General features: G+C 71.5%; 47 protein-coding genes. 23 read left to right on the plus strand and 24 right to left on the minus strand.

Annotated features, from left to right (window positions below; genetic code table 11):
• Positions 1-37: 37 nt before the first annotated feature.
• From LO762_RS21730 to LO762_RS33145, 4 genes are all read right to left on the minus strand, one after another.
• Entirely contained in the window at positions 38-493 is a 456-nt protein-coding gene (locus LO762_RS21730) for a DUF523 domain-containing protein (RefSeq protein WP_230617707.1), read from the minus strand.
• A gap of 41 nt (positions 494-534) precedes the next feature.
• Positions 535-1,350, minus strand: coding sequence for an SDR family oxidoreductase (locus tag LO762_RS21735; protein WP_230617708.1), 816 nt, complete (start codon positions 1,348-1,350; stop codon positions 535-537).
• Positions 1,351-1,438: 88 nt separating this feature from the next.
• Entirely contained in the window at positions 1,439-2,422 is a 984-nt protein-coding gene (locus LO762_RS21740) for a diiron oxygenase (protein ID WP_230617709.1), read from the minus strand.
• A 13-nt stretch (positions 2,423-2,435) separates the two neighbouring features.
• Complete coding sequence (locus LO762_RS33145; RefSeq protein WP_304523685.1) at positions 2,436-3,065, minus strand: TetR/AcrR family transcriptional regulator; 630 nt, start codon at positions 3,063-3,065, stop codon at positions 2,436-2,438.
• A gap of 118 nt (positions 3,066-3,183) precedes the next feature.
• On the opposite strand from LO762_RS33145, the gene LO762_RS21755 reads away from it, so the two are divergent.
• Complete coding sequence (locus tag LO762_RS21755) at positions 3,184-4,398, plus strand: pyridoxal phosphate-dependent aminotransferase (RefSeq protein ID WP_230617710.1); 1,215 nt, start codon at positions 3,184-3,186, stop codon at positions 4,396-4,398.
• A 112-nt stretch (positions 4,399-4,510) separates the two neighbouring features.
• A complete protein-coding gene (locus tag LO762_RS21760; RefSeq protein ID WP_230617998.1) occupies positions 4,511-6,496 on the plus strand; it encodes an ATP-dependent DNA helicase in 1,986 nt (661 codons plus the stop codon).
• A 40-nt stretch (positions 6,497-6,536) separates the two neighbouring features.
• Here LO762_RS21760 and LO762_RS21765 read toward each other — a convergent pair whose 3' ends face one another.
• The 3 genes from LO762_RS21765 to LO762_RS21775 form a co-directional block, all read right to left on the minus strand.
• A complete protein-coding gene (locus LO762_RS21765) occupies positions 6,537-9,008 on the minus strand; it encodes a penicillin acylase family protein (protein ID WP_230617999.1) in 2,472 nt (823 codons plus the stop codon).
• A 174-nt stretch (positions 9,009-9,182) separates the two neighbouring features.
• A complete protein-coding gene (locus tag LO762_RS21770; protein ID WP_230617711.1) occupies positions 9,183-10,151 on the minus strand; it encodes a DUF4192 domain-containing protein in 969 nt (322 codons plus the stop codon).
• Positions 10,152-10,210: 59 nt separating this feature from the next.
• Positions 10,211-10,555 (minus strand): hypothetical protein, encoded by a 345-nt coding sequence (locus LO762_RS21775; RefSeq protein ID WP_230617712.1) that lies wholly within the window; start codon positions 10,553-10,555, stop codon positions 10,211-10,213.
• Positions 10,556-10,679: 124 nt separating this feature from the next.
• Here LO762_RS21775 and LO762_RS21780 point away from each other — a divergent pair, with 124 nt between their 5' ends.
• The 5 genes from LO762_RS21780 to LO762_RS21800 all read left to right on the plus strand — a co-directional run bounded on the left by LO762_RS21780 (position 10,680) and on the right by LO762_RS21800 (position 15,672).
• On the plus strand, positions 10,680-11,480 hold the full coding sequence (locus LO762_RS21780; RefSeq protein WP_230617713.1) for a polysaccharide deacetylase family protein: 801 nt from the start codon (positions 10,680-10,682) through the stop codon (positions 11,478-11,480).
• Between the two features lie 58 nt (positions 11,481-11,538).
• The gene (locus LO762_RS21785; RefSeq protein WP_230617714.1) at positions 11,539-12,030 is read left to right on the plus strand and encodes a DUF1707 and DUF4870 domain-containing protein; all 492 of its coding nucleotides are present in this window, start codon (positions 11,539-11,541) and stop codon (positions 12,028-12,030) included.
• Positions 12,031-12,123: 93 nt separating this feature from the next.
• Positions 12,124-13,455 (plus strand): FAD-binding oxidoreductase, encoded by a 1,332-nt coding sequence (locus LO762_RS21790; protein ID WP_230617715.1) that lies wholly within the window; start codon positions 12,124-12,126, stop codon positions 13,453-13,455.
• Positions 13,452-14,714 carry a cyclopropane-fatty-acyl-phospholipid synthase family protein gene (locus tag LO762_RS21795; RefSeq protein ID WP_230617716.1) on the plus strand — a complete coding sequence of 421 codons (1,263 nt, stop codon included), beginning with the start codon at positions 13,452-13,454 and terminating at the stop codon, positions 14,712-14,714. Before LO762_RS21790 ends, LO762_RS21795 begins: the two co-directional genes overlap by 4 nt.
• A 103-nt stretch (positions 14,715-14,817) precedes the next feature.
• Positions 14,818-15,672 (plus strand): hypothetical protein, encoded by an 855-nt coding sequence (locus LO762_RS21800; RefSeq protein ID WP_230617717.1) that lies wholly within the window; start codon positions 14,818-14,820, stop codon positions 15,670-15,672.
• A gap of 73 nt (positions 15,673-15,745) precedes the next feature.
• Here the strand turns inward: LO762_RS21800 and LO762_RS21805 are convergent, their stop codons facing one another.
• Together LO762_RS21805 and LO762_RS21810 are read right to left on the minus strand one after the other, a co-directional pair.
• Positions 15,746-16,993, minus strand: a complete 1,248-nt coding sequence (locus LO762_RS21805; RefSeq protein ID WP_230617718.1) for a cytochrome P450 — start codon at positions 16,991-16,993, stop codon at positions 15,746-15,748.
• Positions 16,994-17,080: 87 nt separating this feature from the next.
• Positions 17,081-18,004: an alpha/beta fold hydrolase gene (locus LO762_RS21810; protein WP_230617719.1), complete on the minus strand. Its 924-nt coding sequence runs from the start codon at positions 18,002-18,004 to the stop codon at positions 17,081-17,083.
• 185 nt (positions 18,005-18,189) lie between these two features.
• Between LO762_RS21810 and LO762_RS21815 the strand changes: the two genes are divergently transcribed.
• Positions 18,190-19,551: an aspartate aminotransferase family protein gene (locus LO762_RS21815; RefSeq protein WP_230617720.1), complete on the plus strand. Its 1,362-nt coding sequence runs from the start codon at positions 18,190-18,192 to the stop codon at positions 19,549-19,551.
• A gap of 80 nt (positions 19,552-19,631) precedes the next feature.
• On the plus strand, positions 19,632-21,179 hold the full coding sequence (locus LO762_RS33615) for a GMC family oxidoreductase (protein WP_230617721.1): 1,548 nt from the start codon (positions 19,632-19,634) through the stop codon (positions 21,177-21,179).
• 73 nt (positions 21,180-21,252) lie between these two features.
• On the opposite strand, the gene LO762_RS21825 is transcribed toward LO762_RS33615, so the two are convergent.
• Positions 21,253-22,797 (minus strand): long-chain fatty acid--CoA ligase, encoded by a 1,545-nt coding sequence (locus tag LO762_RS21825; RefSeq protein WP_230617722.1) that lies wholly within the window; start codon positions 22,795-22,797, stop codon positions 21,253-21,255.
• A 299-nt stretch (positions 22,798-23,096) separates the two neighbouring features.
• On the opposite strand from LO762_RS21825, the gene leuS reads away from it, so the two are divergent.
• Positions 23,097-25,565: a leucine--tRNA ligase gene (leuS, locus tag LO762_RS21830; protein ID WP_230617723.1), complete on the plus strand. Its 2,469-nt coding sequence runs from the start codon at positions 23,097-23,099 to the stop codon at positions 25,563-25,565.
• 96 nt (positions 25,566-25,661) lie between these two features.
• The gene (locus LO762_RS21835) at positions 25,662-26,369 is read left to right on the plus strand and encodes a nucleotidyltransferase family protein (protein WP_230617724.1); all 708 of its coding nucleotides are present in this window, start codon (positions 25,662-25,664) and stop codon (positions 26,367-26,369) included.
• 87 nt (positions 26,370-26,456) lie between these two features.
• Here LO762_RS21835 and lexA read toward each other — a convergent pair whose 3' ends face one another.
• Complete coding sequence (gene lexA, locus LO762_RS21840) at positions 26,457-27,125, minus strand: transcriptional repressor LexA (protein WP_230617725.1); 669 nt, start codon at positions 27,123-27,125, stop codon at positions 26,457-26,459.
• A 375-nt stretch (positions 27,126-27,500) separates the two neighbouring features.
• On the opposite strand from lexA, the gene nrdR reads away from it, so the two are divergent.
• A complete protein-coding gene (nrdR, locus tag LO762_RS21845) occupies positions 27,501-27,956 on the plus strand; it encodes a transcriptional regulator NrdR (protein ID WP_230617726.1) in 456 nt (151 codons plus the stop codon).
• Between the two features lie 142 nt (positions 27,957-28,098).
• Positions 28,099-30,933: a vitamin B12-dependent ribonucleotide reductase gene (locus LO762_RS21850; protein ID WP_230617727.1), complete on the plus strand. Its 2,835-nt coding sequence runs from the start codon at positions 28,099-28,101 to the stop codon at positions 30,931-30,933.
• 122 nt (positions 30,934-31,055) lie between these two features.
• Here LO762_RS21850 and LO762_RS21855 read toward each other — a convergent pair whose 3' ends face one another.
• Positions 31,056-31,919 (minus strand): oxygenase MpaB family protein, encoded by an 864-nt coding sequence (locus tag LO762_RS21855; RefSeq protein WP_230617728.1) that lies wholly within the window; start codon positions 31,917-31,919, stop codon positions 31,056-31,058.
• A gap of 237 nt (positions 31,920-32,156) precedes the next feature.
• Here LO762_RS21855 and LO762_RS21860 point away from each other — a divergent pair, with 237 nt between their 5' ends.
• From LO762_RS21860 to LO762_RS21870, 3 genes are all read left to right on the plus strand, one after another.
• Positions 32,157-32,867, plus strand: coding sequence for a ribonuclease HII (locus LO762_RS21860; protein WP_374201585.1), 711 nt, complete (start codon positions 32,157-32,159; stop codon positions 32,865-32,867).
• 234 nt (positions 32,868-33,101) lie between these two features.
• Positions 33,102-35,375, plus strand: a complete 2,274-nt coding sequence (locus LO762_RS21865; RefSeq protein ID WP_230617730.1) for an AAA family ATPase — start codon at positions 33,102-33,104, stop codon at positions 35,373-35,375.
• A 45-nt stretch (positions 35,376-35,420) separates the two neighbouring features.
• Positions 35,421-36,275 carry a biotin-dependent carboxyltransferase family protein gene (locus tag LO762_RS21870; RefSeq protein WP_230617731.1) on the plus strand — a complete coding sequence of 285 codons (855 nt, stop codon included), beginning with the start codon at positions 35,421-35,423 and terminating at the stop codon, positions 36,273-36,275.
• A 3-nt stretch (positions 36,276-36,278) separates the two neighbouring features.
• Here the strand turns inward: LO762_RS21870 and LO762_RS21875 are convergent, their stop codons facing one another.
• The 7 genes from LO762_RS21875 to LO762_RS21905 all read right to left on the minus strand — a co-directional run bounded on the left by LO762_RS21875 (position 36,279) and on the right by LO762_RS21905 (position 43,816).
• On the minus strand, positions 36,279-37,349 hold the full coding sequence (locus LO762_RS21875; RefSeq protein ID WP_230617732.1) for a DNA glycosylase AlkZ-like family protein: 1,071 nt from the start codon (positions 37,347-37,349) through the stop codon (positions 36,279-36,281).
• A 15-nt stretch (positions 37,350-37,364) separates the two neighbouring features.
• Positions 37,365-37,961: a 5-oxoprolinase subunit PxpB gene (gene pxpB / locus LO762_RS21880; protein ID WP_230617733.1), complete on the minus strand. Its 597-nt coding sequence runs from the start codon at positions 37,959-37,961 to the stop codon at positions 37,365-37,367.
• Positions 37,961-38,719: a LamB/YcsF family protein gene (locus LO762_RS21885; protein WP_230618000.1), complete on the minus strand. Its 759-nt coding sequence runs from the start codon at positions 38,717-38,719 to the stop codon at positions 37,961-37,963. Before LO762_RS21885 ends, pxpB begins: the two co-directional genes overlap by 1 nt.
• A gap of 53 nt (positions 38,720-38,772) precedes the next feature.
• Entirely contained in the window at positions 38,773-39,138 is a 366-nt protein-coding gene (locus LO762_RS21890; protein ID WP_230617734.1) for a hypothetical protein, read from the minus strand.
• Positions 39,138-41,198 (minus strand): hypothetical protein, encoded by a 2,061-nt coding sequence (locus tag LO762_RS21895; protein ID WP_230617735.1) that lies wholly within the window; start codon positions 41,196-41,198, stop codon positions 39,138-39,140. The genes LO762_RS21890 and LO762_RS21895 overlap by 1 nt, the downstream gene beginning before the upstream one ends.
• A gap of 4 nt (positions 41,199-41,202) precedes the next feature.
• Positions 41,203-42,237: an SseB family protein gene (locus LO762_RS21900; RefSeq protein ID WP_230617736.1), complete on the minus strand. Its 1,035-nt coding sequence runs from the start codon at positions 42,235-42,237 to the stop codon at positions 41,203-41,205.
• A 76-nt stretch (positions 42,238-42,313) separates the two neighbouring features.
• Complete coding sequence (locus tag LO762_RS21905; protein ID WP_230617737.1) at positions 42,314-43,816, minus strand: hypothetical protein; 1,503 nt, start codon at positions 43,814-43,816, stop codon at positions 42,314-42,316.
• A gap of 150 nt (positions 43,817-43,966) precedes the next feature.
• Between LO762_RS21905 and LO762_RS21910 the strand changes: the two genes are divergently transcribed.
• From LO762_RS21910 to LO762_RS21925, 4 genes are all read left to right on the plus strand, one after another.
• Positions 43,967-44,545 (plus strand): HhH-GPD-type base excision DNA repair protein, encoded by a 579-nt coding sequence (locus tag LO762_RS21910; protein WP_230617738.1) that lies wholly within the window; start codon positions 43,967-43,969, stop codon positions 44,543-44,545.
• Positions 44,546-44,822: 277 nt separating this feature from the next.
• Positions 44,823-46,901, plus strand: coding sequence for a SpoIIE family protein phosphatase (locus LO762_RS21915; protein WP_230617739.1), 2,079 nt, complete (start codon positions 44,823-44,825; stop codon positions 46,899-46,901).
• Positions 46,902-47,043: 142 nt separating this feature from the next.
• Positions 47,044-48,678, plus strand: a complete 1,635-nt coding sequence (locus tag LO762_RS21920; RefSeq protein WP_230617740.1) for an RNA polymerase sigma factor — start codon at positions 47,044-47,046, stop codon at positions 48,676-48,678.
• Between the two features lie 214 nt (positions 48,679-48,892).
• The gene (locus LO762_RS21925) at positions 48,893-49,882 is read left to right on the plus strand and encodes a hypothetical protein (RefSeq protein ID WP_230617741.1); all 990 of its coding nucleotides are present in this window, start codon (positions 48,893-48,895) and stop codon (positions 49,880-49,882) included.
• Between the two features lie 6 nt (positions 49,883-49,888).
• On the opposite strand, the gene yaaA is transcribed toward LO762_RS21925, so the two are convergent.
• From yaaA to LO762_RS21940, 3 genes are all read right to left on the minus strand, one after another.
• Positions 49,889-50,632, minus strand: a complete 744-nt coding sequence (gene yaaA / locus LO762_RS21930; protein ID WP_230617742.1) for a peroxide stress protein YaaA — start codon at positions 50,630-50,632, stop codon at positions 49,889-49,891.
• Positions 50,633-50,743: 111 nt separating this feature from the next.
• Positions 50,744-50,971, minus strand: coding sequence for a hypothetical protein (locus LO762_RS21935; protein WP_230617743.1), 228 nt, complete (start codon positions 50,969-50,971; stop codon positions 50,744-50,746).
• 148 nt (positions 50,972-51,119) lie between these two features.
• Positions 51,120-51,791 carry a VOC family protein gene (locus LO762_RS21940; RefSeq protein ID WP_230617744.1) on the minus strand — a complete coding sequence of 224 codons (672 nt, stop codon included), beginning with the start codon at positions 51,789-51,791 and terminating at the stop codon, positions 51,120-51,122.
• Between the two features lie 82 nt (positions 51,792-51,873).
• Between LO762_RS21940 and LO762_RS21945 the strand changes: the two genes are divergently transcribed.
• Complete coding sequence (locus LO762_RS21945; RefSeq protein ID WP_374201586.1) at positions 51,874-53,997, plus strand: type IIA DNA topoisomerase subunit B; 2,124 nt, start codon at positions 51,874-51,876, stop codon at positions 53,995-53,997.
• A 99-nt stretch (positions 53,998-54,096) separates the two neighbouring features.
• Positions 54,097-54,444: a hypothetical protein gene (locus tag LO762_RS21950; protein WP_230617746.1), complete on the plus strand. Its 348-nt coding sequence runs from the start codon at positions 54,097-54,099 to the stop codon at positions 54,442-54,444.
• A gap of 52 nt (positions 54,445-54,496) precedes the next feature.
• Here LO762_RS21950 and LO762_RS21955 read toward each other — a convergent pair whose 3' ends face one another.
• The gene (locus LO762_RS21955) at positions 54,497-55,138 is read right to left on the minus strand and encodes a TetR/AcrR family transcriptional regulator (protein WP_230617747.1); all 642 of its coding nucleotides are present in this window, start codon (positions 55,136-55,138) and stop codon (positions 54,497-54,499) included.
• 115 nt (positions 55,139-55,253) lie between these two features.
• Here LO762_RS21955 and LO762_RS21960 point away from each other — a divergent pair, with 115 nt between their 5' ends.
• Positions 55,254-56,507 (plus strand): NADH:flavin oxidoreductase, encoded by a 1,254-nt coding sequence (locus LO762_RS21960; RefSeq protein ID WP_230617748.1) that lies wholly within the window; start codon positions 55,254-55,256, stop codon positions 56,505-56,507.
• Positions 56,508-56,525: 18 nt separating this feature from the next.
• Here the strand turns inward: LO762_RS21960 and LO762_RS21965 are convergent, their stop codons facing one another.
• Entirely contained in the window at positions 56,526-57,083 is a 558-nt protein-coding gene (locus tag LO762_RS21965) for a thioredoxin family protein (RefSeq protein ID WP_230617749.1), read from the minus strand.
• Positions 57,084-57,089: the final 6 nt, after the last annotated feature.

Below are 57,089 nucleotides of genomic sequence, written 5' to 3' on the forward strand. Positions count from 1 at the left end.
TGGGGAAGGGACGGCACGGGCCGTCAGAGAGAAGTGGTCAGGGGCGGGTGAGGTAGGCGTCGGCGGCTTCCAGTTCGGTCTCGTTGAAGACGTGGATGCCGTGGGCGCGTAGGAGGCGGGTGGTGAGGCCCGTGCCGGGGACCCTGGTGCCGGTGAAGGTGCCGTCGTTGACGAGGGAACTGCCGCAGGAGGGGCTGCCCTCCTTGAGGACGGCGACCCTGACACCGGCTTTCCGGGCCACCGCCAGTGCCTGTTCCGCGCCCCGGCGGAACTGCTCGGTGACGTCGTCGCCCGCTTCCGTCACGACGGAGCCGTCGCGCAGTTCCGCGGGGGGCCGGGGCACACCCAGGCCGCCCGCGACCTCGGGGCAGAAGCCGACGATCCGCCCCTCGGCGCGCCAGCGGGCGAGGATCGCCGACTCGCTGGTCTTGGCGCGCCCGTCGTACCGGACCGCCGCGCCGAGCAGGCAGGAGCTCACCAGCACGCGTTCCATACACCCAGCCTAGGCCGCGCCGCACCCGCCGCCGTCCCGGCTCAGGGCTTGGGCTGGTCCTTGCGGTAGCCGTCGGCGGCGAGGCGGGCGGCGCGGACGGCGCCGGACGGGAAGAGACGGGCGCCGAGCCAGGCGAGACGGCCGTAGGCGGGCGCCACGATGACCGCCTTGTTCCGGCGGACGCCCCGGATGATGACCTTGGAGAGCTTGTCCGCCGTGTAGATCTTGGGCAGTTCGGTGTCCGGTTTGCTGCTCATGCCCGTCTCGGGCAGGCCGGCGTTGACCGTGCGCAGCAGGTTCGTCGCGACGAACCCGGGGCAGACGGCGCTGACCCGCACCCCGCGTGTCGCCGCCTCCGCGCGCAAGGCGAGCGACATGCCCACCACCGCGTGCTTGGTCGCGGTGTAGGGGAGGCCGATCGGCATGGGGACGAGCCCGGCGAGGGACGCCGTGTTGACGATGTGCCCGTGGCCCTGCGCGAGCATGATCCGGTAGGCGGCGTCCTGGCCGTGCACGACGCCGCGCAGGTTGATGTCGATCGCCCGGTTCCAGTGGTCCAGCGTCAGTTCCTCGGCCAGTCCCGCGACGGCGATGCCCGCGTTGTTGAAGACGAGGTCGAGCCCGCCGTTGTCGCGCGCGACCCGCTCGTACAGTTCGCGGACGGCGTCGGCGTCGGTGACGTCGAGGGCGGTGCCGAACGCCTTGCCGGGGCCGATGCCGGTGAGCCGCTCGGCCGTCTCGGCGGCGCCCGCGGCGTTGACGTCGGCGAGGATCACCGTGTCGCCGCGCGCGACGAGCTCGACGGCGACGGCGGCGCCGATGCCGGAGGCGCCCCCGGTGACGATCGTGGTGGTCATGGGACCCCTTCCGCGGCGGGCAGACGAATCCCCGGATTCTAGGGTGAGGCCCCCCGCCGTCACCAGGCGGCGGGGGGCCCAGTGGAGGTCAGGCCGCCTTGCGCGCCTTCGGCTTCTCCCAGATGCCGAACGCCCGCCACAGCAGCTGGTTGACGGGGGTGAGCAGGCCCAGTTCGGCCATCAGCTCGCGGATCTTGGCGACGCTGTCGCGGAGCTGCTGCCGGGCCTCGCGGCTGCCGTACGCCTCCTTGACGACGGCGTCGGGGATGTCGAACGCGCGGATCATCGGGCCGGGCGGCGACAGCATGATCCGGGCCATGATGCCGAGGACGGCCGGAGTGAGCAGACCGAGGAGCCCGCGGCGGAACGGGTGCATGCCGGGCACCCGGTGCTTGAGGTAGTGCCGGGCGAAGGAGATGTGCCGTGCCTCCTCCGCGATGTGGATCTTCATGATGGTCGCTTCGAGCGGGTGCTTGATGTGCCCTTCGCGGACGGCCTTGCGCTGCACGAAGTCGATCGGGTCCTCGCCGCCGAGGACGAAGACGAAGAACATCTCGGTGGAGACGAGCGGGATCCACGGGCTCACCTCGGCGAGGACGGCGAGGGCGCGCGGCATGCCCCGGATCGGCATCTTCGTCCGGTTGACGAACTCCTGGAACATCATCCCGTGATGACATTCCTCGGTCGTCTCGTGGTAGACGTACCGGAACTCGGGGCGGCCGTTCGGGAGCCGGTAGGCGTAGTTGAGCAGGCCGCGCTTGAGCAGGTTCTCGAACTGGAGGCCGATTTTCATCATGGTGGCGACCCGCCACAGGCCGATCCGGGACTGGATCTCGGGCGGCTGCGACCGGTACCAGGCGGTGCGGCCGAGCGCGTCGATCTCCGGCAGGATCCAGCGCGGGTCGTCGGGGTCGACGGCGTAGTCCGGGTCGTCCCAGGGGATGTCGGCGTACGCCTCCCAGTGCTTCTCCACGCTCGCCTTGTTGAGGCGGTCGATGACGCCGAGGTAGGACTTGCGGTCGCGGACGTTCTCGCGGACCTCGTCGGCGAGGTCGCTCGGGGGCTTGGCCATGGTTCTCCTCGCTTCAGGCAGGGGGGATCAGGTCCCGGGCATGGGCTTTGACCATGTCGAGGACCGCTCGCTGGTGGCCGTGCTCGTCTCCGTCCAGGGAGTGCTGGAGGGAGAGGCCGACGAGCAGCGCGAACATGCTGCGGATCAGGGTGTCCACGACGGCGTCGGGCAGGGAGGCGGGGAACAGCTCGTCGAAGACCTCGGTGATGATCTCGACGACGCGGTTGCTGAGCTGTTTGCTGAGGTCGCGCAGGGAGTTGTCGGTGCGGCCCGCGAGGGCGAGTTCCAGCAGGGCCATCGCGGGGGGTTGGCGGATCGTCTCCCAGAGGAGGTCGAGGGCGCCGCCGACGTCGCGCTGGTTGTCGGGCAGGCGGGTGTAGGCGTCCCGGTACTCCTCCCGGAGCCGGTCCAGGAGGTGGTCGAGCGCGGCGGCGACCAGTTCCATCTTCGTCGGGTAGTGGTGCTGCTGGGCGCCGCGGCTGACGCCCGCGCGCCGGGACACCTCGGTGGTGGACAGCCCGGCCCAGCCGAGGTCGGCGAGGGTCTCGGCGGTGGCGTCGAGGAGCCGTGCCTGTGTCGCGGACCTGCGCTCGGCCTGGGTGCGCCGGCTCGGCCGACGGTGGCGGCGCCTGTTCACGGACATGATTGGACGGTACGTCCAACAGATACATGCAAGCAAGCCTGCTTGTATGTAGCGCCAGTCACACAGCGGGCGGTAACACGCCGGACATCTGGAACGTGACAAGCACTACTGTGGGGACATGCCGGTGACACAGTCGGACAAGCTGACCAACGTCTGCTACGAGATCAGGGGCCCGGTGCTCAAACGGGCCAAGCAGATCGAGGACGCCGGGCACCCCGTGCTCAAGCTCAACATCGGCAATCCCGCGCCGTTCGGCTTCGAGGCGCCGCCGGAGATCCTCCAGGACGTCATCCAGAACCTCTCGCAGGCGCACGGGTACAGCGACTCCAAGGGGCTGCTGTCGGCGCGGCGCGCGGTGGTGCAGCACTACGAGGGGCAGGGCTTCACCGGCCTCGACGTCGAGGACGTCTACCTGGGCAACGGGGTCTCCGAGCTCATCGTCATGACGCTCCAGGCGCTGCTGGACGACGGCGACGAGGTGCTCATCCCCGCGCCGGACTACCCGCTGTGGACGGCTGCCGTGTCGCTCGGCGGCGGCACGCCGGTGCACTACCTGTGCGACGAGGCGCTGGAGTGGGAGCCGTCGCTCGAGGACATGGAACGCAAGATCACCGAGCGGACCAAGGCGCTCGTGGTGATCAACCCGAACAACCCCACGGGCGCCGTCTACTCGCCGGAGACGCTGCGCCGGATCGTCGAGCTGGCCAGGCGGCACGACCTCATCATCTTCGCCGACGAGATCTACGACCGGATCCTCTACGACGGCGCCGTGCACACCTCGATCGCGACGTTGGCGCCGGACCTGCTCTGCCTGACGTTCAGCGGCCTGTCCAAGTCCTACCGGGTCGCGGGCTTCCGGTCGGGCTGGGTCGTGCTGTCGGGGCCCAAGCTGGGCGCCGAGTCCTACATCGAGGGCCTCGACGTCATCGCGAACATGCGGCTGTGCCCGAACGCGCCGGCGCAGCACGCGATCCAGGCGGCGCTGGGCGGGCGGCAGAGCATCCGCGAGCTGGTGCGGCCCGGCGGCCGCCTCCTGGAGCAGCGGGACCGCGCGGTGAAGCTGCTCAACGAGATCCCCGGCGTGAGCTGCGTCAAGCCGAAGGGCGCCCTGTACGTCTTCCCCCGGCTCGACCCCATGGTCTACCCGATCACCGACGACGTGCGGTTCTGCCTGGAACTCCTGGAAGAGCAGAAGCTGCTCATCGTGCACGGGAGCGGGTTCAACTGGCCGTGGCCCGACCACCTCAGGCTCGTCACCCTGCCCTACGCGGACGTCCTGGAGGACGCGATCGGGAGGCTCGCCGCGTTCCTGGAGCCGCGCCGGCTCCGCTGAGAGGGGCTGTGGACAACCGGCGGCGGGTGTCGGCGCGGGCCGGTACGGTGTCGGGGTGTCATCTCCGCAGCCCCGTATCGCCCTGAAGGACGTACCATCCCTCGTGGACCTCATGGCGGCGGGCGTCGCGGCCGTGGGGGGCAGCGAGCGGCCGGGCCAGGTGAAGATGGTCGAGGCGGTCGACCAGGCGCTGCGCCGCCGCGAGCACCTCGCGGTGCAGGCGGGCACGGGCACCGGCAAGTCGCTGGCCTACCTGGTGCCGTCGGTGCGGCACGCGGTCTCCAAGGGCGTCACCGTCGTCGTCTCGACGGCGACGATCGCGTTGCAGCAGCAGTTGGTGGACCGGGATCTGCCGCGCCTCGCCGACGCGCTGGAGCCGCTGCTCGGGCGGGAGCTGCGGTACGCGATCCTCAAGGGGCGGCGCAACTACCTGTGCCTGAACCGGCTGTCCGTCGGCGCGCCCGACGACCCCGAGGAGGGTCTGTTCGACACCGCGCAGGTCTCCACGCTCGGCCGCCAGGTGCAGCGGCTGCACGAGTGGGCCGACAAGACCAGGACGGGCGACCGCGACGAGCTCGTGCCGGGCGTCTCGGAGCAGGCGTGGCGGCAGGTCGCGGTGTCGGCCAAGGAGTGCCTGGGCGGCCAGCGCTGCCCGCAGGCGCAGCAGTGCTTCTCCGAGCTGGCCAGGGCCGAGGCGGCCGAGGCCGACGTTGTGGTCACCAACCACGCGATGCTGGCGATCGACGCCCTCGAGGAGTTCCAGGTCCTGCCGGAGCACGACGCCGTGGTGATCGACGAGGCGCACGACCTCGTCGACAGGGTGACGTCGGTGGCGTCGGGCGAGCTGTCGGCGGCCGCGGTGGAGGCGGCGGCGCGGCGGGCGGGCAAACTCGTCGCCGGCCGCGCCGCCGACCGGCTGCGCGAGCTCGCCGAGGACCTGCGGGTCGCGCTGGACGAGGAGGGGGCGGCCCGGCTCGACCTGCTGCCGTCGGGGCTCGGCGGCACCCTCCAGGCCGTCCGGGACGCCGCGCGGGCCTGCCTGGACGGGCTCGGCCCCGAGCCGAAGGACGCCGACCCCGCCGTCGCCGCGGGGCGCCGGGCCGCCAGGACGGCGCTGGACGACGTGCACGGCACCGCGGAACGGATCCTCGCCTCGTTCGAGGTGCCGCTCGCCGAGCGGTGGGAGGTGGTCTGGCTCGCCAAGTCCTTCGACGGCAAGTGGCCGCCGTCCCTGCACGTCGCGCCCATCGCGGTCGGCGGGCTGCTGCGGGACACGCTGTTCCGCACCAGGACCACGATCCTCACCTCCGCGACGCTGACGCTGGGCGGGTCGTTCGAGCCGCTGGCGCGGCAGTGGGGGCTGCCCGCGCCGGGCGGGCCGGCGCCCGCCGTCCCGGCCGCGCGGGACGGGGAGGCGGCCGAGGACGACGAGAAGCCGCTGATCTGGACCGGCCTTGACGTCGGGTCGCCGTTCGACTACCCGCGCAGCGGCATCCTCTACATCGCGCGGCACCTGCCGAAGCCCGGCCGCGACGGGCTTCCCGAGGAGTACCTCGCGGAGCTGAAGGGCCTCATCGAGGCGGCGGGCGGGCGGACGCTCGGCCTGTTCTCCTCGATGCGGGCGGCCCGGCAGGCGGCCGACGAGCTCAAGGTGGACTTCCCCGTGCTGTGCCAGGGCGAGGACTCCACGTCCCAGCTGGTCAAGCAGTTCGCCGCGGCGCCCGAGACATGCCTGTTCGGGACGCTGTCGCTGTGGCAGGGCGTGGACGTGCCGGGGCCGTCGCTGTCGCTCGTGGTGATGGACCGGATCCCGTTCCCCCGGCCGGACGACCCGGTGGCGTCGGCCCGGCAGCGGATGGTCCAGGCGCGCGGCGGCAACGGTTTTATGCAGGTGGCCGCCTCCCAGGCGGCCCTGCTCCTGGCGCAGGGCGCGGGCCGCCTGCTGCGCAGCGGCACCGACCGGGGCGTCGTCGCCGTGCTCGACCCCCGCTTGGCGACGGCCGCCTACGGCTCCTTCCTCACCGCGTCGCTTCCGCCGTTCTGGCCGACCACCGACCCGGAGAAGGTCAGGGCCGCCCTCCGCCGCCTCACCGCCTGACCCGCCGCCCGGGGAGGGCGGCGGGGCCCGGAGGCGCGGGTCAGGGGGTGAGGGTGAGGGTGTGTTCGGCGGCTTCCTTGACGGCGGTGGCGGTGAAGGGCCAGGGGATGGTCTCGCCCTTGGCCCACAGGTCCGTCTGGTCCCAGTAGTGGTCGGAGAAGGCGTGGCCGGAGGCGCCCGTCAGGTTGACGTACCGGGAGTCGTCCAGGTTGGACAGGTCCGCGACGAGCCTGAGCGAGGGCACCGCGGTGACCTCGTAGCCCTTCTGGACGTCCCAGCCGATCGCGTTGACGATCGACTTGCCGCCGCCGAGCTCGACCGGGCCCCGGTTGAAGATCCGCTCGACGAGGCCGATGCCCGAGGTGCCGAAGCTCTGGTTGGTGAGCGTCAGCGTGTGCAGCGCGCCCCACCGCCACTCGCCGGGCTTGTCGCCGAGCCGCTCGACCAGCTCGTCGCTGGCCTCGCGCAGCGCGCGGAGCACGATGTCGTCGCGCCGCTCGGCGGCGCCGGTGGTCTTCACGTCGTCCCAGAACGGGTCGTCCGGCTTGTCCAGGAGTGTGCGGACCACCTCGAACCAGCGGTCGCCGCCGTCCGGCCTCGCGCCCTCGGGCAGTTCGTCGTTGAAGGCGCGCAGCAGCAGGTGCCGCCACACCGCGTTGAAGAACGCGGCGGGCGCCGAGTCGGCGGGCTGGGTGTAGTCCCAGGTGCGCAGCAGCTCGATGCCCTTCACCCCGGCGCCGACCCGCAGCAGGTGCGGCACGAGGATCGGCGCGAAGCCGTTGCGGTCGTCCATCTGGATCCGGCTCATGGCGGCGATGTCGAGCTTGCCGCCGTTGCGGACGAGGTCGTCGATGCGCTGGGCGCGGTAGCCGTAGGACCAGTCCTGGGTGAGCAGGTGCTCGTAGGACGTGCCGATGACGGCGTTGTTGGCGGTGACGATGTAGCCGGAGTCGGGGTTGAACGCCGAGGGCAGCTCCTCGAACGGGATGAAGTCGGCCCACTCGTGGACGCCGTCCCAGCCGGGGACGGGGCGGGTGCCGTCGCCGGCGGTGCGCACCGGGATCCGGCCCGGCGCCTGGTAGCCGATGTTGCCCTCGACGTCGGCGTAGACGAGGTTCTGGGCGGGGACCTCGAAGAGGCGGGCCGCCTCCCGGAAGGACGTCCAGTCGGTGGCGCGGTTCATCGCGAAGATGGCGTCGGCCGTGCGGCCGGGGCCCAGCGCCGTCCAGCGCAGCGCGACGGCCTCGCCGGAGGGCGCCGCCTTCTCCGCGTCGTCCATGACGTCGGAGACGATCGGGCCGTGGCGGCTCACCCGGACGGTGAGCTCCACGGGGTCGGCGCCCGCGACCTCGATCCTCTCGGTGCGGACCTGCAGGGGCTCCTGCGCGCCCTTGTACTCGGCGGTCGTCCCGGTGACCTTCTCCAGGTACAGGTCGGACACGTCGGGGGCGAGGTTGGTGAACCCCCACGCGATCCGGTGGTTGTGCCCGATGACGACGCCGGGCAGCCCGGCGAAGGTGAACCCGGTGACGTCGTAGGGGCACGCCTCGGTGACGGTGCGGCAGTGCAGGCCCGCCTGGTACCAGACCGAGGGCATCTGGGCCGACAGGTGCGGGTCGTTGGCGAGCAGCGGCATGCCGGTGGCGCTGCGGCTGCCGGCGATCACCCACGAGTTGGAGCCGAGGTCGGAGTCGCCGTTGCCCAGGCCCGTGGGCATCGCCCGGATCGCCTCCAGGACCGAGCTGAGGGCCCGCGCGGGCGGCTCGGACCGCGCGCCCTCGCCGCTGAAGCCGCCGTCGGCGACCGAGCCCGTCGGGACGATGGCGGGCATCCGGAGGAAGTCGTAGGCGGGGTAGAGCTGGTCGACCCGCTCCTTGGGCAGCGCCGTGTCGGCGAGGGCGCGGCCGAGCTCGTCCTCGATGTTGGAGCGCAGGTCCCAGGCCATCGCCTTGAGCCAGGCCACCGAGTCGGCGGGGGTCCACTCCTCGGGCTGGTAGCCGGTGCGCTGGAGGCCGAGCACGGAGTATTCGAGGGACTGCCGAGCGGTGTCCGGGTTGGCCTTCAGCCAGGCGTTGACGCCCGCCGCGTACGCCTCCAGGAGGTGCTTGGTCTCCGGTGCCAGCAGCGCGAGTTCGGCCTCCGCCGTCTTGCGCCACCCCAGGGTGCGGGTCACCTTGTCGGTGTCGAGGGTGGCGTCGCCGAACAGTTCGGACAGGCGGCCGGAGGTGATGTGGCGGCGGAAGTCCATCTCCCAGAAGCGGTCCTGCGCCGTCACGTACCCCTGCGCGCGGAAGAGGTCGGCGGGGGTGTCGGCGTAGATCTGGGGGATGCCGTGGGAGTCGCTGTGGACGGTGACCTCCCCGGCCAGGCCGGGCAGCGTGAGCCGCCCGTCGTAGGTCGGGAACGGTTTGCGGACCGTCCAGACCAGCCATGCCGTGAGCAGCAGTACCAGGACCATCACCAGGGCAAGAGCCCGCACGCCCCACCGCAGTGGCCAGGGCCATTGACGCATGAACTTCACGCCGAGCACTCTATGACTCAGATCACGCGAAAGGGCATGCGGGCTTCCCTACCAGGACTTTTGTCACTGTTCTGTTGTCAAGGAGTCAGGACCGCCCGCAAGGACTACGGGTCAGTCGAGTGGGCGGCCGCGGGCCGCCCGTGGCGCCGCTCGGCGTCCGGCGCCCTACGGATCGGGTGGCTCCTCGTACGCCGCGGCCAGATCCTCGGGCGTCATCCGGACCAGCGCCGCCGAGGGGTGGATGCCCGACGTGAGGGCCCGCCGGAGCAGCGCGGCCATGGAGTAGTGCGGATCCTCCCGTTCCGCGAGGTCGAGGGCGACGTTGGCCAGCGCGCCGTCCCCGGTGACGAGCGCGCAGTAGGCGAGCAGGCACGCGGGCGCCGGACGGTAGGCGGGCGCGGTACGCCGCACCACGTGCAGCCAGAAGTCACGGTGCTCGGGCAGGGCGTTCGGGCTGATCCGGACCCACGCCTCGTCGCGCAGCCGGACGCGGGACAGCGCCACCGTGAACCGCGCGATCTCGGCGAGGCCGGGCGGCGGCCGCCCGCTGCCGACCCCGGCCACGACCTCCCGCACCAGGCGCAGCCCGGCGGCCCGGTCGAACCGCTGCCGTTCCGCCAGCGCCGTCTCCCGGGCGACGGCCGAGGCCACCGGATCGGGGAGCGGCGCGACGAACGCGGCGAGATCCTCCCGCGAGGGCAGCGCGACCATGCCGTTGACCACCGCCTGGACCTCCAGCGTGGTCGGCGTCAGCGGCACACCCGCCTCCGCCGGGCGCAGGTAGGACCAGTACCTGCCGTCGTGCACCCGCAGCGCGTCCCACACCTCGAGCCCGACCCGGGCCAGCGCGCGCCGCGCGCTCGCCACCGCCGGATCGGCGACGGCCGCCTCGCCGTAGCCGACGAGCAGGGCCCCGCCGAACCCGTGCACCGACAGCAGCCCGGCGATGTGGGCGGCGACGCCGTCGGCGAGTTCTAAGCCGTGCCGTACCGCGCACGCGCCGCCGGGCCCGCCGACACCGACGGCGACGAGGCTGTGCGCGGGGTGGTACCCGAGCATGTACGGGATGGCCGCGATGAGTTCACCGGGACCGCGGATGACCAGGGGGGCGGCGTCGCCGCGCGTTTCGTCCATGCCCGCACGCTCGCACATTCTGCGCGGCGCTGCTTGACGGCCTGTGGATAACTCGGCGCTCAGAGTGAGCCCCTGGTTCCTTTGTTCCGTTCGTTCCAAGCGCGCATCCGCGCCGGGTATCCAACGATCTGTACGTCATAGACCGGAAGGCCGAGGTCGCGGGCCACCTTGGCGATGACCGCGGGCGCGCCGACCCGACGCCGGATCCACTCCCCGTCGTGCGCGACGGCGACCGCGGTCGTGTCCGTCGCGAACGTCTCGGGCTCCACGTAGAACTCGACGCCCCGGCGCTCCTTGGCGAAGGCGATGAGCGCCTTCACGTCGGCGTTCGTCGCCTCGCGGTCGAACCGCTGGACCGCGGTGCCGCGGTGGCGTTTGAGCCCGAACCGATCCCAGAACCGCATCGCCTTCCCGACCCTCCGCGTGGAGAAAAGTGCAGGGAAAACCATAACGAAGAAAACGGACTTGAGGTTCCCCAAGATCACGCGCCGGGCATCTCACCAGAGTTTTCCGGCGACGGGGGATGACATGAAACGACTCGGGGCCGCCCTGGTCCTCCTGGCGGTCGTGTCCGGCTGCGGCGACGGCACCGGCGCGGACACCACGGTGGCCGCGCCCGAGGCACCCGTGGCGGTGCGCCCGATGGTGTTCAACGAACCGGACCCGGACGCGCGGCGCGGGCTCGGCTCCTCGGGCACCGCGTACTGCGCGCGCGTCAAGTGCGTGGCGCTGACGTTCGACGACGGGCCGATGGAGGACACCGAAAGGCTCCTCGGGATGCTCGCCCAGTACAACGCGAAAGCCACCTTCTTCGTCGTCGGCCGGATGGTGGAGGAGTTCCCCGACCTCGTCCGCAAGGAGGTGGCCGGAGGGCACGAGATCGCGAACCACAGCTGGAGCCACGCGAACCTGGCGGGTCTGTCCGACGCGGGTGTCAGGGCCGAGATCCAGAAGACGCAGGACGCGATCGTCCGGCACTCCGGATACCGGTCCGTCCTGCTCCGGCCGCCTTACGGGTCGTCGAACGCGCGGGTGGCGGCGGTCGCCCGGTCGTTCGGCCTGCCGGAGATCATCTGGGCGGTCGACCCGCTGGACTGGCGGGACCGCAGCTCCTCGCTCGTGGCCAGGCGCGTGCTGTCGGGCACGGGCAACGGCGACGTCGTCCTCATGCACGACATCCACAGGACGACGGTGGACGCCGTCCCGCGCATCCTCGAAGGGCTCGCGGCCAAGGGCTACAGGTTCGTGACGGTCAGCAAGCTGTTCGAAGGCACGCCGCTCACCCCGGGGGAGCAGTACCGGGGGCGGACGGCCACGGGCGCCCGGTAGGGGGATTTTCAGGGTTCTCCCCGATGACGTATCCGCGCGCGCGAGCGACCATCGAGACATGGACATCAGCGAACTGCGCGTCGGCCACGCCGACCGTGAGGCGGTCATCGAACTCCTCCAGACGGCCTACGCGGACGGGAAGCTCGAAGGAGAGGAACTCGACCAGCGCGTCCACCTGGCGATGACGAGCAAGACCCGCAGCGACCTCGACCTCCTCGTGGGCGACCTGTCTCCCAAGCTCCCCGGCCACGGGCAGGAGACGAGCGAGGACAGGATGCTCGCGGGCCTCGCGCACGCCTCCGGCGTCGTGACGACGTTCGTCGGGCCACTGGTCCTCATGCTGGTCAGCGGGCAGCGCTCGGCCTACGTGCGCAGGCACGCCGTCGAGGCGCTCAACTTCCAGATCACCTTGCTCCTCGTCACGCTCGTCACGTTCGGGATCGGCGGCATCGTCTACGCGATCGCGTGGATCGCCTCCCTCATCGCCGCGGTGAACGCCGGAACGGGGCGCGACTTCCGCTATCCGCTGACACTCAGGTTCATCAAGTGATCTGAGTCTCAGCCTTAAAGGAGCGGGAATATTTACGTGACGGAAAGGTTTACCGCATGAGTTGTGCGTGAAGATCGAGTGAGGGAGGCGCCCATGCCAGTGACCGGATCCTCACATGACGCAGCGGTGGCCGCGCTCCGCGCGTCCTACGCCGCCATCCCGCCCGGCGCGCCCGTGCGGCTGGCCAAGTCCACCTCGAATCTCTTCAGGTTCCGCGACGGTCCGACCGCGCCGGGCCTCGACGTGAGCGGGTTCGACGGCGTCCTGGAGATCGACGGCGCCACCGCCGTGGTCCAGGGGATGACGACCTACGAGAACCTCGTCGCGGCCACCCTGCCGCACGGGATGATGCCCACGGTGGTGCCCCAGCTCAAGACCATCACCCTCGGCGGCGCCGTCACCGGCCTGGGCATCGAGTCGTCCTCGTTCCGGCGTGGCCTGCCGCACGAGGCCGTCCGCGAGATGGACATCCTGACCGGCGACGGAAGCATCGTCACGGCGAGCCGCGACAACGAGCACTCCGAACTCTTCTACGGGTTCCCCAACTCCTACGGGACGCTGGGCTACGCGCTGCGGCTCACCATCGACCTCGTCCCGGTCAAGCCGTTCGTGAAGCTGCGCCACCTGCGCTTCACCGACGCCGCCGAGGCGGCGCGGACGATCCCGCAGGTGGCGGACGCCGACTTCCTCGACGGCACCTTCTTCGGCCCCGACGAGGTCTACCTGACCCTGGGCACGTTCACCGACGAGGCCCCGTACACCTCGGACTACACCGGCCAGAAGATCTACTACCAGTCGATCCGGGAGCGCTCGGTCGACTACCTCACCGTCCACGACTACCTGTGGCGGTGGGACACCGACTGGTTCTGGTGCTCGGGCGCCTTCGGCCTGCGCAACCCGGCCGTGCGCCGCCTCTGGCCGGACGCCAAGAAGCGCTCCGACGTCTACCGGCGCATCGTCGCCTGGGACAAACGCGCCCAGTTCACCGCGCGGATCGACCGGTGGACGGGCAGGCCGCCGCGCGAGGACGTCATCCAGGACATCGAGGTGCCCACCGAGCGTCTCCCCGAGTTCCTCGAGTTCTTCCACGAGGAGGTCGGGATGAGCCCCGTGTGGCTCTGCCCGCTCCAGGCCCACGAGAAATGGCCCCTGTACCCCCTCGAACCCGGACGAAGCTATGTGAACGTCGGCTTCTGGGGCACCGTGCCGCAGAAGCCCGGCAACCTGCCCGACCACTACAACCGGCGCATCGAGCGCGTGGTCGAGTCCCTGGACGGGCACAAGTCCCTGTATTCGACGGCCTTCTACGCGCGGGACGAGTTCTGGCGCCACTACGACGGGAAGACGTACGAGGCACTCAAGGAGCGCTACGACCCCGAGGGCCGCCTGTATGACCTCTACGACAAGTGTGTGAGGGGCACATGACCCTGGCGAAAGTCTTCGAGAGAGTCACCCATGGCACGGACGTACCGGTCGAGTTCGCCGCCTACGACGGCAGCCGCGCGGGACGTCCCGACGCCGACGTCCGGGTGGAGATCCGCAGTCCGTACGCGGTGTCCTACCTGGTCCGCTCGCCCGGCCTGCTCGGCCTGGCCCGCGCCTACGTGTCGGGCCACATCGAGGTGCACGGCGACATGTACACCACGCTGAGCCGCCTGTCGCAGACGCTCAACAGCATCTCGCCGGCCGATCGGCTGCGCGTGCTGGCGGGCATCATCGATGATCCGCTGCTGCGCGCGGCGGCGGCCACCCGGCTGGAGCCGCCCGCGGTGGAGGCGCGTCCCGGCGGCAGGCTGCGGCGGCACTCCAAGCGGCGCGACGCCGAGGCGATCCACCACCACTACGACGTGTCCAACCGCTTCTACGAGTGGGTGCTGGGCCCGTCGATGGCCTACACCTGTGCCGTCTACCCCAAGGCGGGCTCCTCGCTTGAGGAGGCGCAGTCCGCGAAACACGAGCTCGTCGCGCGCAAGCTCGGCCTGGAGCCGGGCATGCGGCTGCTCGACGTCGGGTGCGGCTGGGGCGGCATGGTGATGCACGCGGCCCGCGAGCACGGCGTCAAGGCGCTCGGCGTGACGCTGTCCAAGCAGCAGGCGGAGTGGGCCCAGAAGGCCATCGCCGAGCAGGGCCTCAGCGACCTCGCCGAGGTCCGCCACATGGACTATCGCGACGTCGAGGAGTCGGGGTTCGACGCGGTCAGCTCCATCGGTCTCACCGAGCACATCGGCCAGGCCAACGTGCCCGGGTACTTCGCGTTCCTGAGCGGCAGGCTGAGGCCCGGCGGGCGGATGCTCAACCACTGCATCACCCGGCCGGACAACACCCAGCCGTCGATCAGGCCCGAGGGGTTCATCAACCGGTACGTCTTCCCGGACGGCGAGCTGGAGGGTCCCGGCTTCCTGCTCACCGCGATGAACGACAACGGGTTCGAGATCCGGCACGAGGAGAACCTCCGCGAGCACTACGCCCTCACGCTGCGGGACTGGTGCCGCAACCTCGACGAGCACTGGGACGAGGCGGTCGCCGAGGTCGGCCCGGAGGTCGCCAGGGTCTGGCGGCTGTACATGGCGGGGTGTCGGCTCGGGTTCGAGCGGAACATGGTCCAGCTCCACCAGATCCTCGGGGTGAAGCTGCCGGAGTCGCAGGTTTCGGGCATGCCTCTGCGGGCCGCCTGGGGCGTCTGAGCGGCGCGCGCGCCGGTCTCTGGGGCGGTGGTCCGGAAGGGCCGCCGCCCCCGCGCGTTCCCGGCGCCGTAAAATGTCGGTGGCGGAGCGTAGCGTGCGCGGCATGGATGAGACGTTTGTACTTCCGGTCCCCGCCGAACTCCACGCGGTCTGCCTGGTCGCCGCGCCCACCTGGCTGCCGCCCGGTCTCGGGGCCCGCGCGTTAGAACTCGTCGAGGTCGTCGGCCCCGACGTGCCGCCGCTGCCGTGGCTGACGGGGCCCGGCGCCGAGTGCGCCCGCTGCGCGCCGTGCGGGCTTGAGGTCGACAGTGTGCCGCTGCGCCGAATCCGCGCCGCCGAGTTCCATCTGCGCGTGTCGGCGGTCGGTGGCGCCGGCTGGCCGCCCGATCACGTGATCAGGGCGGCGGCGCTCGCCCGGGAGCTCGCCGACGAGACGGGCGGGATCCTCATCGACGCGGCCACCGGCGACGTGGACCCGTGGGCGGGCCCGCCCGAGCCGTTCGACGTGCCGGAGGGGTTCGCCGCCGCCGAGTGGCTCGGCGTCCGGGCGGCGCGGGAGGGCGGCGGCAGGGGGTGGCGGCTCACCACGGCGGGCCTGACCGTCTTCGGGCTGCCTGAGGTGCGCGTCCGGCGCGTGCCCGAGCACCTGCGCGCGCCCTGGCACGACGTGCTCGCGGGTGTCGCCCAGCGGCTGCTCCGCGACCAGTGGGCCGATCTCGCGCGGGCTCCGGCCAGCGCGTTCCGCGAGATCCCGGCCCGCCTCACCCTCACCGCCGCCGACGTCGGCGCCGCCACCGCGGGCTGCCCGCACGGCACCGGCACCGCCCCGCTCGCCCTCCGCCTCGACCCGGGCCGCCCCGGCGGCCCACCGACCTTCCTCACCGTCACCGCCCCACCCTCCGCCCAGGGCCCCGCCCCACCCTGGCGCACCCACGTCATCACCGCCCTCCGCCGCTGACCAGCCGTCGACCCGGTTCCGTCCCCCTCGGACGGGACCGGGTCGCGGGGGACCGCTGGGTGGTTCGGCCGGGTCAGCTGAGGGTGTAGGGGAGGTGTTTGATGCCGTTGATGAAGTTCGACAGGAGGCGGTCCGGGGGGCCGGACCGGAGGGCGGGGAAGGCGGTGAAGAGGCGGCGGAACATGACGGTGATCTCGCGGCGGGCCAGGTGGGCGCCCAGGCAGAAGTGGGGGCCGGGGCCGCCGAAACCGACGTGAGGGTTGGGCGCGCGGGTGATGTCGAAGACGTCGGGGTCGGTGAAGACCGCCGCGTCGCGGTTGGCCGAGCCGTAGTACAGGACGAGCTTCTCGCCCTCGCGGATCGGGTTGCCGTTCAGCTCGGTGTCCCGGGTGGCGGTGCGGCGCATCCACACCACCGGGGAGACGTACCGGACGATCTCCTCGACGGCGCTCGGAACGCGCGCGTCGAAGTCCGCGAGGAGGAGGGCCCGCTGGTCGGGGTGGACGGTGAACAGGTGGAGTCCGTGCGCGATGGAGTTGCGCGTCGTCTCGTTGCCCGCGACGGCGAGCAGGATGAAGAACGAGCCGAGTTCCTGCGGGCTGAGGGACTCCCCGTCGATGTTGGCGTTGACGAGCAGCGTGATGAGGTCGTCGCCGTCCTTGCCGAACCGCTCGCGGCCGAGTTCCTGCACGAGGTCCTGGAGCGTGCCCCCGGCCTCGACGAGCTTCAGCATGATGCCGTCGAAGTCGTTGGACGGCACGAACTCGGGGTCGTTGCCCGCCAGGATCACGTTGGACGCGTCGAGCACGGTGTCGTAGGCCGAGGCGGGGATGCCCATCATGTCGCAGATGATGGTGAGGGGGAGGCGGGCGGCGACGTCCGCGACGAAGTCGCCGGTGCCCCGGCCCGCCCTGAGGTCCGCGACGATCCGCTCCGCGACGGTCTCCACCTGGTCCTCGAACCGCTGGATCATCCGGGGCGAGAACGCCCGCGACACGATGCGGCGGATCTTGGCGTGCCGGGGGTCGTCCATGCTGATCATCGAGCCGAAGTACTCGTGCACCTCGGCGGGCATGTCGGGAATGCTGATCGCGCCCCGGCCGGAGCAGAAGTCCTGCGGCCGCCGCGACGCCTCGACGACGTCCGCGTGTGTCACCAGGGCGCGGTAGCCGGGTCCGGGCGGGGCGGCGCCCATCGGCAGCTCGCCGAAGTGCCGCGGTGTCCCGTACTCGCGCAGGGCGCGGAAGGCGGCGTCCCGCTCGGCGGGCGGGCGCTCCCAGAACGTCCACTCGGTGAGGTTGATGTCCTCGACGTTGAGCATGTCGCGCTCCTCGATCGACGCTCGACTGAACCGGATTCGGTTTCTGCATCATGCCACCGGGTGGACGTACGCTGTATGTTACCTGGGTCACACCCAGTCGAGCACCGCCGCGTTCACCTCCACGGGCCGCTCGACCTGGAGGAAGTGCCCCGCGTCGGAAATGACCGACGCGCGCGAGCCCGAGGGCAGGTGGGCGAGGACGCCGGAGAGCGGCGCGCCTCCGGCGTCGGCGGCGGTGACGGCGTCCAGGCCGAGGCACCCGTCCTGCGCGCCGTGCAGGTAGAGCACCGGTACGCCGGGCCCGGCCAGCGTCGCCGTAAGCGCCTTGCCGGCCTCGTCCGGGTCCGCCGCGGCGCCGAAAACCGGCATCGCCCGGTAGTAGCCGAGCGCCGCCGCGACGTTCTCCGGCGTGCCCAGCGCCGCCAGCACGGGGGAGAGTTCCTCGGTGTGGCCCGGCGACCAGTCGCGCCACAACCGCTCCACAAAGGCGCGGTCGAGGGCGAGCTCACCGAAGGGGGTCTGGAACAGGAAGATGTAGAACGAGCGCCGGAGCTGTGCGTAGGAGAGGAACCCGGCGGCCAGGGCGGGCAGCGGAGGCAGCGCCATCGTCACCGCGCGCCGCCAGCGCTCCGGCTCCTGGGCGAGGGCGGCATAGGCGGCTGCGGCGCCCCAGTCGTGGCCGACGAGCACGGCGGAGGAGTCGCCGCCGAACGCCTCGTGCAGCGCGTTGGCGTCGGCGCCGAGCGTCCCGGTGCGGTAGTCGCCGTCCGGGGCGGTGCCGGTGGGCGCGTAGCCGCGCTGGAACGGCGCGACGACGCGGTGCCCGGCGGCGGCGAGCGCGGCGGCCAGGTGCCGCCAGCTGTGCGGGGTGTCGGGGAAGCCGTGCAGGAGCAGGGCGAGGGGGCCGTCGGCGGGCCCGGCGACGCGGCAGGCGAACTCGACGCCGTTCGCCTTGACCCGGACGGGCTCGGCGTCCGGCGCGAATCCGAGGGAGGGGGTGGGTTCGGTCATGACGCGACGCTACTTCGCCCGGCCGGGCCGCGCGGAGGAAGTTAGGGGATCGGGTCTCGCCGCACCTCAAAACTTCGGATACCGTTGTGGAAGCCAAGAATGACACTTGATTCAGTGCCAAGTCTTCGTAACGACAACGAAATAAGTTGACACCCAGGTGTCAGTACGTCGCGCAAGGATGAGAGATGACCGACCTGCAAGCAGCCGCCCGGGACAACCTGTGGCTGCACTTCACCCGGCACTCGGTGCACGAGGACGGCGCCGAGGTGCCGATGATCGTCCGGGGCGAGGGCGCCTACATCTACGACGACAAGGGCAACCGGTACCTCGACGGCCTCTCCGGCCTGTTCGTGGTCCAGGCCGGGCACGGCCGCAGGGAGTTGGCCGAGGTGGCGGCCAAGCAGGCGAGCGAACTCGCCTTCTTCCCGCTGTGGTCCTACGCCCACCCCAAGGCCGCCGAACTCGCCGAGCGGCTCGCCACCGCCGCGCCCGGCGACCTGAACCGTGTCTTCTTCACCTCCGGCGGCGGCGAGGCCGTCGAGTCGGCGTGGAAGCTCGCCAAGCAGTACTTCAAGCTCGTGGGCAAGCCGCTCAAGCACAAGGTCCTGAGCCGTCAGACGGCCTACCACGGCACGACGCAGGGCGCCCTGTCCATCACCGGCATCCCCGCCTTCAAGGCCCCCTACGAGCCGCTGGTGCCCTCGACGTTCCGGGTGCCGAACACCAACTTCTACCGCGCGACCGAGCACGGCGACGACGCCGAGGCGTTCGGCCGCTGGGCCGCCGACCGGGTCGAGGAGGCCATCCTCTTCGAGGGCCCGGAGACCGTCGCCGCGTTCTTCGTCGAGCCTGTCCAGAACGCCGGAGGCTGCTTCCCGCCGCCCGCCGGCTACTTCCAGCGGGTCCGCGAGATCTGCGACAAGTACGACGTCCTGCTCGTCTCGGACGAGGTGATCTGCGCCTACGGCCGGCTCGGCACCATGTTCGGCGCGCAGAAGTTCGACTACCAGCCCGACATCATCACCAGCGCCAAGGGCCTCACCTCCGGGTACGCCCCGCTCGGCGCGATGCTCGTCAGCGACCGGCTGTTCGAGCCGTTCCGGCACGGCGACACCATGTTCGCGCACGGCTACACCTTCGGCGGGCACCCCGTCTCGGCCGCCGTCGCGCTGGCCAACCTCGACCTGTTCGAGCGCGAGGACCTCCTCGGCAACGTCCGGCGCAACGAGGGCGCCTTCCGCGGCACCCTGGAGAAGCTGCTCGACCTGCCCATCGTCGGCGACGTCCGCGGCGACGGCTACTTCTACGGCATCGAACTCGTCAAGGACAAGACGACCAAGGAGACCTTCGACGACGACGAGTCCGAGCGGCTCCTGCGCGGCTTCCTCTCCAAGGCCCTCTACGACAGCGGCCTGTACTGCCGCGCCGACGACAGGGGCGACCCCGTCATCCAGCTCAGCCCGCCGCTGACCTGCGACCAGAGCCACTTCGACGAGATCGAGCAGAAGCTGCGCGCCGTCCTCACCGAAGCATGGGCCAAGCTGTGACCGCACAGTGTGGACACCGGGTCCAATGACGGTGTTCACTCCGGGATGACCAGCCCCCCATTTTCCCGGAGGAAGCGTTCGTGGACTACGACTACGTGATCGTCGGCGCGGGATCGTCCGGCTGTGTGCTCGCCGCACGGCTGACGGAGGATCCATCGGTCACCGTCGCCCTCGTCGAGGCGGGCGGGAGCGACGCCCAGAAGGAGTTCCACATCCCGGCGGGCTTCCCGCAACTGCTCAAGGGCGAGGGAGACTGGGACCTCAGCACGACGGCACAGGAGGAGCTCGCCGGGCGGGAGCTGTACTGGCCCCGGGGCAAGGTGCTCGGCGGCTCCTCCAGCATCAACGCGATGATGTGGGTGCGCGGCGTCCGCGCCGACTACGACGGCTGGGACGTCCCCGGCTGGTCGTACGACGAGGTGCTCCCGTACTTCCACCGGGCCGAGCGCCGCGTCGGATCCAACACCGGCGGCGTCTACGGCACCGAGGGGCCGCTGCACGTCGAGGAGCTGCGCGACCCGAACGTGACGACCAAGGCGTTCCTCGCGGCCTGCGCGGAGACGGGCCTCACCCGGCTGCCCGAGCTGAACGGCGAGGACAACGAGGGGTACAGCCCGACCCCCGTCAACCAGAAGCGCGGCCGCCGCTGGTCGGCGCACGACGCCTACCTGAAGCCCGCGCTGAAGCGGCCCAACCTGACGGTCATCACCAACGTGCTCGTCTCGCGGGTGGTGATCGAGGACGGGCGCGCGGTCGGCGTCGCCTACGGCGGCCAGGAGCTGCGGGCGCGCCGCGAGGTCGTGCTGTGCGCGGGCGCGATCGGCTCCCCGCACCTGCTCATGCTCTCCGGCGTCGGCGACCCCGAGCAGCTCGCCGAACACGGCATCGACGTGGTCGCGCCGAGCCCGTCCGTGGGCCGCCACCTGGAGGACCACCTCTCGATCGCCGTCCTACGGACCTGCCCGAGCAAGGTCACCCTTGCCAGCGCGGGGCTGGCGGGCGCTCTCGTGTCCTACCTGACGCGGCGCAAGGGCCCGTTCACCTCGAACATCGGCGAGGCCGTCGCGTTCCTGCGCAGTGACCCGAGGCTGCCCGCGCCCGACCTCGAACTGATCTTCGCGCCCGTCCCGTTCGTCAACCACGGGCTGGACGAGCCGGCGGGCGACGCGGTGACGATCGGCGTCGTCCTGCTCCAGCCCGACAGCCAGGGCACGCTCAGCCTCTCCTCCGCCGACCCGGCCGACCCGCCGAAGATCGACGCCGCCTACCTGACCGGGGACAGCGACCTGAAGCGGCTCGCCCACGGCGTCAGGGAGGCGGAGAAGCTCTTCGCCACCGAGGCGCTGCGGCCCTACGCGACGGAGCCCTACGCGCCGTACGAGGGCGCGGAAGACGAGTCGGTGTTGGAGGACTACATCCGGGCGCACTCCGAGACGCTCTACCACCCCGTCGGCACCTGCCGGATGGGCGTCGAGGACACCTCGGTCGTCGACCCCGACCTGCGGGTGCGCGGCGTCGAGGGGCTGCGCGTCGCGGACGCCTCGGTGCTGCCGCGGATCAACCGAGGCCACACGCACGCCCCGGCCATCCTGATCGGGGAGAAGGCCGCGGACCTGCTCAAAGCATGACAGAAGGGGCGGGGTCCGCATGGACCCCGCCCCCTCCGACGGACTCAACCGGCCTCGACGGCCGAGACCCCCGCTAGCGCAGCTCGCGCTTGAGGATCTTGCCGGTGGCCGTCATCGGCAGCGCGTCGCGGAACTCCACGATGCGCGGGTACTTGTAGTTGGCGAACTGCTCCTTGCCCCAGTCGACCAGCTCCTGCTCGGTGACCTCGACGCCCGGGGTCCGGATGATGAACGCCTTGACCTCCTCGCCGTGGCTGTCGTGCGGGATGCCGACGACCGCGGCCAGCGAGACGGCCGGGTGCGTCATGAGGACCTCTTCGAGCTCCCGCGGGTAGACGTTGTAGCCGCCGCGGATGATCATGTCCTTGGAGCGGTCGACGATGTAGTAGTAGCCCTCGTCGTCGCGGGTCGCCAGGTCGCCGGTGCGGAACCAGCCGTTCTGGATCGCCTCGGCCGTCGCCTCGGGCCGGTTGAAGTAGCCCTTCATGACGTTGTGGCCGCGGATCGCGATCTCGCCGGGGCCCTCGCCCTCGATGGTCTTCCAGTCGTCGTCGATGAGCTTGAGCTCGACGCCCCACACCGGCAGGCCGATCGAACCGGCCTTGGTCGGACGGTCCGGGCGGTTGAACGCCGCGACCGGGGACGTCTCGGACAGGCCGTAGCCCTCCAGGATGTCCACGCCGAACTTGCCCTTGACGCCCTTGATGACCTCCATCGGCAGCGCCGCGCCGCCGGAGACCGCCACCCGCAGGTGCTCGGTGATCGCGACGACGTCGTCGGGCGCGGTGTCGTCGGTCATCAGCGCCCACCACATGGTCGGGACGCCGGCGAACAGGTTCACCTTCTCCTTGACCATGAGCGCGATCGCGGACTTGACCTCGAAGCGCGGCACCAGCACCAGCGTCGCGCGCCGGTAGATGCCGACGTTCATGACGCAGGTCTGGCCGAAGATGTGGAACAGCGGCAGCGTCACCAGGAAGGTGTCCTGGAGGGTCTTCTCGAACAGGCCGTCGCTGACCATGGCGTTCATCAGCATGCTGCCGTGGGTCAGCTCGGCGCCCTTGGGCTGGCCGGTGGTGCCGGAGGTGTAGAGCACCACCGCGGTGTCGGTCGCCTCGGTGAGGACCGGCTCGAAGGTGGACGCCTGGCCCGCCAGCGCCGCCCAGAACAGCTCGGCGCCCGGGATCGACGGCTCGGCCGCCGCCGGGTTGGCCGGGAGCAGGAAGAAGTGCTCGCAGTCGTCGGCCTGCTGGAAGCCCGCGTGGCCGGCCTCGCCGATCGGCAGTTCGGGGGTGCCCTCAAAACAGAACAGGGCCTTGGCCTGCGAGTCCGCCAGGTGGTAGGCGACCTCACGCGGCTTGAGCAGCACGTTCAGCGGCACCACGACGGCGCCGGCCTTGAGGATGCCGAAGTAGATCATCGGGAAGTACGGCAGGTTCGGCGAGGAGATCGCCACCTTGTCGCCGGGCTGGATCCCACGCGAGACCAGCAGGTTCGCGACCTGGTTGGCGACCGTGTTGATGAAGGCGTACGAAAGACGCATGTCGCCGAAGACGACGGCATCCCGGTCGGGGGTCTCGCGGGCCGCGTCCTCGATCAGCACGGACAGGTTGAGCATGAAGTTCTCTCCTCGCGCCAGGGGCTACTCACGTGAGCTTATGTGGGGGTGACCACATCCAAGCGCGTGTCATGATCCACTTCTAGGGGCAAATGCACATCGCTTCCAGGAAAACCCGCGATTTCTTGCTCTTGCGCTACCCTTGGGGTATGCGATCGTGGCTGCTTCTCAGTCAGCCGCGCTGAGATCGACCCCGAACCCCGCCGCGAGGCGCGCGTGATCGGCGACCAGCGCGGCAGCCCCTCCCTGTGTGAGGGGCTTCTTCATTGTTTGAGGCAGCGAACCGGAAGAGGACCCCAGTGAGCGACGAAGAGCAGCAGTACGACCCCCGCGCCGTGCAGGACAAGTGGCAGGCCCGCTGGGCGGAGCTCGACACCTTCGCCGCCAGCGACGACCCCGCCGACCCCCGCGAGCGCCGGTACGTGGTGGACATGTTCCCCTACCCGTCGGGCGACCTGCACATGGGACACGGCGAGGTCTTCGCGATCGGCGACGTGATCGCCAGGTACTGGTTCCACCGGGGGTACAACGTCCTGCACCCCATCGGGTGGGACTCCTTCGGGCTGCCCGCCGAGAACGCGGCGATCAAGCGCAACGCCCACCCGGCCGAGTGGACGTACGCCAACATCGAGACACAGGCCAACTCCTTCCGGCGCTACGGCATCTCCTTCGACTGGTCCCGGCGGCTGCACACCAGCGACCCCGAGTACTACCGGTGGAACCAGTGGCTGTTCACCCGGTTCTTCGAGCGCGGCCTGGCCTACCGCAAGGGCGGCCTGGTCAACTGGTGCCCGAACGACCAGACGGTGCTGGCCAACGAGCAGGTCGTGGACGGCAAGTGCGAGCGGTGCCACGCCGTGGTCGTGCGGCGTGAACTGACCCAGTGGTACTTCAAGATCACCGACTACGCGCAGCGGCTGCTGGACGACATGGACCAGATCGAGGGCGGCTGGTCCGACCGTGTGCTGACCATGCAGCGCAACTGGATCGGCCGCTCCGAGGGCGCCGACGTCACCTTCGAGATCGAAGGCCACGGGCCCGTCACCGTCTACACCACCCGGCCCGACACCCTGTACGGCGCGACGTTCTTCGTCGTCGCCGCCGACGCGCCGCTGGCCGAGCGGATCGTCGCCGCGGACCGGCGGGCCGCGCTGGACGCCTACCGGGCCGAGGTCGCCAAGCTGAGCGACATCGACCGGCTGTCCACCGAGAAGGAGAAGACCGGCGTCTTCCTGGGCGTGCACGCCGTCAACCCGGTGAACGGCGAGCGCATCCCCGTGTGGGCCGCCGACTACGTGCTGGCCGACTACGGGCACGGCGCCATCATGGCGGTGCCCGCGCACGACCAGCGCGACCTGGACTTCGCCCGCGCCCACGGCCTGCCCGTCAAGGTGGTGCTGGAGACCGGCGCCGAGGACCCGAACACCACCGGCACCGCCACCCCCGGCGAGGGACGGCTGGTGAACTCCGGCCCGCTGGACGGGCTGGCCAAGACCGAGGCGATCTCCGCGATCATCAGGATCCTGGAGGACAAGGGCCTGGGCCACGGCACCGTCAACTTCCGCCTGCGCGACTGGCTGCTGTCGCGCCAGCGGTTCTGGGGGACCCCGATCCCGATCATCCACTGCCCGGACTGCGGCGAGGTGCCCGTCCCGGACGAGGACCTGCCCGTCAAGCTGCCGGACGACCTGCGCGGCGCCGACCTGGCGCCCAAGGGGGTCTCCCCGCTGGCGGCGGCGACCTCCTGGGTCAACGTGGACTGCCCCAAGTGCGGCGGCCCCGCCCAGCGCGACACCGACACCATGGACACCTTCGTCGACTCCTCCTGGTACTTCCTGCGCTACACCTCCCCGCACTACACCGAGGGGCCGTTCGACCCCGCCAAGGTGAAGCAGTGGATGCCCGCCGACCAGTACATCGGCGGCATCGAGCACGCGGTCATGCACCTGCTGTACACCCGGTTCTTCACCAAGGTGCTGTACGACATGGGCCTGGTGGACTTCACCGAGCCGTTCCGGCGGCTGCTGAACCAGGGCCAGGTGATCAACCAGGGCCGGGCGATGTCGAAGTCGCTGGGCAACGGGGTGGACCTGGGCCAGCAGATCGACGACTTCGGCGTGGACGCCGTCCGGCTGACCATGCTGTTCGGCGGCCCGCCCGAGGACGACATCGACTGGGCCGACGTCTCCCCGGGCGCGTCGCAGAAGTTCCTGGCCCGCGCCTACCGCGTGATGACCGACGTGACGAGCGCGCCCGGCGTGGACTTCGCCACTGGTGACGTGGCGCTGCGCCGGTTCACCCACCGGACCGTGGACGAGGTGACCCGGCTGGTCGAGGGGCACCGCTTCAACGTCGCCATCGCGCGGCTGATGGAGCTGACCTCCGCCGCCCGCAAGGCCATCGACAGCGGCCCCGGCCCGGCCGACCCGGCCGTCCGCGAGGCGGCCGAGGCGCTGGCGATCATGCTGTCGGTGGCCACGCCCTACATCACCGAGGAGGGCTGGGAGAAGCTGGGCCACACCGGCGGCTCCATCGCCCGGGTGCCGTGGCCCGTCGCGGAGCCGGACCTGCTGGTGCTGGACTCGGTGACCTGTGTCGTCCAGGTCAAGGGCAAGGTCCGCGACCGGCTGGAGGTGGCGCCGGACATCGCCGAGGCCGAGCTGGAGAAGCTGGCGCTGACCTCGGAGAAGGTGCGGGCGGCCATCGGCGACGCCGAGATCCGCAAGGTGATCGTGCGCGCGCCGAAGATCGTCAACATCGTCGTCTGACCCTCGCGGCGACTTAACAAAGCGTCGAGCGGGGGTCACCCGGACGTAACGTCCGTCCGTCACGCTGGGATCTCCCCGACCAGAGGAGATCCCAGCGTGACCCAGGTGAGGCAGGCCGTCATCCTGGCCGGCGGCAACGCGACACGGCTCAGGCCCTACACCGACCGGGTGCCCAAGGCGCTCGTCGATGTCGGCGGCAGACCGATCCTCGAACACCAACTGGCGTGGCTCGCGGCCGAGGGCGTCGAGCACGTGGTCGTCTCGTGCGGGCAGCGGGCCGAGGCGCTCACCCGGCACCTGCTCGGCCGGACGCTGCCGCTGGAGGTCGGCGTGATCGTCGAGGAGCGGCCGCTGGGCCGCGGCGGCGAGCTCAAGCACGCGGCCCGCGCGCTGCCCCGGCCGGACGCGCCGTGGCTCGCGCTGAACGGCGACGTGCTCACCAGGTTCTCGCTGGAGGAGATGGCGGCCCGGCACACGGCGGCCGGAGCGCTGATCACCCTCGGGGTGGCCGCGCTGCGCTCGCCCTACGACGTGGTGGAGATCGGCGCGGACGGCACCGTGCTCGGCCTTGAATCGGCGCCGGTGCTGCCGCAGCGCGTCAACGCGGGCGTGCACCTGTGCGCGCCGGAGGTGGTGGGGCTGCTGCCCGACCTCGGCGACCACGAGAGCGTCACGTTCCCGCTGCTGGCCGCCCAGGGGCGGCTGGCCGCGCACGAGATCGACGGCTACTGGCGCGCCATCGACAGCGCGCGCGACCTGCGTGAGGCCAACCGGGAGCTCAAGCACCTCGGCTGGGCCGCCTGACCGGCGGCGCGGATTCGCCCCGCCCCGCCGGAGCACCCGGCGGGGCATGAGGGGCGCGCACGGGCGCGACCGCCCGCGGACGCCCCTTCAGATCTTGCGGAGTACCGCGACGACCTTGCCCAGGATGCTTGACGCGTCACCCGGGATGGGGTCGTAGGCGGAGTTCTGGGGGAGCAGCCAGACGTGCCCGTCCTTGCGCTTGAACGTCTTCACGGTGGCCTCGCCGTCGATCATCGCCGCGACGATGTCGCCGTTGTCGGCGTCGGGCTGGCGGCGCACCACGACGAGGTCGCCGTCGGCGATGGCCGCCTCGATCATCGAGTCGCCCTGCACCTTCAGCAGGTAGTGCTCGCCCTCGCCGACCAGCTGCTTGGGCAGCGTGAAGACGTCCTCGACGGACTCCTCGGCGAGGATGGGGCCACCCGCCGCGATCCGGCCCACCAGGGGCACGTAGGCAGCCTCAGCGCCCTCGGCGAGACCCGTGCCGTCGACCGGGGCGGCCCGGCCCTGCATCCGCACCTCGACCGCGCGTGGGCGGTTCGGGTCGCGGCGCAGGAAACCCTTGCGCTGAAGCGTGCGCAGCTGATGGGACACGCTGGACGTGCTGGTGAGGCCGACGGCCTCGCCGATCTCGCGCATCGACGGCGGATAGCCGCGGCGCTGGACCGAGTCACGGATCACCTCGAGCACCATGCGCTGGCGCTGGGTGAGACCGCCTTCGTCCAGGGGTTCCTCAGGCGTCTGTACCTTGCTCATGGCGCCTTCCCCTCCTGTGTTCGCGTTCGTTCCGGTGTGGCCACACGCTGGAGCGGCGCCCGGCGTTCCGGCCCCGGCGCCCCACAATGCGTCACCAGGCGGAACGTCAGCGTGTCCGCGCTCCACCATCGTACATCCGTTCTATCGAATCTGCATTCGAGGACGGCACGGTCCGCGCGCATGATCGCCACTCGACACGCCGGGAGGGGGCGTGTGACAGGCCCTACAGCGCCGTCCCCGAGTTCGGCTTGCGTTGCCAAGATCAGAGGCTTAGGTTTAGGGACCACAACATCTAGTAGTTACATGGATGTAGTTCACCACAGGTTGTGTTCCGTCGGTGAACGGTTGACGCCGGAAGAACGGGAAGGAGACGTCGTGCACTGCCCGTTCTGCCGCAACCCTGACAGCCGGGTCATCGACAGTCGTTCCACCGAGGACGGCGCCGCCATTCGCCGCAGGCGCTCCTGCCCGGAGTGCGGCAAGCGGTTCACCACCCAGGAGAACGTCCTGCAGATGGTGGCCAAACGCAGCGGCGTCACCGAGCCGTTCATCCGGGAGAAGATCATCGCCGGGGTGCGCAGGGCCTGCCAGGGCCGCCCGGTCGACGAGGATGCGCTCGCCCTCCTGGGCCAGCGGGTCGAGGAGGCGATCCGGGCCACCGGCGCCGCGGAGATCCAGTCCCACGAGATCGGCCTCGCCATCCTGGGGCCTCTCCAGGAACTCGACGAGGTCGCCTACCTGCGCTTCGCCTCCGTCTACCGGGGTTTCGAGTCGCTCGACGACTTCGAGAAGGAGATCGACGCTCTGCGCCGGAGCACGCCGCCGGAATGAGGAAGCCGGCCGGCGCGCTGTAACCGGCACGAGCGCACACCTACCACCCACGCCCCTTCCGGCGGCAACACCCGGAGGAGGGCGTGATCCGTCATGTGCGAGCACGGGCCCTTGCGGGAGGGCCCAGATGAAGGGGGAAGACATGACAGAGACGGTCAGCGGACCGGCTCGTCGTGGCAAGACCACGGGTCGCAAGGGGCTGAAGATGCGCCGCATCTTCACCACCCCCGGCGTGCACCCTTACGACGAGATCACCTGGGAACGCCGGGATGTCGTCATGACCAACTGGCGCGACGGCTCGATCAACTTCGAGCAGCGCGGCGTGGAGTTCCCCGACTTCTGGTCGGTCAACGCGGCGAACATCGTCACCACGAAGTACTTCCGCGGCGCCGTCGGCACCCCGCAGCGGGAATGGAGCCTGAAGCAGCTCGTCGACCGTGTGGTGCGCGTGTACACCGAGACCGGCCGCGAGCACGGCTACTTCGCCACCGAGGAGGACGCCGAGATCTTCGAGCACGAGCTGACGTACACGCTCGCGCACCAGATCTTCGCGTTCAACTCGCCCGTCTGGTTCAACGTCGGCACCAGGTCGCCGCAGCAGGTCAGCGCGTGCTTCATCCTGTCCGTGGACGACACGATGGAGTCGATCCTGGACTGGTACAAGGAAGAGGGCGTCATCTTCAAGGGAGGCTCCGGCTCCGGGGTCAACCTGTCCCGCATCCGCTCCTCCAAGGAGCTGCTGTCGTCCGGCGGCACCGCGTCCGGGCCCGTCTCGTTCATGCGCGGCGCCGACGCGTCCGCCGGGACGATCAAGTCGGGCGGCGCGACCCGCAGGGCGGCCAAGATGGTCGTGCTCGACGTGGACCACCCCGACGTCGCCGAGTTCATCCAGACCAAGGCCCGCGAAGAGGACAAGATCCGGGCGCTGCGGGACGCCGGGTTCGACATGGACCTCGGCGGCAAGGACATCGTCTCGGTCCAGTACCAGAACGCGAACAACAGCGTCCGGGTGTCGGACGAGTTCATGCGCGCGGTGGAGGCCGACGCCGAGTTCGGGCTGCGCGCCCGGCTCAACGGCGAGGTCATCGAGACCATCAGGGCCAAGGACCTCTTCCGGCTCATGGCGCAGGCCGCCTGGGAGTGCGCCGACCCGGGCGTCCAGTACGACGACACCATCAACGACTGGCACACCTCGCCCGAGAGCGGCCGGATCACCGCGTCCAACCCCTGCTCGGAGTACCTGCACCTGGACAACTCCTCGTGCAACCTGGCCAGCATCAACCTGCTGAAGTTCCTGCGGCCGGACAACACCTTCGACGTCGAGCCGTTCCGGAACCTCGTCGAGCTGATCATCACCGCGATGGACATCTCGATCACGTTCGCCGACTTCCCGACCGAGAAGATCACCGAGACGACCCGCGCGTTCCGTCAGCTGGGCATCGGCTACGCCAACCTGGGCGCGCTGCTCATGGCGACCGGCCACGCCTACGACTCCGAGGGCGGCCGCGCGCTGGCCGCGTCCATCACCTCGTTGATGACGGGCACCGCCTACCGCCGTTCCGCCGAGCTCGCCGCCGCCGTCGGCCCCTACGACGGCTACGCGCGCAACGCCGACGCGCACAAGCGCGTCATGCGTAAGCACGCCGCGGCCAACGACGACATCCGCACGCTCGACGAGACGGACAAGGCGATCCACGCCGAGGCCACCCGTGAGTGGGCGGAGTGCCTGCGGCTCGGCGACAGGAACGGCTACCGCAACGCGCAGGCGTCGCTGCTGGCGCCGACCGGCACCATCGGCCTGATGATGGACTGCGACACCACCGGCATCGAGCCCGACCTGGCGTTGAAGAAGTTCAAGAAGCTCGTCGGCGGCGGCTCGATGGAGATCGTCAACCACACGGTGCCGCGGGCGCTGCGCAAGCTCGGCTACCCGGGTGAGCAGGTGGAGGCGATCGTCGCCTACATCGCCGAGCACGGTCACGTCATGGACGCGCCCGGCCTGAAGCGTGAGCACTACGAGGTGTTCGACTGCGCGATGGGCGAGCGCTCCATCAGCCCGATGGGCCACGTGCGGATGATGGCGGCGGCCCAGCCGTTCCTGTCCGGCGCGATCTCCAAGACCGTCAACATGCCCGAGACGGCCACCGTCGAGGACATCGAGAAGGTCTACTACGAGGGCTGGAAGCTGGGCCTGAAGGCGCTCGCGATCTACCGCGACAACTGCAAGGTCGGCCAGCCGCTTTCGGTCGCCAAGAAGAAGGAGGAGCCCGCCGCGGCTTCGGCGGCCGTCGCCGTGGCCGTCGCGGCTCCGGCCGAGGTCCGTCCGGTCCGCAAGCGGCTGCCGAAGAAGCGTCCGGCGACCGTCACGCGGTTCTCCGTCGCGGGCGCCGAGGGCTACATGACGGCCTCGACGTACCCGGACAACGGCCTGGGCGAGGTCTTCCTGAAGCTCGGGAAGCAGGGCTCGACCCTCGCGGGCGTCATGGACGCGTTCTCCATGGCCATCTCCATCAGCCTCCAGTACGGGGTGCCGTTGGAGACGTGGGTGGAGAAGTTCACGAACATGCGCTTCGAGCCCGCGGGCATGACCGACGACCCGGACATCCGGATGGCGACGTCCTTCATGGACTACATCTTCCGGCGGCTCGCCCTGGACCACCTGCCCTACGAGTCCCGCGCGGAGATCGGGATCTTCTCGGCCGAGGAGCGGGCGCTCCAGGCGTCCGGGGAGGACCCGGCGACGCTGCACACCGTCGAGGACGTCGAGGCGCTGGCCCAGTCGGCCCCGATCACGGCCCCGCGCCCCGCCGCGGCCCCGCAGCCGGTCCAGATCCAGCCGTCCCGCGTCGACGCGACCGAGAGCCACGGCCGCCGCACCGCCGACGCCCCGATGTGCATGACCTGCGGCACCAACATGCGCCCGGCAGGCTCCTGCTACGTCTGCGAAGGCTGCGGCTCCACCAGCGGCTGCAGCTAACCCCAGCCCCAACAAAGGGGCGGCAGGCCTCCCGGCCCGCCGCCCCTCCGCGTTCACTGAGACGGGCCCGGCGCGGGGAGAGGGGCGCCGGGCCCGGTGGGCCCTCCACGCGGGGGAGGGGGTCAGACGATGGGACGGCCTTGGCGGAGGCGGCGGCGGAAGTCCCAGAGGTAGAGGTTGAAGGGGAACTCTCGGGCGGGGCGGGGGAGGCGGCGGTTGACGGACGCCGAGAGGCGGACGAAACGGTCGAAGTGGCGCTGGGAGCGGGCGTCCCAGGGGAGGCCGATCTCGTCGCGGAACTCCTGGGGGAGGAAGCCCGTGGTGATGAAGCGCGAGAGGGGCCCCAGGGTGGTGCTGAGGGGCCTGGGGAGGAAGGCGAGGCCCGCGAGGTCCTGGAGGAAGGCGCGGGTCTTGGGGTCGGTCTCGATGGCGGCCACGCGGGCGTCCCAGTAGACGGTGAAGTCCTCGCGGGTCGGGGGCCACATGTCCGGCGGGACCTGAAGGCTGGTCGCCAGCCTGGCGGAGTGGCGGTAGAGGTCGTCCCACTCGCGCTCGGTGAAGGTGAGGTCGAGGGCGTTGATCATGTCCTCGACGCCCTTGTAGAGGCAGGCGGCCACCCAGAGCTGGAGGTCGCGGTCGAAGGCGTTGTACTTCACCTTCGCGTCGGGCGCGGAGACCACCTGGCGGTGCGCGCGGTTGATCTCGGCGCGCAGGTGGACGCGCTCGGCGGCGGTGCCGTGGCTGGCGACGGCGAGATACGTCAGCGTGGTCCGCAGGCGCTTGAGCGGGTGCTTGTCGATCCGGCCGCTCTCCACCCGGCTCTCGGCGACACCGTGGCCGACCTTGAGGTTGGACAGCTGCATCAGCACGTTGGGCATGCCGAGCGCCAGCGCGTACCAGTTGAGCGTGGCGCGGGCCGCGCGGGGAACGGGGCCGTCAGCCTGGGCGGGTTCGTCCCGGGGCGGGGGCGCCAGCGCGCTCGTCATGGATCCTCCAGAAGCTGGGATGGGGCCTCGGCGGGATCCACGGTCACACAAGTAAGTGTTTACTTGCAACATGTCGCGCGTCACACTTCGACACCATCGCGGAGTGTCCTCACCGTGTCGCCGTCCGTGGCGGACATAGGATGCTGCGCGCAACGGCACCGTGCATGGCGCGCTACGGTTCCGCCTGTCAGGTGAGGGGGCGTGGGGTGTCCACGCCCCCTTTGCCACGCTGGGATGATGGACGGCGTGACGGAAGCGGCGGGGTACGAGGTCGAGGCGGAGCTGCGGGCCGCGGGCGCGGTGCGCGTCGCCGGGATCGACGAGGTGGGCAGGGGCGCGTGGGCGGGGCCCGTCGTGGTCTGCGCCGCCGTGACGGACTTCGGACCGCCGCCCGAGCTGCCCAGGGGGCGCAGGGCGCCGGTGCGGCTCACCGACTCCAAGCTGCTCACCGCCGCGCACCGCGAGGCGTTCGCCGCCGTCCTGCCCGGCTGGCTGAGCGGCTGGGCGCTCGGGGAGGCGTCCGCGCGGGAGATCGACGAGCTGGGCATGACCGCCGCGCTGCGCAAGGCGGCGGTGCGGGCGCTGGAGGCGCTGCCGGCGCGGCCCGACACCGTCATCGTCGACGGCGCGCACGACTTCCTCGGCGGGCGCTGGCGGGTGCGGACCGAGGTGAAGGCCGACCGGCGTTCGGTGTCCGTCGCCGCCGCCTCGGTCCTGGCCAAGGTGCACCGCGACCGGTACATGGCGGAGCTGCCCGAGGCGGCGGCTTACGCGTTCGCCGAGAGCGCCGGGTACCCCTCGCCCGCGCACCAGGAGGCGCTGGAGCGGCTTGGCCCGAGCGCGCACCACAGGCTGTCGTGGTCCTACCTCGACGACCTGCCGCGCTGGCGCCACCTGAAGGTGCACCGCGATCCACTCGCCGGCGAGGGCCAGCTCAGCCTCCTGTGACGGCCGCCCGCGCCGCGCCCGGAACGTGGCACGTGTGAGCCGTGTGACGGATGCTTCGCCTGGGACATGATCGGGCAGACGAAAACGGCGTCATACGGGCGTGTTGCTGGACTTGCGGCGGGTCAGGGGCCAGGCTGTCGGTTCAAGATGGGAGCGCCGGGACGCATCGTGACCCGCCCGCCCACGGAAGCGGCGCGGGACCTTTTCGAGCGCGCACGCGGCGGCTATTTTCGGATGCACTCCGGTCTCCGGCGACTTGCCGGGATCTTGCTGCTGGCGGTCAGCGTCACTGTCGCGGTGACGGCGGGCCTGCCGGTGCCGGGCACCCTGGTGGGGGCCTTCGTCCTGCTGGTGGTGGTCGATCTGACGCTACGTTCCCCGGCCGGGGTCGCCGTCCTCGCGGTGGCGGCCTGCTGGCTCGCGCTTGTCCTTCCGCTCTCCCGCCTGTTCCCGGCCGACGCCCACCAGGGGCTCGCGCTGGCACTGCTCGCGCCGCCCGTCGCGCTGGCCGCGCTGCGGCTGCGCGGGTACGTCCCGTGGCGGAGCGCGCTGTGGGCGCTCGCGGTGGCGGCGCTCGTCACGGCGGCGCTGGCCGACCTCGCGCCGCGGCTGCACGCGGGCCCCGCCTGGGCCGCCGCGCTGCTCGTGCTCGCCTACCGGTGGGACAGGGCGCGCAGGGTGACGGCGGCCGACGCCTACGACTCCGGCTGGGTCGAGGAGGCGGTGCCCGAGCCCGTCCCGGTGCGGGCACCGGCGCTGCCGCCCGCGCCCGCGCCGGTGCCCGAGCCGCGTCCCGCGCCCGTCGTGGAGGCGGAGCCGCCCTCTGTCGCCGAGGCGCTCGCCGGGCTTGAGGAGATGATCGGCCTGGAGCCGGTGAAGCGGCAGGTCCACTCGATCGCCGCCTCCATCGAGGCGGCCCATCTGCGGGCCGAGGCGGGCGTGCCGATCGAGAAGCCGCTCCGGCACCTGGTGTTCGCCGGGCCCTCCGGCACCGGCAAGACGACCGTGGCCCGCGCCCTCGCCACGATCTTCCACGCGTTCCGGCTGCTTCCCTCGGCCCGGGTGGTCGAGGTGCAGCGCGCCGACCTCGTCGGGGAGTACCTCGGCGCGACCGCCATCAAGACCAACCAGGTGATCGACTCCGCGCTCGGCGGCGTGCTGTTCGTGGACGAGGCTTACGCGCTGCTGGGCGCGGGCGACGGGCAGACCGACAGGTTCGGCGCCGAGGCCGTCCAGGCGCTGCTGAAACGGGCCGAGGACGACAGGGACAACCTCGTCATCATCCTCGCCGGGTACGAGGCGGAGATGGAGGCGTTCCTGGACTCCAACCCCGGCCTCGCCTCCCGGTTCGGCACCCGCGTGCTGTTCCCCGGCTACCGGCCGGACGAGCTGCTGGCGATCTGCCGGGCGCACACCGAGGCGCGCGGCGACCGGCTCGCCGACGACGCGCTCGGCTACCTGGAGGACAGGTTCGAGGAGATCAGCCGCCGGGGCATCGTCGACCAGCTCGGCAACGGCAGGTTCGTCCGCTCGCTGGCCGAGGGGGCCGCCCGCGCCCGCGACCTGCGCGTCGTCTCGCGCAGCGCGCACCCCACCGCGGCGGAGCTGGTGACGGTGCGCGCGGAGGACATGGGCGCCGCCTACGACGAGCTCACCGCCCGCTACCGGGGCTACGCCGCCACCCCCACGCTGGAGGAGGCGCTCGCCTCGCTCGACGCGATGGTCGGCCTGGAGCCGGTGAAACGGCAGGTGCACCAGATCACCGCGCAGCTCCAGGTGCGGCGGCTGCGGGCCGCGCAGGGACTGCCCGCGCAACCGCCGATGCGGCACTTCGTCTTCACCGGGCCGCCCGGCACCGGCAAGACGACGGTCGCCCGGGTGCTCGGCCGGATCTTCGCCGCGCTCGGCCTGCTGGCCAGGCCGGACGTCGTCGAGGTCTCGCGGGTCGACCTGGTGGGCGAGCACCTGGGCGCGACCGCCATCAAGACGGGCAAGGTGATCGACTCGGCGCTCGGCGGTGTGCTGTTCATCGACGAGGCGTACAGCCTGGTCGGGAGCGGCTACTCCGGCGGCGACGCCTTCGGCCAGGAGGCGGTGCAGACCCTCCTGAAGCGCGCGGAGGACGACAGGGACAGGCTCGTCGTCGTCCTCGCCGGATACACCGCCGACATGGAACGGCTGCTCGCCTCCAACCCGGGGCTCGCCTCCCGGTTCGACACGCAGGTGCCGTTCCCGTCCTACGGGCCCGACGAGCTGTTGCGCATCGCGGTGGCGCTGGCCGCCGAGCACGGCGACCACTGGGACGACACGGCGCTCGACGACCTCGCGCTGGTCTTCCAGCGGGCGTGCGGGCGCGGCGCGATCGACACGCTCGGCAACGCCCGGTTCGCCAGGACCGTCTACGAGCGCTCCTGCGCGGCGCGGGACGTCCGTGTCTCGGCGCTGCCCGCGCCCACCGCCGTCGACCTCACCACGTTGACGCGCCGCGACGTGCACGGCGCCGAGTGACGTGCCGCCCATGACGCCGCGCCCGCGCCGTTGTACCGTTCGCGCATGATCGAGGTGCTGGCGGGCGGCATGCTGACGACGGTGCAGGACCTGGGCCGCAAGGGGCTCGGCCATCTGGGCGTGCCGGAGGCCGGGGCGGCCGACCGGGACAGCCTCGCGCTCGCCAACCGGCTCGTCGGCAACCCGGAGGACGCCGCAGGACTGGAGCTCACCTACGGCGGCGCTAGGCTGCGGTTCGTGAAGTCCGCGTGGGTGGCGGTGACCGGGGCGCCGGTGGAGTGGGCGGTGGACGGGCGCGAGCAGGGCTGCCTCGGGCCCTGTTTTGTGCCGGGCGGCGCCGTCGTCAGGTTCGGCGCGCCGCTGCGCGGCCTGCGCAGCTATCTCGCCGTCCGGGGCGGCATCGAGGTGCCGCCGGTGCTCGGCAGCCGCTCCACCGACCTGTTGTCGGGCCTCGGGCCGCGGCCGCTCGCCGAGGGCATGAGGCTGCCCCTCGGCCGGGTCGTCGGCGGCTTCAGCGGGGTGGACGTCGCGCCGGTGCCCGCGCTGCCCGAGCGCCCGGTGCTCGCGGTGATCCCCGGCCCGCGCGCCGACTGGTTCACCGAGGCGGCGCTCGACACCCTGCTGGGCGCCGAGTACCTGGTGACCGAGCGCAGCAACCGCGTCGGGGTGCGGCTGGACGGGCCCGCGCTCGACCGTGCCCGTGCCGGGGAGCTCGCCAGCGAGGGCATGGTGACCGGCGCCCTGCAGGTGCCGCCCGACGGCAAGCCGATACTGTTCCTCGCCGACCATCCGACGACCGGCGGCTACCCCGTCATCGCCGTTGTGGCCAGCGAGGACCTGGGCCTGGCGGCGCAGCTGCGGCCCGGCGGGACCGTGCGGTTCCAGCTCGCCAGGGCCTGACCTTCAGGGCTCGCCGCCCGGCCAGGCGCGCACGGCCGCCTGCAGCGCGGCTCGCGGCACCTCCTCCCACAGGTCGGCCTCGCCGGTCGCCGGATCCCAGGTGCCCGCGACCCGGCCCGAGCGCAGCACCACCGGAGCGATCCAGCCTGCCGTCCGGCTCACCTTGGCGCGGTGCTCGGGCGGGATGAGCGCGGCGCAGGAGGTGCCCGCGCCCAGCACGTAAGGGTCGAACGCGCCGAGCAGCGCCACCTCGGGCGCGGGCGGCGCGGCCAGCAGCTCCTCCACCTGGTCGGCTCTGACGTACATGGGCTCGCCCTCCACCCAGACTTGGGCGAGCTCGTCGCCGCAGGCCGCGAACCATGAGCGCAGCTCGCGCTTGCGGCTCGACCCCCGGGTCAGCCACGCGTCGAACATCTCCGGCGACGCCGGGCCGTGCGCGCCCAGGAAGTCGCCGATGACGACCCGGGCCGCGTCCTCCACGGCGGGTGGCTCACCCAGCTTCGGCGCGGTGAAAGTGATCTTGCTGCCCCGGGACGGGCCGTGACAGAGCACCCCCCACCAGGCGAGCGGCTTGAGCAGCGCGCCCCAGCCACTGCCGAGCGCCTCGCGCAGGTGCTCGTTACCGGTGCGCGCCACGACCTCCGCAGCCAGTTCCTCGCGGGTGAGGATCTGGCCGTCCAGCACCTCGCGGGCGGCCCCGGCGATCTCGGCGAGCTGCTCGGGCGTCGCCCCGAACGCCCTGGTCCAGCTCGGCTTCTCCCAGCTGCGGACGGTGGCGCACAGCGCGAGGACGGCGGCCGCCCTGTCGCGTGGCAGCAGGTGCAGGGTGCCGCGCATCGCCCACGTCTTCAGCAGCGCGCCCGACTCCAGCGCGGGCCCCGGCGGCCCCGCGCCGCGCACCCGCAGCGCCGCCGCCGCGCTCCCGGCGACCTGCGCCTGCACCCCGGCCAGCCGCCGCGCCACCGCCACCGGATCCGGCTCGCCGCCGGCGCCGTCGGTGAGGAACTGGCGTCGCATCCGCCAGGCGAGCACCTGGCCCCACGTCGTCTCGCGGCTCCGCGTCGTCTCAAGCATGGCGCCGACGCTACGTCACGCCTCTGACAATTCCCGGAACCGCACGCGGTCGCCCGGTTCCAGCAGCGACGGCGGGTCGCGGTCGGCGTCCCACAGCGCGAGCGCGGTGCGGCCGAGCAGCCGCCAGCCGCCCGGCGACGCCGACGGGTACACCGCCGTGTACGGCCCGGCGATCGCGACGGATCCGGCGGGCACCGACGTGCGCGGGGTGGTCCGGCGCGGCACGACGAGCGCCGGATCGATCCCGGTCAGATAGGCGAATCCCGGAGAAAAACCCAGATAGGCCACCCGGTACTCGGCGGCGCAGTGCCGCCGGACCACCTCGCCCGGCGCAAGCCCCGTCACCTCCGCGACCTCCGCGAGGTCCGCCCCGTCGTAGACGACCGGGATCTCCACCAGCCGTCCGCGCGGCTCGGCGGCCCCGGCCTCCAGCGCGCGGATGCGCTCGGCCGCGTCGCCCGGCGGGCCGTCGAACACCACGAGCACGGTGCGCTCGCCCGGCACGATCTCCGCGACGCCCGGCAGCCCGGCCGCGGCGACGGCGGCGCGCAGCGCGTGCGGGGCGCCCGTCTCGACGAGCAGGGCGCGGTCGCCGGCGCGCCGGATCTCCATCAGGCGAACGGCACGATCTGCACGCCCGCGTCGGTCAGCGCGCGCCGCACCGCCCTGGCCAGCTCGACGGCGCCCGGGGTGTCGCCGTGCACGCAGATCGACCGCGCGCTGACCGGCACGAGGGTGCCGTCGATCGCCTCGACCTCGCCGGAGACGGCCATCCGCACCGCGCGCTCGGCGACCGCCTCCGGATCCCGGACGACCGCCACGGGCGACCGCCGCGACACCAGCGTGCCCTCGGGCGTGTAGGCGCGGTCGGCGTAGCACTCGGCGACCGTCTGCAGGTCCTCGTTCACCTCGGCCAGGACCGAGCCCGGCAGCGTCAGCACCGGCAGCGACGGATCGTAGGACAGGACGGCCTCCGCGACGGCCATCGCCTGCTCGCGGTCGTGCACGACCCGGTTGTACAGGGCGCCGTGCGGTTTGACGTAGGCGACGCGGGTGCCGCAGCTGCGGGCTATCCCGTCCAGGGCGGCGAGCTGGTAGAGGATCTCCGCCGACAGCTCCTCGAACGGCACGTCCATGGCGCGGCGGCCGAACCCGGCGAGGTCGCGGTAGGACACCTGCGCGCCCACCGCGACGCCCCTGGCCTGTGCCGCCCGGCACACCGACCGCATGATCAGCGGATCGCCCGCGTGGAAGCCGCACGCGACGTTGGCGCTGGTGACGACCGACAACAGCGCCGTGTCGTCGCCGAGCTGCCAGGCGCCGAAGCCCTCGCCGAGGTCGGCGTTGAGGTCGATGGTCCGCAGATCCATGACGGTGGGCCTCCTGCCGAGCTCGACGGCGCGGCCCGCCACCAGCTTGTCGGTCATCCGTGCACCTCCTCGCGGACCTGCCCGACCTCCGTCACCGGCGCCCACGCCTGGTAGACGCCGCGGTCGAACCGCTCCAGGCCCAGCGCCTCGGCGACGGGGGCGCGGCCGCCGGTGTACTCCACCCGCAGCCAGCCGTCGTGCTCGCCGATGATGAGGAACGGCTCGCCCCGCCACACGCAACGGGTGACGACGTACCTGAGCCGCTCGACCTCGTGCGCCGGGACGACCTTCACGAACCTGCCCGGCGCGGCCGCCACAAAACCCATCCTGGGGTCGGCCGAGTACAGTCTCACCTCGTCGTCACCGGGCGCGCAGGCGAACTCCTCGCCCTGCCAGACCGCGTAGTAACCGTCGCGCATCACACCGCCGCCCATCGGGTCGCGTCGGCGTCGAACATGGCGACGAGCACCCGGCGGCCCGCCCTGTCGAACCGGTAGATCTCGGCGCCGTGCGGCAGCCGCTGACTGTCCACCTTGAACTCGGGGATCGGGGAGCCCAGGCCGGGAGCGAACCCGTTGCCCTCGAAGGGCGGATGCTCCACCACCCAGCCGCCGGGCATCCTGGCGAGCGACCCCTCGTCGGTGCCGCCGAACGGGGTGCGCAGCGCGCCGCCCACCCGCGAGTGCCAGCGCAGCACGTGCACGGCCTCGTCGTCGGCCGAGAAGGTCGAGGCGCCGTGGGCCAGGGCGAGCGCCGCGTAGAGCTGCTTGGGCGTGGTGAGCGCCAGCACGTCCGCCACCCGGTGCACGTAGCCGGCGACCCTGTCGTAGCCGCCCTCCAGGTAGTGCACGACCAGCGAGTGCGGCAGCACCTTCTGCATGACGAGGCGGGTGGAGCCGCCGCCGCCCAGCCGCGCCAGGGTGAGCGCGTCCAGGTAGCCCGCGCTGGGCTTGCCGTCGTCCACGGCGAGCTGCCAGTGCGGCTGAGGCCAGTCCGCGACCAGCGAGCGCAGCTCGGTGACGCGGTGCGGCTCCTCGGGCGGCGCGGTGAACGCGCGCACGTACACGCCGTCGGAGTAGACGACGGTGCCCGCGACGTACAGTTCGGCGCTGCCCAGCACCTCCAGGTAGCCGTCCCTGTCGCCGTTGGCCTTGGCCTCGGCCAGGCGCAGCGCGGTACGGCGCGTGGGCTTGGCCGGAGCGCCCGCGACGGGCACGTCGGACGCGCCCTCGGCGGCCTGCGCGCGCTGTGCCTCCTCCTGCTCCAGGGCGGCGGCGCGGTGTACGTCGGCGACCGTGTCCGTGCTCGACGGGCCCGAGGGCGGCGGGTCGCTCTGGCCGCCGCCCCACCAGCCCGGCGCGGGGTCGTCGGAGACGGACGGGAACTGGGCGGTGTCCTCCCGGGAGTCCCAGGACTGCTGGTAGTCGAAGCCGCCGTACTCCTGGACGGGACGCTCAGGGCCGCCGACCGGGGGAGCGGTGAAGGAGCCCGACGTCAGCGGGTCCTCGGCGGGCGGCCGCGGGGCCGGGGGCTGCCCGTACCCGGGCGGCGCGGGCGGCGGGTCGTGCGTGACGGGCGGGAACCGGAAGGACCCCGACGTCAGCGGGTCCTCCTCAAGGTCGGAAGGCCGGGGCAGCGTGTAGGCGCCGGTCGGGAAGCCCTCCTCCCCGGGGTACGGGACGGGACGCGTCGTCAGGGGGTCGTCGGCGGGGAAACGCCCGGTGTCGGTGACCGTCATCAGCGGGTCGTCCGGGTGCGGACGCACCGGCAGGGACTGCGACGTCAGGGGGTCGTCCTCGAAGGACGGCCCGTACGACGGCTCATAGGAAGGCTCGTAAGAAGGCCCCGGTGACGGAGCCTCGTACGTCGGCTCGTAAGAGGGCCCCTGCGGAGGCGGGTAGGACAACACGTCATAGGCGCCCGAGCCAGGGACCGACGCTCCGGGGTCGCCGAAGGGCGGCGGCTCGGGGAACTCCTCACGGACCGACGGCACGGGCGTCAGCGGGGGAGCGGCGTCGGGGAACGGCGGCGGCACGTGCTTCTCGGTGGCGCGGGCCGGATCGGCGGGCTCCACGCCGAACTCCGACAGCTCAAGGAAGGTGCCGCCCCGGAACGACTCGTAGGCGAGCTCGTCAGGGGAGTCCGCGCGCTGCACGTCGCGCAGCGCGATCGTCATGATCGTGGCGAGCTCGCGGTAGGCGTCGGGCGGCGAGGAGAAGCTGAGGTCGTAGCTCCAGTTGCCGAACGACTCGGGCCTGCGCCAGCCGATGTCGGCGAGGCGGTCCTCGGCCACCGGGTCGAAGCGCAGCGCGGCGGTCAGGACCGAGCTGCTGACGGCCTCGGCGTGCAGCAGGTCGCCCGTGCGGAACGCCTGGACGTAGTGGCTTCCCTCGGCGCGCCGGTGCACGACGAGGACCATGTGCGAGTCGAGTCCGGCCAGCTCGCGGGCCAGCCGCTCGGTGAATTCACCCCAGTCCATGGCGTCACTGCGTCCGTGAGGTCTGGTTCCAGCGGCCGCTCACCCCGTCGAAGACGGCGATCATGCCGGTGTCGGACCACAGCTGCGCGCCGTGCGGCAGCCGGATGGGCAGGCCGGGCGCGGGCGGGAGCGGCTGGGCGTCCGCCGCGGCGGCCCGCTCGGCGCCCCTGCGCGTCTCGGCGAGCCGCTGGACGTTCGCCGCGTCGAGCCTGATCTCGCTCGGCAGGCCGGGATTGACCGTCAGTTGCCAGGTCGGATCGGGCCAGCCGCCGGCGAGGCCGAGGATGTCGGTGCGGTGGTGCGGGCCCGCGTACCCGGCGGCGTCCTGCGCCGCCGGGGAGGTGAACGCCAGCACGTGCACGGCGCCGTCGTGCAGGACGGTGCGGTACCCGACCTGTCCGGCACCGGTCAGCGGCAGCAGCAGTTCGGCGAAGATCAGGACGTCGAAGTAAGCGACGTGGTCGTCCTTGCGTCGGGCCTCGGTGAGCACGTCCTCGATGGTCGGCTCCCGAGGAGCCTCCCTCGTGGGTTCTCGCGCGGGTGTGGGCGCGGCGATCGGGGCGGGCGCGCGGCGGCGGCCCGCCTGGTGGGCCGAGGTGATGCCGAAGCGCGGCAGCTCGATCTGGCCCGTCCCGTGCCGGTGGAAGGACTCGTAGACGAGGTCCAGGGGGCGGCGGACGCCCTGCACGTCGCGCAGCGCGGTGACCATCATGTCGGCGAGCAGGGCGAACGCGGCGGGACCCGGATCAGGTGGTAGCTCGGTCCACCAGTTGGCGGGCGACCAGTCGGCCGTGGGGGGCCGCCAGCCCGCCTCGCTGAGGATCTCCTCGTCCGAGGGTTTCAGCAGCAGCGCCCCGTCGAGGAAGTTGTTGCTCACCGACTCCGCGTACAGCCGGTCGGGCTCGCGCATCGCCTGCACGTAGTGCCTGCTCTCGTCGTGCTCGCGGACGATGAGGATGGTGTCGCGGTCGAGGGTGGCGAGCTCAAGGGCGAACCGCTGGGCGAACTCCGACCACTCCAAGGCGATTCTCCGTTTCACGCTGTGGGGAATCCCCCCGGACATCCCAGCGAATGATCCCGACCCGACGTCACTTCGGCAACCGGGAGGGCACAGTCTAAAGGTCTTCGGGGCGCATCTTCCGGAGAGCCCGCCGCAGACCGGGACGGTCCGCGTCGTACCGCACCACAAGGCGCATCAGCGCGTGCACCACAAGGTGGCGCGGCCCACCCTCGTCGAGAAGCCGCTGTGTCGTCTCCCAGAGTTCCGGAGGGTCACCTTTCCACAGCCGGTCGGCCAGCCGCTCATATCCGTCGAGTTCGGCCTCGGTCGCTCCGGGATGCTCGTAGGCGAGCATCGTCCTACGGTCGGCGGAATCGGCCGGGTCGAGCGCCGCCAGCTCGCCGGTGAGGAACGGCAGCGCGAACGCGCGCCGGGGCAGCGCCTCAAGGTCGCCGTCCGGAAGGAGTTTCGCCACGAGGGCACGGTCCAGGCCGGACGCCGAAGGGTCGCGGTACGCCTCGCTGAACTTGTGGGTGGCGTCCCACACCGCGTCCAGGGTGGCGCGGACGCCGTCCTGGGGCAGGCCGGTGCGGCGGGCCGCCCAGCGCACCCACGCGGCCAGCACGTGCGGCATCGCCTCCTGCTCGGCGGGCGACAGGAAGACCTTGCGGGGCAGCCAGTCCAGCAGGAACATCTCGCACTTGATCGGGCTGACCCGAAGCGGACGGCCGAAGTCGCGGGCGCACCCGTAGTCGATGATCCGGTCCACGCAGCGCCCGGCGGCGGCGAGGTCCGACAGGTCGCCGGCCTCCTCCGAGGCGAGGAAACGCGCGCCCAGGGTGGCCTTGCGGTCGCCGCTCCAGGCCGGGAGCGGCGGCCTGCGCCCGCCCGGAGGCAGGATCCTCACGCGGGCCCGTAGCAGCGCGTGGTAGGAGGCGAAGGTGTCGCTTACCGGGGCGTCCCGCAGGGAGCCCGTCAGGTCGAGCGCGGGCTCCAGGAGCGCCCTCGTCTCGTGCGGGTCCATCTCGTCGAACTCCATGAGTTCGCCCGCGGCCTCCGCCCGGCAGTGGTCGAGCAGCCTGTCGACGTGGGAGGACACCCACGCGTCCCTGACGAGCCCGCCCTCGGCCGGGATGTCCCAGCGGCCGCCCAGGTTCTCGTCCACGAGCACGACGAGCGCGTGCCGCTCCTCACCACCATAGGTGAAGGTGCAGATCACCGACTTCTGGTCGCCGTAGACGTCCCTGGACAGGTAGCACGCCTCGGACTGGACGAGGTTCAGGCGCTCGGCCCACGGCGGCCGGGCCACACCCGTGCCCATCAGCCGCAGCGCGCCCCGCTCGGCATGGCGCTGCTGGCGCGGCGTGCCCAGCTGCGCGACGCCCGACAGCAGCGCGAGCGCCGCCGGGGTGCCGCTGCCGACCGCGTGGTCGAGCAGCGCCTCGCCGACGACCCGCTCGACGTCGCCGCGGCCCGATCTGCCCCCGTACCAGGCGCCGAGGATCTCGCTGACGATCAGCTCGGCGTCCAGCGGACTGCGGACGGCGAGCAGCTCGCGAGCGTGCACGAGCATGTCGTCGAAGATCCCCGAGATCTCCTCGGCGCGGCGCGGACTCACGGTGAGCCACCCTACCCGCAGCCACCAGGAGCCTTCGGGAAAATCTCCGCGCTTCGGCGGGACGGGCGACACGCCGGACGCCCGGGGCGGTTCCGCGGTTGTCCACAGGCACGCCCGACCCGGCGGGCGGCGCCGTTCCATAATGGGCCCATGGTTGAACTGCGACTCGCCCAGGACCCGGAGGCCGACGCGCTGCTGGGCCGCAGCCCGCTGGCCGCCCTCATCGGCATGCTCCTGGACCAGCAGGTGCCGATGGAGCGGGCGTTCGCCGGCCCGCTGGCGATCGCGCGGCGGATGGGCGTGCCGGATCTCGACGCGCACGAGATCGCCGCGCGCGACCCGGAGGAGTTCGCGGCGCTGATGGCGCGGGCCCCGGCCGTCCACCGGTTCCCCGGGTCGATGGGCAAGCGGGTGCAGCAACTGTGCGCGTACCTGGTCGAGCAGTACGACGGCGACGCCTCGGCGATCTGGCGTGACGTCCCGGACGGGCGCGCCCTGCTGCGCCGCCTCAACGAGCTGCCAGGGTTCGGCAAACAGAAGGCACAGATCTTCCTGGCGCTGCTGGGCAAACAGTTCGAGGTGGCGCCCGAGGGATGGCGTGAGGCGGCCGGAGCCTACGGGGAACAGGGTTCTCACCGTTCGGTAGCCGACATCACCGGTCCGGAATCGTTGATCAAGGTGCGCGAGTTCAAGAAGGCGGCCAAAGCGGCGGCGAGAAACGAGGGCTGATCCCGATACCGGCGAGTTAGGGGTCGGGGAGCGGTCCGGCGTTCTAGGATCTCGGGGCGGTTCGCGCCATGGCGCCCGTTGGAGGGGACGACTAGGGTGACTTTGACCGGCTGGGCCCGAGGAGCCGGGTGGTTGTGGAACCACCCGCGCACCGGGATGATGAAGTGACTCCGACCGCGGTAGTGATGGAGGCGGGAGCGCTAGCCTGCTCCCATTCACCCAAAGTGATCACAACTTGCCTCGCCGTAAGGCGTCAGGGGCACCGGAGGTGGCGGCGATGAGCACCGATACGTCTGTGCCAGGACCGCGGGTCTCGGGCCTCTCCGCGGCCGACTCCGCCCTCTTCGCGACCCTCGTCAAGGAAGCCCCGATGGGCTTCGCGTTCTTCGACGCCGAGATGCGCTGCCGCCGCGTCAACGAGACGCTCGCGCGGGCGCTCGGCGTCCCGGCCGAGGAGCTGGTGGACGAGCAGCCCGCCGGGCCGCTGCGCGAGGAGCTCGCGGCGGCGCTCACCGCGCAGATCGCCGAGGTCGTCTCCACCGACCGCGCCGTGGTCGACCGGGACCTCAAGTTCGGCCCCGTGGGCGCGCCGGAGAGCGACGCCCGCTGCTGGTCCACGAGCTGGTTCCCCTCGCACGGCCAGGACGGCAAGATCCTCGGCGTCGCGCTGGTCGCGGTGGACGTCACCGAGCGCCGCCTCGACGAGGAGCAGATCCGCCGCCGCGAGGAGCGCTACCGCTCGCTGGTGGAGGCGTCCTCCCAGGTCGTCTGGGTGATGTCGCCGGGCGGCGACGCGGTGGACGACGCGCCCGAGTGGCGCGCGATCACCGGCCAGACGCTGGAGGAGTACCGCGAGGGCGGCTGGCTGTCGGTCGTCCACGAGGAGGACAGGTCGCGGGTCGAGGCGTCCTGGCGGGAGGCCCTGGGCGACAACCGGACGTTCCAGATCGCTTATCGCATCCGTACCAGGACGGGCGCCTACCGCCAGTACGAGGTGCGGGCCGTCCCGATCAAGCGGGGCGAGCAGGTGGTGGAGTGGGTCGGCGCCAACACCGACGTCACCGGCCAGCGCGAGGCCGACGAGATGCGCGGCCGTCTCACCGAGCAGCTCTCGGCGGCCGCCCTGCGCACCGCCCGGCTGCAACAGGCCACGTCCATGCTGGCCGAGGCGCTGACGGTCTCGCAGGTCGTCTCGGTGATCACCGAGGTGGGCAGGTCCGCGATCGGCGCCGACAGGTCGTCCGTCGCGCTGCTCGACCACGACAAGCTGAAGCTCACCGTGATCTCCCCCGACACGCCCGAGGGCGAGGAGGACAGGGTGATCCCGGTCAGCGCCGCCACGTCGATGTCGGTGGCCGTCCGCGAGAGCCGCCCGTTCCTGGCGTCCACGCCCGCGGCGCTGCGCCAGCAACTCGGCGGCGGCACCGACCTCGAGCTCTACCTCGCCGACACCGACGAGCGCGCCTGGGTGGGCCTGCCGCTGCTCATGGCGGGTTCGGCGATCGGCGCGCTGCGCTTCACCTTCACCCGGCCCAGGGAGATCACCGAGGAGGAACGGGTCTTCCTTGAGGCGCTGGCGGGCCAGTGCGCCCTGGCCGTGGGCCGCGCCACGCTCTACGAGCAGGAGCACAAGACCGCCGAGACGCTCCAGCGGTCCCTCCTGCCCGACAGCCTCCCGCAGCTCGCCGGGATGCAGCTCGCGGCCCGCTACCACCCGGCCACCCGGCACGTGCAGGTCGGCGGCGACTGGTACGACGCCTTCCGCCTCGCCGACGACAGGCTCGCGGTGGCCGTCGGGGACGTCATGGGCAAGGGCGTCCTGGCCGCCTCGGTGATGGGCCGGGTGCGCAACGCCCTGCGCGCGCTGGCTTTGAACGATCCGCGTCCGGCGGCCGTCCTGGCGGGCCTGGACAGGGTCTTCTCCGCCACCGAGGCCGAGGAGCAGTTCGTGACCTTGGCCTACGCGGTGATCAACCCGGACACGGGCGCCGCCGTGGTGTCCAATGCCGGACATCCGCCCGCCCTCGTCGTCCGGACGGACGGGCCGCCGTCGCTCGGGTTCGCCGAGCCCGGCACCCCGCTCGGGTGGCCCTCCCAGCGCCAGCAGTCGAGTTTTTCGGTGGAACCCGGCAACACTGTCGTGTTCTACTCCGATGGACTTGTGGAGAACCGTCGGCGCGGGGTCGACACGGGTCTGGACGAACTGGTCGAGGTCGCCGGGAACGCCCCGCCGGACGTGGTCCGCGACCCCGAGATCCTCGTGGATTACCTGGTCGACCAGATGCTGGCCGGGTATGACCAGGACGACGACGTCACGGTACTCGCGCTCCATGTTCCACCCAGAAACACGGCGTAGTCCGTACGAAGGACCACTGGACTCCCCCTAAGGTGGTGTGTTACCGGGCTCCGGGTACGATGCTCCTTCCCTGACGGGCCTGAGGAACGTGCTCCAAGCGGGTACGAGCCGTCTAAGCCACACGTTCGTTCGAGAGGTATTTGTGTCGCCTGCCAGTTCTACCTCGAAGCCGTCCGAGCTGCACGACCTCGTGATCGAGCAGCTCCTCGAACGTGCCAGGACGCAGGGCTACATCGAGGCTGACGATGTACGCCGGACGTTCGAGGAGGCCGACATTCCGGTGTCGAAGGCCCCCGCCATCCTGCGGAGCCTGAGCAAGGAAGGTGTGACCGTCATGGTGACAGCTGCCGACTCCGCGGCGCCCAAGCGCCCGCGCAAGGCCGCCGCCGCACGCCGCCCCAAGACAGCCGCCGCCGCCAAGGAGAAGCCGGAGACGGTGACCGCGGTGGTGGAGGAGGGCACGGAGGACAAGTCCGCCGCCAAGCCCGCCCGAGCCCCCCGCAAGCCCAAGGCCGCGGCCCCCGCCAAGCCGGCGGCCCCGGCGGCGAAGAAGGCGGCTCCCGCGAGGCCGGCGGCCAAGGCCGCCGCCGCCAAGAAGGCGGGGCCCGAGGCCGACGACGAGGCCGAGGAGCTGGAGGAGATCGAGGATCTCGACCTCTCCGACCTCGAGGTCGACGACACCGAGACGGTCGAGGACGCCGCCGAGGAGGCGGAGGAGACCGAAACCGAAGAGGACGAGGAGCCCCAGGCCGCCGAGGTGCCCAAGCCGCGCGCGGCGGGCGAGACGGCCGAGGAGGAGGGCTTTGTCCTCACCGACAGCGACGACGACGAGGACGCGCCGGTCCAGCAGATCGTCGCGGCGGGCGCCACGGCCGACCCGGTCAAGGACTACCTGAAGCAGATCGGCAAGGTCCCCCTGCTGAACGCCGAGCAGGAGGTGGAGCTCGCCAAGCGGATCGAGGCCGGCCTGTTCGCCGAGGAGCGGCTGGGCAACGAGGCGGGACGGCTGTCCGAGGAGGACGTCGAGGACCTGGAGTGGATCGCCGAGGACGGGCGCCGCGCCAAGAACCACCTGCTGGAGGCCAACCTCCGGCTCGTGGTCTCGCTGGCCAAGCGCTACACCGGCCGCGGCATGCTCTTCCTCGACCTCATCCAGGAGGGCAACCTCGGTCTCATCCGGGCGGTCGAGAAGTTCGACTACACCAAGGGCTACAAGTTCTCCACCTACGCGACCTGGTGGATCAGGCAGGCGATCACCAGGGCGATGGCGGACCAGGCGCGGACCATCCGCATCCCGGTCCACATGGTGGAAGTGATCAACAAGCTGGCCCGCGTGCAGCGGCAGATGCTCCAGGACCTGGGCCGCGAGCCCACCCCGGAGGAGCTGGCCAAGGAACTCGACATGACCCCGGAGAAGGTCGTCGAGGTGCAGAAGTACGGCCGTGAGCCGATCTCCCTGCACACCCCGCTGGGCGAGGACGGCGACAGCGAGTTCGGCGACCTGATCGAGGACTCCGAGGCGATCGTCCCGGCCGACGCGGTCAGCTTCACCCTGCTCCAGGAGCAGCTGCACTCGGTGCTGGACACCCTGTCCGAGCGTGAGGCGGGTGTGGTGTCGATGCGGTTCGGCCTCACCGACGGCCAGCCCAAGACGCTCGACGAGATCGGCAAGGTCTACGGGGTGACCCGTGAGCGGATCCGCCAGATCGAGTCCAAGACGATGTCGAAGCTGCGCCATCCGTCGCGTTCCCAGGTGCTGCGCGACTATCTGGACTGATCTTCGCCGTCGGCCGCCCCCTGTCAGGGGTGGCTGACAAACAGCCCCTGTCGATCGGGGTTTGATCGTTCCGATCACGACGGGCCGTCCTTCGCGGACGGTCCGTCGTATTTTTTCGGATCATGCCTACCAAAAGAGGGCGCTTAACACGCTATTTACGTAGAGGTATCCGCCGATGTGTCCTCACTCCCTACGCTGAGATTTCATGGGAGTGATGGAGGTTGACCGGGTGCACCTGCAACCCGCGGGACACCGTCCCCGGGCCGCGCGCGTCATCGACGGACGCCCCTGGCAGGACCCGATCCTTGAGCAGGCGTGTGATGCCGTCCGTGAACGCTATCTGAGAGTCGCGGTCTCCGCTTTGTGGGAGACGCGAACCGATCCCGAGTTGCGGTCCCTACGCGTGGAGTACCTCGCGAAGGCCGCGGTCGGGTGGAGCAGGGGCATTGAGGCCCTGCTCACCCAAGATCCCAACAATCCGGACCTGCACCTGTGGCTCGGGCGCACGTTGATCGAGGAGGCGTGGCAGATCCGCCCCGCCGCCCGGTCGCGCTCGCAGCAGGCGGGGGGCTACCAGGCCTTCACCAAGGCGCTGCAGTCCGCGCGGGCCCCTCTGAAGACGGCGGCCGAGCTGTTCAAGGACGACCCGGTGCCCTGGGAGTCCATGCAGTGGCTCGCCCTCGGCCTGGAGACGGACGCCGAGGACAAGGACACGCTGTGGAAGCGTGCCTCCGAGCGCTGGCCGACGCTGTACGGGGCGCACGTCGCCCGGGTGATCAGCCTTTCCCCGCAGTGGGGTGGGGTGGCCGAGGAGATGTTCGACTTCGCCAGGGTGGCGATGAGCATGTCGTCCCGGGAGGACCCGCGGGCGGCGCTGATCCCGCTGGCCTATTTCGAATACTTTGTTCAGGAACGTTCCGGAATCATCAAGGGTGCGTCGTCCTGGTTCTCCGGTGCCGAGATCCGCGACGTCGAGGCCGCCGCGCGCGGCTGGCACGAGGGGCCGCGGCCGCACCCGCGGACGCTTGAGGCGCACAACCTCTTCGGCGCCGCGTTCCACCTCGCGGACGCCCGCCGTCCGGCCCGCAACCACCTGCTGCGGACCCAGGGAAGGCCGTCGTCCCTGCCCTGGACGTACCTGGGAGGCAACGTCGTCGACCAGTACGCCAAGGCTTGCAAGCACCTCAACCTGCTCGACGGCTAGCCCCGGTCAGCGGGAGGGTTCGCTCAGCACCACGTCGATCCCCCCGGCTCCCAGCTCGACAGCGTGGCCGAGCTCGGACAGGGCCTTGGCCAGCTCCTCAGGGGTGGCCGCCTCGATCCCGTGGACCAGCAGGTCACGGGCCACCGCGCCACGCGTGGCCTTGGCCATATGGCTCACGACCGAGCGTCTGACCACGCCGTCCACGACGCGTTCACGGAGCACGCGTACGCCCACGGAGGGCCGCTTCCACGCGGCCGCGTACGGTGCCGAACGCATGTCCACCACGAGGCCGTCCGGCTGGACCGCCTCGTGCAGCGCCGCGCGCCACACGCCCGCCAGGGCGCCGAGCGGCGGCAGCCTCACGCCCATCGCCAGGCGGTAGGGCGGAATCCGGTCGTCGGGCCGCAGCACCCCCCACAGCCCCGAGAAGATCAGGACCTTCGCGCGCGCCGCCGCGTCGAGCTCGGCCAGGCGCAGGTTGTCGTAGAGCACGCCGGTGTAGAGCTCCGCCGCGCGCAGCGTGGGGGCTTCCCTGAGCCTTCGGTTGCGGTCGAGGGCGTCCCGCTGGCCGTCGGTGAGGCCCAGGACAGCCTGAGCCGTCTCCTGCGGGCCGTCGCACAGCCGCACGAGGGAATCCAACACCCTGGCCCGTACGGGCGTCAGGGACTCGTACGAGAGCTTCTGGAGGTCGAGGGGCGGGCCGTCGCCGGACGGCGCCTTCCCCTCGGACGGCGGCAGGAGGATGAGCATGTGGTGATCTCGGATGCGTTGTCCCACAGGGCGGGAAGCGGTCGGAAAGCAGGGAGAAGGGCCGCCCCGGATGGGACGGCCCTTCTTTCAGTGAGTCAGGCTGATCGAGCCCTATGCGTGGTCTTCGCCGCGCAGTCGGTTCTCGATGAGCTTGTCGGTCTCGTCGTGGATGTCCGCCCCCGAAGCACGGAGTTGCTCGCCGTACTTACGGCCGTGGTGGGCACAGAACAACAGGTCGGCACCACCACTGAGGGTCGCGCGAACATAAGCCTGGGCCCCACAGCGGTCGCAGCGGTCCTGCGCGGTGAGCGGCTTGGTCGGGGCAAGGGTTCCAGTCACGGCACCTTCCTCTGTACTCGGGGGTCGGTACTTAGGAGAACATCTAACCCGACCTGGGCGTTCCCAAAACCTCTGGCGCTACGCCGACAGCAGAAAGCGCCTTTTCCACCGGGAGTTCACCATGATCCCACCACGTTCCAGGCGTGATTCAGTGACCGAAGACACAGAATTCGTTGCCTTCCGGATCTGCCAGGACCGTCCAGGAGATCTCCGCGTCGCTGCGCCGCAGGACCGTCGCACCCGCGCTGACCAGGGCTTCGGCGTCCCCGGTGACGTCCCAGTGCCACCGGTTCTTGGCCTTCTTGGGTTCGGGAACCCGCACGAAGTCCCAGTCGGGAAAAGGAGTGCCCGGGATGTTTCGGATCGCCGACCACCCGTCCTGGAGGTCCTGGGCCTCACCGCCCAGCACCCGCGCCCACCAGGCGGCCTGGGCGGACGGGTCCGCGCTGTCCAGGACGAGGGACTTGATCGCCCCCTGAGCGTGCGGGCCTGCCGAGAAGAGGCAGAACTCGCCGCCCTCCGGGTCGGCCATGACCGTCCACCTCTCCTCCCGGGAGACGACCGTGGCGCCGAGTCCTTCCAGGTCGGAGACCGTGCGGCCGGGGGCGACGTCCAGATGGAGCCGGTGCTTGACGGTCTTGGGCTCGGGCACCTTGTTGATCCAGATCGTCCGCTCCGGAGACGGGCCGCGCAGGACCGCGTCGTCGGGGTTGTCCTCGTCGGGCGCGAAGGAGAGGTCGAGGACGGCGGCCCAGAACCGTCCCAGGGCGGAGGGGTCGCCGGCGTCCAGGCAGAGGTCCTTGAAGATCGCGATCGCCATGGGCCCAGGGTAGGCCGGGCCCGCGGACGGCGCTCCTGTGTCGGCCGGAACGGGTAAGGTCTTGCGACGGACTATGCAAAGCATGTTCGAATGGGCAGCGTTTGAGGAGCGTTTGAGGAGCGTCGTGACCACCGCCGTCGAGGAAAACGTGGACGCCACCGGCTACTCCGCCCGGCACCTGTCGGTGCTGGAGGGCCTGGAGGCCGTGCGCAAACGCCCCGGGATGTACATCGGGTCGACCGACAGCCGCGGCCTCATGCACTGCCTGTGGGAGATCGTCGACAACTGCGTCGACGAGGCGCTCGCCGGGTTCTGCACGAGGATCGACGTCGTGCTGCACGCCGACGGGTCCTGCTCCGTCGCCGACGACGGCCGCGGCATCCCCGTCGACATCGAGCCCAAGACCAAGCTGCCGGGCGTCGAGCTCGTCATGACCCGCCTGCACGCGGGCGGCAAGTTCGGCGGCGTCTCCTACACCGCGTCCGGCGGCCTGCACGGCGTCGGCGCGTCCGTCGTCAACGCCCTGTCGGCGCGGCTCGACGTGGAGGTGGATCGCTCCGGCCACACCCACCACATCTCGTTCCGGCGCGGCATCGCCGGCGTCTTCGACGGCGCGGGCGTCAAGGCCCCGTTCAAGAAGAAGTCCGGCGTCGTGGAGGGCGCCAAGGTGCCGCGCGGCCGCACCGGCACCCGGGTGCGCTTCTGGCCGGACTACCAGATCTTCCTCAAGGACGCGACGATCACCACCGACCTGGTGCTCGACCGGATGCGCCAGACGGCGTTCCTCGTGCCCGGCCTGGAGATCACCGTCACCGACGAGCGCGGCGAGTCCCCGCTGTACGAGGCGTTCCGCTTCGAGGGCGGCATCGGCGAGTTCACGTCGTTCCTGGCCAGGGACGCGTCCATCTGCGACGTGCTGCGGCTGCAGGGCAGCGGCCACTTCACCGAGACGGTGCCCGTCCTGGACGACCTCGGCCACCTCGTGCCCACCGACGTGCCGCGCGAGCTGGACGTGGACGTGGCGCTGCGCTGGGGCACCGGCTACGAGACGACCGTCCGCAGCTTCGTCAACGTGATCGCCACCCCCAAGCACGGCACCCACGTGCAGGGCTTCGACCGGGCTCTGGTCCGCGTGGTCAACGAGCAGTTGCGCGCCGTCAAGCTGCTCAGGGCCGCCGACGACAACGTCATCAAGGAGGACATCCTTGAGGGCCTCACGGCGGTGGTGACGGTACGGCTGCCCGAGCCGCAGTTCGAGGGCCAGACCAAGGAGATCCTCGGCACGTCCGACGCGACGCGGATCGTCAACCAGGTCGTCGGCAGGCGGCTCAAGGAGATCTTCGAGAACCCCTCGCGCGGCCAGAAGCAGCAGCTGCGGACGGTGCTGGAGAAGATCGTCGGCGCCGCCAAGACGCGTATCGCGGCCCGCACCCAGCGCGACAACCAGCGGCGCAAGAACGCGCTGGAGTCCTCGGCGCTGCCCGCCAAGCTGGTGGACTGCCGCACCACCGAGGACCGCAGTGAGCTGTTCATCGTCGAGGGCGACTCGGCGCTGGGCACCGCCAAGCTGGCCCGCAACTCCGAGTTCCAGGCGCTGCTGCCGATCCGGGGCAAGATCCTCAACGTGCAGAAGTCGTCCGTCGCGGACATGCTGAAGAACGCCGAGTGCGCGGCGATCATCCAGGTCGTCGGGGCGGGCTCCGGCCGCACCTTCGACCTCGACTCGGCCCGCTACGGCAAGATCATCCTGATGGCGGACGCCGATGTGGACGGCGCGCACATCCGGTGCCTGCTGCTGACGCTGCTGCACCGGTACATGCGGCCGATGATCGAGGCGGGCCGGGTGTACGCGGCGGTGCCGCCGCTGCACCGCATCCAGCTCACCAACCCCAAGCGCGGCCAGGACAAGTACATCTACTGCTACTCCGACGGCGAGTTGCGCCGCAAGCTGGTGGAGCTGGAGCGCAAGGGCCAGCGCTGGAAGGACCCGGTGCAGCGCTACAAGGGCCTGGGCGAGATGGACGCCGACCAGCTCGCGGAGACGACGATGGACCCGCGCCACCGCACCCTGCGGCGCATCCGCATCGAGGACTCCGCCGAGGCCGACCGCATGTTCGACCTGCTCATGGGCAGTGAGGTCCCGCCGCGGCGCGACTTCATCATCGCGGGCGCCACCGAGATCGACGAGGCGCGCATCGACACCTGACCCGCGGGTACCCGCTCGGGGTCAGGATGGGGTCAGGGGGCGGCCAAGGTCACGGCAAGCCGCCCGCGCCGCGCGGCGCGGGCGGGCACCCTGATCGTCGTGCAGAAGAGTGCGATGGTGGCCGACTACCTCCAGCAGTGCGCGCGCTGGCGCCTGGACCGCGCCGGCACCGCCGACGACCGCAGGGACGCGCGCTGCGCCCTCGCGCTGCTGGACGCCGCCGCGCACGCCCGCGCGCTGAGCGACAGCGACCGGACGATCCTGCGCCTGCACGCGGCCGGCTGCTTTGTCCTGGGCCGGTACAGCCCCGGCGTCGAGGGAGAGCGCCTCGTCCGCTTCTGGCACTACGAGGAGCCCGCCGGGGAGCCCGAGGAACTCCTCGCCCTGCTCGTGGACTGCGCCGAACGAGCCCGTAACCCCGTCCCCGCCCAACGCACACCGTCCTGAGCCGCCGGGAAGCCCGGCAGGCCCCGGCAGGGCCTTGGGGACGTCCTCGGGCTCATCCGCGGTAGATCGCGCCCAGGAAGACGGCGAGGAGCGTGTCGAGAAGCCTGTCCTCGGGCACGGCGGGCTCCTGGCCGCCGTGGGTGCTCACTAGAACGCGTTCCACCATCCAGTTGAGCGAGATGGCGAGGTCGCGCGCGGGCACGCCGTCGGGCGCGGCGCCGCGCCGCCGCTCGGCCTCGATCGCCGCCGCCGTGTCCGCGACGAACCCCTCCATCACACGCGACCACACCGCCCGCACCTCGTCGTTGGTGTGCAGCGCGACGGCGCTCGCGGCGGTGACCGCCCGGTGCTCGGCGAACGTCGCGCAGAACGCCCCGATGGCGTCGCGCCACCCGCGCTCCGGGCCTTCGGCGAGCCGGTCGAGCGCGTCGTCGCGGCGTGCCCTGGCCTCGCTGACGACCCGGTCGAGCAGGGCGAGGAGAACAAGTTCCTTGGACGCGAAGTAGAAGTAGAACGTCGGCCGGGAGATCCCCGCGCCCTTGGCCAGCTCGTCGATCGAGATCTCGGCGAGCGGCTTCACCGCGAGCAGCCGTTCGGCGGTGGCCAGGATCGCCTGCTCCCGTTCGTCTCCGGTGGCCGCGCGCGTCCTGGCGGCGCGGCGGGAGCGTACGGGTGCGGATACGGCGGGGTCCATACGGTTCAGCCTAACAGCGCTCAACACAGTGTTGACTTCAATCGACACCATGTCGAATACTGGCGCGGTCCGCCGGGGCGCCCATCCCCGGCGGATCGGAACCGAGGAGGCACCCATGGACAATCCGCTGCTGCGCCCCTGGCGGATCGGCGCGCTCGACCTGCCGGGACGGCTGGTGAAGTCGGCGACGCACGAGACCCGCGCGACCGAGGACGGGAGGGTCACCGACGAACTCCTGGAGTTCTACGCGCCGATGGCCGAGGCGGGCACCCCGCTGATCATCACCGGGAACCTGTTCGTCTCCTGGCAGGGGAAGTCCGCGTACCGGCAGGCGGGCATCCACGACGACGCTGTCATCCCCGGCCTGCGGGAGTGGGCGGCGCTCGTCCACGCCGGCGGAGGCAGGCTGTTCGCACAGCTCAACCACGGCGGAAGGCAGATGACGCGACCGGCTCCCGGCGTCCCGTACGCGGTGTCGGCCTCGGGGGTGCGGGAGCTGGCGCAGGGCACCAGGCCGCGCCCGTTGCGGGCCGCCGACGTCCCCGCGCTCGTCGAGTCGTTCGCGGCGGCGGCGGACCGGGCGCGGCGCGCGGGGCTCGACGGCGTGCAGATCCAGATGGCGCACGGCTACCTTCTGAGCCAGTTCCTCAGCCCGCAGTCCAACCGGCGCGGCGACGACTACGGCGGATCGCCCGCCAACAGGATGCGGCTGCCGCTGGAGGTGCTGCGGGCGGTGCGCGCCCGGGTGGGCGACGACTTCCCCGTCATCGCGAAGATCAACGGCACGGACACGCTGCCCTACGGCGGGGTGCGGCTGGCGGACCAGATCGAGGTGGCGCGCCGCCTCCAGGAGGAGGGGCTCGACGCGATCGAGGTGAGCCGCGGGCACTTCTCGTCGTTCCCGAGCACGACGTCAGGCGACTTCCACGGCTATGTCAGGGCGCAGGTGCGGCACGGGGCGATGCGCGAGGCGTCGCGGACGCGGCGGACGCTGATGCGCGCGCTCGCGCCCGCGCTGGAGGCGGGGCTGAGCCGTGCCTTCCCGTACCGCGAGGGTTTCAACCTCGACCACGCCGAACGGTTCCGGCGCGCCCTGGACATCCCGGTGATCTGCGTCGGCGGCTTCCGCACTCCCGCCGCGATGAAGGCGGCGATCGACGCGGGGCGCTGCGACGCCGTCGCGTCGGCCCGCGGCCTGATCGCCGACCCGCACCTCTACCGGCACTGCGCGACGCCGGTGCCGGACGCGCCGGTCTGCACCATGTGCAACCGCTGCATCAGCGTCGCGGGAGGGCTGCCCATCGGCTGCTACGACGCCGCCGTCAAGGGCGGGGCGTCATCTGATGCCGCGCCTCGCCCTTGGCGCTGAGGCCGTTCGTGTGAACGGTCAGGGTTCGGGGCGCCATTTGATGCCGCAGCCGAGGCTCGGGGTGTGGGGTTCGGGGACGGGGTGGCCGGTGAGGGCGAGGTCCAGGGCGGCGCGGAGGGTGGCGCCGGTGGCCGGGACGTCGTTGGACGGGCGGGCGCCGTCGAACTCGCCGCGGTAGACGAGGGTGCGGTCGGGCGCGTAGAGGAAGAAGTCGGGGGTGCAGGCGGCCCGGTAGGCGCGGGCGACGTCCTGGGACTCGTCGTAGAGGTACGGGAAGGTGAATCCGGCGCGTTCGGCCTGCTCGGCGAGGTGCGCCGGGCCGTCGTCGGGATAGGTGACGGCGTCGTTCGAGGCGATGCCGACCGTCGCGACGCCGAGTTCGGCGTACTCGGCGGTGAGCGCGCCGAGCGCCTTCTCGACGCGCTTGACGTACGGGCAGTGGTTCGACAGGAAGACGACGAGCAGGAGCGGGGACTCCTCGAAGGAGTCGAGGGTCATCGTCGTTCCGTGCAGGTCGGGCAGGGAGAACGCGGGCGCGCGTGTTCCGAGAGGAACCAGGAAGGACTGGATGGCCATGTCCCT

Source organism: Actinocorallia sp. API 0066 (assembly GCF_020991275.1).
Classification (GTDB): domain Bacteria; phylum Actinomycetota; class Actinomycetes; order Streptosporangiales; family Streptosporangiaceae; genus Actinocorallia.

Bases quoted from the DNA above. Each gene is read 5' to 3' on its own strand.
- LO762_RS21730 (WP_230617707.1), bottom strand. From the start codon at position 493: ATGGAACGCGTGCTGGTGAGCTCCTGCCTGCTCGGCGCGGCGGTCCGG.
- LO762_RS21735 (WP_230617708.1), bottom strand. From the start codon at position 1,350: ATGACCACCACGATCGTCACCGGGGGCGCCTCCGGCATCGGCGCCGCC.
- LO762_RS21740 (WP_230617709.1), bottom strand. From the start codon at position 2,422: ATGGCCAAGCCCCCGAGCGACCTCGCCGACGAGGTCCGCGAGAACGTC.
- LO762_RS33145 (WP_304523685.1), bottom strand. From the start codon at position 3,065: ATGTCCGTGAACAGGCGCCGCCACCGTCGGCCGAGCCGGCGCACCCAG.
- LO762_RS21755 (WP_230617710.1), top strand. From the start codon at position 3,184: ATGCCGGTGACACAGTCGGACAAGCTGACCAACGTCTGCTACGAGATC.
- LO762_RS21760 (WP_230617998.1), top strand. From the start codon at position 4,511: ATGGCGGCGGGCGTCGCGGCCGTGGGGGGCAGCGAGCGGCCGGGCCAG.
- LO762_RS21765 (WP_230617999.1), bottom strand. From the start codon at position 9,008: ATGCGTCAATGGCCCTGGCCACTGCGGTGGGGCGTGCGGGCTCTTGCC.
- LO762_RS21770 (WP_230617711.1), bottom strand. From the start codon at position 10,151: ATGGACGAAACGCGCGGCGACGCCGCCCCCCTGGTCATCCGCGGTCCC.
- LO762_RS21775 (WP_230617712.1), bottom strand. From the start codon at position 10,555: ATGCGGTTCTGGGATCGGTTCGGGCTCAAACGCCACCGCGGCACCGCG.
- LO762_RS21780 (WP_230617713.1), top strand. From the start codon at position 10,680: ATGAAACGACTCGGGGCCGCCCTGGTCCTCCTGGCGGTCGTGTCCGGC.
- LO762_RS21785 (WP_230617714.1), top strand. From the start codon at position 11,539: ATGGACATCAGCGAACTGCGCGTCGGCCACGCCGACCGTGAGGCGGTC.
- LO762_RS21790 (WP_230617715.1), top strand. From the start codon at position 12,124: ATGCCAGTGACCGGATCCTCACATGACGCAGCGGTGGCCGCGCTCCGC.
- LO762_RS21795 (WP_230617716.1), top strand. From the start codon at position 13,452: ATGACCCTGGCGAAAGTCTTCGAGAGAGTCACCCATGGCACGGACGTA.
- LO762_RS21800 (WP_230617717.1), top strand. From the start codon at position 14,818: ATGGATGAGACGTTTGTACTTCCGGTCCCCGCCGAACTCCACGCGGTC.
- LO762_RS21805 (WP_230617718.1), bottom strand. From the start codon at position 16,993: ATGCTCAACGTCGAGGACATCAACCTCACCGAGTGGACGTTCTGGGAG.
- LO762_RS21810 (WP_230617719.1), bottom strand. From the start codon at position 18,004: ATGACCGAACCCACCCCCTCCCTCGGATTCGCGCCGGACGCCGAGCCC.
- LO762_RS21815 (WP_230617720.1), top strand. From the start codon at position 18,190: ATGACCGACCTGCAAGCAGCCGCCCGGGACAACCTGTGGCTGCACTTC.
- LO762_RS21825 (WP_230617722.1), bottom strand. From the start codon at position 22,797: ATGCTCAACCTGTCCGTGCTGATCGAGGACGCGGCCCGCGAGACCCCC.
- lexA (WP_230617725.1), bottom strand. From the start codon at position 27,125: ATGAGCAAGGTACAGACGCCTGAGGAACCCCTGGACGAAGGCGGTCTC.
- LO762_RS21850 (WP_230617727.1), top strand. From the start codon at position 28,099: ATGACAGAGACGGTCAGCGGACCGGCTCGTCGTGGCAAGACCACGGGT.
- LO762_RS21855 (WP_230617728.1), bottom strand. From the start codon at position 31,919: ATGACGAGCGCGCTGGCGCCCCCGCCCCGGGACGAACCCGCCCAGGCT.
- LO762_RS21860 (WP_374201585.1), top strand. From the start codon at position 32,157: ATGGACGGCGTGACGGAAGCGGCGGGGTACGAGGTCGAGGCGGAGCTG.
- LO762_RS21865 (WP_230617730.1), top strand. From the start codon at position 33,102: ATGCACTCCGGTCTCCGGCGACTTGCCGGGATCTTGCTGCTGGCGGTC.
- LO762_RS21870 (WP_230617731.1), top strand. From the start codon at position 35,421: ATGATCGAGGTGCTGGCGGGCGGCATGCTGACGACGGTGCAGGACCTG.
- LO762_RS21875 (WP_230617732.1), bottom strand. From the start codon at position 37,349: ATGCTTGAGACGACGCGGAGCCGCGAGACGACGTGGGGCCAGGTGCTC.
- pxpB (WP_230617733.1), bottom strand. From the start codon at position 37,961: ATGGAGATCCGGCGCGCCGGCGACCGCGCCCTGCTCGTCGAGACGGGC.
- LO762_RS21885 (WP_230618000.1), bottom strand. From the start codon at position 38,719: ATGGATCTGCGGACCATCGACCTCAACGCCGACCTCGGCGAGGGCTTC.
- LO762_RS21890 (WP_230617734.1), bottom strand. From the start codon at position 39,138: ATGCGCGACGGTTACTACGCGGTCTGGCAGGGCGAGGAGTTCGCCTGC.
- LO762_RS21895 (WP_230617735.1), bottom strand. From the start codon at position 41,198: ATGGACTGGGGTGAATTCACCGAGCGGCTGGCCCGCGAGCTGGCCGGA.
- LO762_RS21910 (WP_230617738.1), top strand. From the start codon at position 43,967: ATGGTTGAACTGCGACTCGCCCAGGACCCGGAGGCCGACGCGCTGCTG.
- LO762_RS21915 (WP_230617739.1), top strand. From the start codon at position 44,823: ATGAGCACCGATACGTCTGTGCCAGGACCGCGGGTCTCGGGCCTCTCC.
- LO762_RS21925 (WP_230617741.1), top strand. From the start codon at position 48,893: ATGGAGGTTGACCGGGTGCACCTGCAACCCGCGGGACACCGTCCCCGG.
- yaaA (WP_230617742.1), bottom strand. From the start codon at position 50,632: ATGCTCATCCTCCTGCCGCCGTCCGAGGGGAAGGCGCCGTCCGGCGAC.
- LO762_RS21940 (WP_230617744.1), bottom strand. From the start codon at position 51,791: ATGGCGATCGCGATCTTCAAGGACCTCTGCCTGGACGCCGGCGACCCC.
- LO762_RS21945 (WP_374201586.1), top strand. From the start codon at position 51,874: ATGTTCGAATGGGCAGCGTTTGAGGAGCGTTTGAGGAGCGTCGTGACC.
- LO762_RS21955 (WP_230617747.1), bottom strand. From the start codon at position 55,138: ATGGACCCCGCCGTATCCGCACCCGTACGCTCCCGCCGCGCCGCCAGG.
- LO762_RS21960 (WP_230617748.1), top strand. From the start codon at position 55,254: ATGGACAATCCGCTGCTGCGCCCCTGGCGGATCGGCGCGCTCGACCTG.
- LO762_RS21965 (WP_230617749.1), bottom strand. From the start codon at position 57,083: ATGGCCATCCAGTCCTTCCTGGTTCCTCTCGGAACACGCGCGCCCGCG.